The following is a 41,538-nucleotide window of genomic DNA, read 5'->3' as shown; positions in this document are numbered from 1 at the left end:
GCCAACGGCCGGAATACCGGTTGCATCAATCACAACGTCAATCAGGTCATTATTGAGAATGAGGTCTGCATTATCCGTTACCGCAATCTTATGGGCTTCGAGTGCGAGACTCAGATCAGAGCCCGATTTGATTTCACGGGCATGGCCTTGTTCGCCATAGGCGATCTCGGCGGCTTTCAAGGCACGCGCAGGATTGGTTTCCGAAATCGCACCGATTTCAATGCCCGGCATATGCGCGACACGGGTCACAATATCTGTTCCCATTTCGCCGCAGCCGATCAGGCCGATACGAATAGGTTTGCCGGTATCGGCACGGGCTTGCATATCACGAGCCAGACCTGTGAGCGCTACATTGGTGGGCATGAATAGTCCTCCGCGTTTATTGTTTTGCGGGCGATAAACCCGCCTGATATTGACACGTATTAAAAATTAGATTGGATTTCAATCTATAAGGGCATGACAGAGCAGGAGTTGTAAGAGTGTTGGATAGCGTGAAAAAGCCTGAATGGGATCTCGTTATTTTTGATTGTGACGGCGTATTGGTCGATAGCGAGCCGCTGGCTGCGCTGGCTTATCATAATGTCTATGCCCGCCATGATATGCCTATTCCCGATGGCACGGTAGCCAAAGGTGTGGGGATGAAACAGGCCGATATTATCCGTCTGATCGGCGATTTGACAGGGCATTATTTGCCGGAAGCAGCACAGGGCGAGCTTTGGCCGGAAACGCATCGTGTTTTCGCAGAAGCCTTGCAGCCTTGTGATGGCATTGCCGGTGTGCTGGAGCGCCTGAAGACCCGCAGCTGTGTTGCCTCGTCCTCTTCGCCGGAGCGGATTGCCTTTAGTCTGGATAAAACCGGTCTGGTCAATGCTTTCGATGGCGCTTTGTATTCGTCCACTATGGTAAAGCGTGGCAAGCCTGCACCGGACTTGTTCCTGTTTGCCGCAGAGAAATTCGGTGCTGATCCGGCACGCTGCGTTGTGTTCGAGGATTCACCCTTCGGTGTCGAAGGTGCGGTTGCCGCAGGCATGACAGCAATCGGTTATACCGGTGGCGGACATACTTATGCGGGACATAGGCAAAAGCTTTTGGAAAAAGGTGCAAAAGCGGTTTATAGCAGCTGGAAAGACATAGAGAATAATATTCTCTGAAAGTGCGAATCCATCATAAAGGTCTATAGCAATGAAAGATGCGATTACTCTGGATCAGCTGCGTGAAGCAATCGGTACAGAAATCGGCTGCTCCGAGTGGCGTGTGGTCACACAGGATATGATCAACCAGTTTGCGGATGCAACGGATGATCATCAGTTTATTCATGTGGATCCGGTGCGTGCGGCAGAAACACCTTTCGGCGGCACGATTGCTCATGGTTTTCTGACGATTTCATTGCTTTCGACTTTGGCGTTTGAAGCGCTACCGATGCTGCAGGGCGCAACGATGGGCATTAATTACGGCTTTGACAGTGTGCGTTTCATGTCGCCGGTGAAAACCGGTACCCGTGTGCGTGCCCGTTTCAAACTGGCTGATGCCGATATCCGTCCTTCCGGTCGTGTGGTCAATCATTATGACGTGACACTGGAAGTGGAAGGACTGGTCAAGCCGGCTTTGACTGCACGGTGGTTGACCATCGCTGTTGTTCCTCCGCAAGAATAATAAAAAAGCCCGCTTTTAGCGGGCTTTTTTGTTGCTGATGTCTTCAAGCGGTGCAGGCTGATCGGGGTAATCGGTCAGCAACTCTTTGAGTGCAAAGGGCCCATGCAGGAACATGCCGATATCATAGGCGTTTTTCTTCTGGCTGCCGGAAATAAACAGCAAATGCATTTTGAAGAAATTGCCCTTGGCCTGTTTGTAGCGGGCAGGGGAGTGAATGTGTTTGAACCGGATATGGCTGATCAGCGGTGGATTGCCTGTTTGAATCTTCAGCGCCTTGGCAGGCTCTGAATTGTAAAAATGGATGATATCTGTCAGTGCCTGAAACTCTGCCCAGAAAACCGGACTGTCATTGAGCAGCACGCGTACATCTTCCCGCAGGGTTTTGGCGCGTGGGTGCAGAGCAATCATCAGCAGGCAGGAACCGGCAGCAAGCAAAGAGACCGGCTGTTTACGCAGGAGTTCCGGCTCAGTGCGCCAGACTTCAGCCAGTGCTTCTATCGCCGGTACTGTGCCGAGGCTGTGTCCCATGATGATGACTTCATCGGCATCACTACTGCGCAGCTTTTCTGCGAGCATCTGCGCGAAAGCATGTTTACGTTGGCGCAGGCTGACACTCTTATCATAAATTCGGTCATAGGCGGCTGACCAGTCGTCGAGCAGATAGGAGATGAAGAGTTTTTCATCGAGTGCCCGTATCAGTCCGTAGCAAATGCCAAGCGCCAGCGGTAACGACCAGAGCATATGCAGTGGTGACAAACCGGCTAGTACCGGTGCTGCTGTGATGCCAAGCGTTAAGGCCAGCATGGCCAGCACCATCAGAAACGGCCACATGAAAAACATGACAAAGCGCCAGCTGGTGCGGGCGTAACGCCATAAAGTGCCGGTGAAGAGAATGTTCAGAAAAGCGCGACTGCCGGTGAACAAGCGGTGTGGCAGGGAACGCGCTGCATATTCATCGAAAATATCTGCGGTGCCGAACTGACAAAACGCGCTTTGCGTTTCCCAGTTTTCACCTTTGGCGGTCACCAGCATGGTGCCGCTGCCGTTGGCAGTGTCCAGCATTGGCGATATTGCGGTTTTTGTGCCCCAGAGCTTGTCAAAATCGCTCATGACCTTGCGATGACGCACGCGCACTGCTTTAGGGTGCAGTCCTTCATAACCTGTGAAATTGATGATGAGGCGTTTTTGAATGGTCATGAAAATGGTGCTTGTCAAAACAGAAGAGGGCAATGCGGCGCAAAAGATGCTTTAGAGCGGCCTGCTGTAAATGAACAATCACATTAAAGCTATTGATGTTTGCTCAAATAAAAGCACCGCGTCTCAGGGGAGACGCGGTGCTATAAGATGGAATTATGACAGTTTCAGGACGTTGAGAGAACCGGCTTAAACAGCCGCATCCAGTGCCCCTTCGCTCAGCAAGCCGAAAACATAGGTGCCGAAGGAGCGCCAGCATTCCAGTCGGAATTCTGTTTCTGAGAGACGCCATAGTACAATCTCAGCTTTGCCGAAGATAGTGCGGGAAGCTGCGCCGACGGGAAATGCCGATAGCGACAAGTCCTGCGGACAACCGGCATTGATGGTTGCCTCTGCGCCTTCGCCGGAAATGATGATGCCGATATTGCGGTGAGACACATCGGTGGCGGCGTGCAGCGTTTCAACGCCTTGCAGATCTGCGAAAGGTGATTGTCCGCCGGTATCGATCACCAGCCATTCATCAGGCCCCAGCCACAGCGCCGAGCGTTTGCCTTTGGTGGCGCTGTGTTTTGGTTTCTGCGGCAGGGTGACGCCAAGGGCTTTGGACAGGGCTGCAACATCATTGGCACGGGCGCGCAGTGAAATGCGCTCTGCCGGTTCTGCCGGAGTGATTTGCACCGAACCGTTACTGGCACGACGGTTGCCCAGAACAGTGACGCGCTGTGCTTTTTCTTCGGAATTAGACATGCAGGCGCTCTCCCTTTTCGTCAATAAAGACGGGGCCGGTTACTTCAACTTCAATCACACGATCCAACATCGGCACGAACAGAGTTTTGCCATGCAGATTAAATCCGTCATGCACTACAGCCATCGCAATGGAGCGTCCGAGATTGGACGACCAGTAAGAGGAGGTGACGTGACCGAGCATTTTCATTGGCTTCGGCTGGTTCGGATCGGCAACGATCTGCGCGCCTTCATCCAGCACTGTGTTCGGGTTCTTGGTCAACAACCCGACCAGTTGTTTGCGGCCTTCGGCCACCAGATCAGGGCGGCGCATACCACGGATACCAACAAAGTCGGTTTTCTTTTTCGAGACTGCCCAGCCGACCGCTGCATCATGCGGCGTCAGAGTACCGTCCGTATCCTGACCGACAATGATATAGCCTTTTTCGGCGCGAAGAACGTGCATGGTTTCCGTGCCATAGAGGCACGCGCCCATAGACTTTGCACGTTCCCACACTTGTTCCAGCACGGACTGGCCGTAATCGGCAGGGACGTTGATTTCAAAGCCCAGCTCGCCGGTAAAGGACATGCGGAACAGACGGGTAGGCACGCCGCAGAATGTACCTTCAGCCACGCTCATATGCGGGAAGGCTTCGTTGGAAATATCAATGCCTTCAACAAATGGCGCAATGATCTCACGGGCTTTCGGCCCCTGAACGGCAATCACCGCCCATTGCTCTGTGGCTGATGTCAGCCAGACATTGAGATGCGGGAACTCGGTCTGGAGATAATCCTCCATATGGTTGAGAACACGCGGTGCGCCGCCGGTTGTGGTGGTAACGTGGAAGCGGTCATGTGCCATGCGGCCGACGACACCATCATCCATCACGAAACCGTCTTCACCGGTCATGATACCATAGCGGCAACGACCCGGTTTCAGTGTATCCCACGCGTTTGTATACATCAGATTGAGGAACTCAGCCGCATCGGGGCCGACAACCTCGATCTTGCCCAAGGTGGAGGCATCAAAAATACCGGCCACTTCGCGCACGGTTTTGCACTCGCGGGAAACCGCATCATGCATGGTTTCACCGGCCTGCGGATAATACCATGCGCGTTTCCAGTTGCCGACATCCTCATAGACTGCACCGTTTTTCTCTTCAAACTGATGCAGGGCTGTCTGGCGTGCCGGATCAAACAGATGATCACGCGAGGAATTGATCAGCGTGCCGAAAGTCACCGGCGTATAGGGCTGGCGGAAGGTGGTAAGGCCTACCTGCGGGATCGGCTTGTTGAGCGCTTCCGAAGCAATCGCCAGTCCGTGCATATTGGACATTTTGCCCTGATCGGATGCCATGCCGTTGGTGGTGAAGCGTTTGATATGCTCGATAGAGTGCATGCCTTCGCGCACGGCATTGCGGATATCCTTGGCGCAGACATCGTGCTGGAAGTCGATAAAGGCTTTCACATTGCTGTCGGGGCCTGCACCGGCCGTCGCGCCGACCATGCCACCGCTCCAGCTATAGGCTGTGGTACCGTTGATGCTGGCTGTGCCATTGGCTTTGCCGCCGGTTGCAATACCGGCAGAGGTGCCTGCCGCAATGGCTTCATCAATGGTTGCCTGCAGATCATCCGTCCCATTACAGGTGCCGATACTGACAGAAGGCTGCGCATAGATATCAGGCAGGAAGCGCTGATGTGCATCATCAAAACGCAGCTTGCCGCGCGATTGCGAGAATAAATGCACGGATGGTGTCCAGCCGGAGGAGGTAATCAGCGCATCAATTGTGTATTTGCGGCCTGATTTTGCGCCATTGGTAGCAACCGTCATGGATTTGACCCGTAGTTTTCCGCCAACGGTCAGCACACAATGATTGGTCAGTACCGGAATATTCAACCGGCGGGCTTCTGCCAGCACCGCTTCCCCCGGATGGGCGCGGGCATCGACAATCACCGGAATATCAACGCCTGCATTTTTCAGATCAAAGGCGGCTTCATAGGCGCTGTCATGACTAGTGAAAACGCCGACATGCGAGCCGACAGCCACACCGAAATGATTGAGATAAGTGCGGGCAGCCGAGGCCAGCATCACACCCGGACGGTCATTATTGGCAAAGACCATATGGCGTTCAATAGAGCCATTGGCGAGAATCACGCGCTTGGCACGCACCTGCCACAGGCGCTCACGGGCGGTGTTTTTCTCCGGCAGCGCGATGTGATCGCTGACACGTTCGGCCAAAGCCACGAAATTATGGTTGTAATAGCCGAAAGCCGTGGTGCGGGTGAGTACGCGCACATTCGGCATTGCATTGAGTTCAACCGCTGTCGCCTGCGCCCACGCAAAACCATCTTGCCCGTCGATCTTGGTGCCGTTTTCATGGTGCAGGGCACCGCCAACCTCAGGCTGTTCATCGCAGAGAATGACTTTGGCTCCGGTGCGGGCAGCAGCCAGAGCTGCGCTTAAGCCTGCTACACCTGCGCCGACAACCAGTACGTCGCAATGCTCATAGCGGCCTGCATAGCGGTCAGGATCGGGTTCTGTTGGTGTTACACCAAGACCAGCAGCGCGACGAATAATCGGCTCGTAGACCTTCTCCCACGCTTTTCTCGGCCACATAAAGGTCTTGTAATAGAAGCCTGCACCGAAGAAAGGCGAGAACAGATCATTCACTGCGCCAATGTCGAAAGACAGCGACGGCCAGCGATTTTGCGATTCTGAGTGCATGCCGTCGAAGACTTCCTGCACGGTTGCACGCACATTCGGCTGGCGATGGGCTTTGTCGCGGGAAATATCCAGCAGTGCATTCGGCTCTTCCGGCCCTGCGGACAAAAAGCCGCGCGGACGGTGATATTTGAATGAGCGCCCGATTAGGTGAATATCATGGGCAAGCAGCGCAGAAGCGACAGTATCACCTGTCAGTGCCGTATAGGTCTTGCCGTCAAAGGTGAAGCGTGCGGTTTTCGCCGGTGTCAGACGGCCTTTGCCAGTAATGCGTTTTGAGCCGCTCATTTACCACTCTCCTTGGCCGCAACACTGTTCGTCTGTGTGAGTTTACTGAGATCCGGTTTCGGCTCTCCGGCTTTATAGGTGAGCAGAAACCTGTCGCTCACCGTGTCGCGTGCGGCATTGAAGAAGCGACCGCAGCCGTGAATATGCCGCCAGCGTTCAAAGATCACGCCTTTGGGATTGTCGCGCCAATAGAGAAACTCAACGAATTCTTCGTCACTGAGTTCGGTTATATTGGTCGGACGGGCAATATGAGCATCATGAGCATGACGGAATTCCAGCTCTGAGCGGTCTTCGCCGCAATAAGGGCAATGGATCAAAAGCATGATAATTATCCTTAGTGGGCTACAGCGGCGGCGGCGGCTTCGTCGATCAGGCGGCCGGTGCGGAAGCGATCCAGCGTGAAGCCTGCGGCCAGCGGGTGCGGCTCACCACGGGCAATCAGATGGGCGAACAGATGGGCGGAACCCGGTGTTGCCTTGAAACCGCCGGTGCCCCAGCCTGCATTGACGAACAAGTTCGGCACAGGCGTTTTGCTCTGGATCGGCGCACGATCGACAGTGTTGTCAGTCACACCACCCCATTGGCGCATCATTTTTACGCGGCGGAACATCGGGAACAATTCGCAGATCGCATCCAGCGTATGGGTGATGATCTGCAAGCCGCCGGTCTGGGAGTAGGAATTATACTGATCGGTGCCAGCGCCGATCACGAACTCGCCCTTGTCGGACTGGGAGATATAGGCATGCACCGCATTGGACATGACCACGCATGGAACAATCGGCTTCATCGGTTCAGAAACAAGCGCCTGCAACGGGGAGCTTTGCAGCGGCACGCGTACATCAGCCATATTCATGATGACCGAGGAGTGGCCGGAGGCGGAGACGCCGATTTTTTTGGCGCCGATAAAGCCGCGATTGGTTTCAACACCGCTGACACTGCCGTCTGCATTGCGACGGATGCCAAGGACTTCGCAATTCTGGATAATATGCACACCACGGTCGGAAGCCGCGCGGGCATAGCCCCACGCCACCGCGTCGTGACGGGCAACGCCGCCGCGACGCTGAAGTGCTGCGCCATTGATCGGATAGCGGGAATTTTGTGAAATATTCAGCGGCGGGCAATAGGCCTTGGCTTGCTCCGGTGTTAGCCATTCATTGTCGATGCCATAAAGACGGTTGGCATTGATGTGGCGGCTGAAGGATTGCTTGTCATGGATATTGTGCGACAGCATCAGCACGCCACGCGGTGAGAACATGACGTTGTAATTGAGGTCTTGCGACAGACCTTCCCACATCTTGAGCGAATGCTCATAGATATTCATGCTCTCTTCATAGAGATAGTTCGAGCGGATGATTGTGGTGTTGCGGCCGGTATTGCCGCCGCCGATCCAGCCTTTTTCCAGTACTGCAATATTGGTGATGCCGTGTTCTTTGGCCAGATAATAGGCGGCACCCAGACCGTGGCCGCCGCCGCCGACAATAATCACGTCATAGTGAGCGCGCGGCTCAGGCGAAGCCCATTGCGGCTCCCAGCCTTTATTACCGCGCAGTGCTTCACGGGCAACTGCAAATACTGAAAACTTACGCATAATGTCCCCTTATCTGGGCGCGGAAGATTTTTCCGCCTGTTGGTTTAAAGATAAACCATATGCCGACACCAACTTTGCCATTTTGCGACGGGTTTTGGCGTATCATGCGGTTTTTGTTTGCTGAAAAACGACAGAAACATCTCCGCATGATCATCGGATAGCTGCATGAAGGACTCACTTTGTTCTGCTGCTGCGGGATACATAAAAATGACAGAGAATCTGTGTAAAATGCCGGATGAAATTTTCACTTGTCGTTCAAAAACGATGCAGCTCCCGCACAGAAAAATACAAATAAAACGTGATTTTTACGGTTAAAACTGTAATAATGAGGTTGATAAGGCCTGATAGGGCGCTGTGTTACGGATTCTGTGTGGACAATTACGCCGGAGACTGTTAAACGGCACTCGAATTTGCATCGGAAGGCCGTTGCGAAGTCTTAAGATTTCCAGCCATCAGACGGCTCCCTAGCGGAACTGCCAGACTGAGTTGTCTTTGAGGCTCACCGATGCCTTCAGGCTAAACTGAAAATCTAACTGAAACGGAACGGGATTACACGTGCAGGTACTCGTACGCGATAATAATGTTGATCAGGCTCTCCGCGCTCTTAAGAAAAAGATGCAGCGTGAAGGTATTTTCCGCGAAATGAAAATGCGCGGTCATTATGAAAAGCCATCTGAAAAGCGCGCTCGCGAAAAGGCAGAAGCCGTTCGTCGCGCCCGTAAGCTGGCTCGTAAGCGCGCACAGCGTGAAGGTCTGGTAGGCGGCGGTCGCGTAGCGGCTCGTTAATTAGCCGGTCGCTCAGCGACCAGTTAACTAGTTTGCTGCTTGGCGGCCAGTTAATTGCAGGTCGCGTAGAGCGGCTCGCTAAGTCTGCCGGTTACGCACCCGATGGTTGTGTAGCCTCAGATCAGATATACTGATTTAGCTTGCGCATGATCTCACGATCGTGCGTTTTGCTTTATATACGGTTCTGTTTTTATACAGGCTTTGCGGGCAGATCATACGATCTGATGGAATGTAAAGCTTTATTGTAAAAGTTGAACGTGCAGATATGTTTGCATCGCTGAAAAACAGTTTTAAGGTGGGGTGAGTATTCACTGCCGCCTTTTTCTGTGTGGCGCAATCATAGCTGTTTGATTAAGGGCGGGTTACCGCCTTCGCGGAAAATCACTCCACCGGATTGATGACTTATCCCGCTGTGATCTGCTTACGACTGCGCTACACGAAAAGACAGAGTGGGTATTCAGGGCTGGAACGTGTTGCGTCTATCGCACCCGCGGCTCGATCTAACTCTATATTGCCGTATGCCGTGACTGTTCCCTTAGGTCATTTATACGCACGAAATGCTTTAACCTGAGCGGTAACGCTCTGACCTGCTGTAATTAATGATATGCAGTTTTAGCGGTTCTCTGCTAAGAGAAGACTTATAATACTGCTTTTGAGGAGTGCATGAATGGCATCTTTGGTAAGTGTAAGTCTGACTCTGCGCAGCCAGCGTCACATATTGCGCAAAAGCCTGCTGGCCGCAGCATCCTGTGCGGTTCTTGCTCTGGCAGGGTGTCAAAGCACTTCCAACTCCATTCTGACACCAGTTGATCTGGCGCAGGGCTCAAGCGAAAATATTGGTTCGCTGACAAATGTTATCCAGAGTAACCCGCGCAATCCTGAGAGCTTTAACGTGCGTGGTTCAGCCTATGGTAAGGCAGGACGCTACCGTGAGGCGATGAAAGATTTTGATACAGCTATTCAGCTCGATGCAAATTATTATCAGGCCTATGCCAATCGTGCGCTCATTCAGCGTTATCTGAAAAATGATGCAGCAGCTGTGCAGGATTACAGCCGTGCCATTCAGATCAATCCGCAATATGATGCCGCTTATATCGGCCGTGGCAATGTTTATCGTCAGGCGGGGCGTCTCGATGAGGCCATGCTGGACTTCAACCGTGCAATCCAGCTGGATACGACGGACGGCCGTGCCTATCACAATCGTGGTCTGATCTATCAGGCGCGCGGTCAGCATAAACAGGCGATTGAAGATTTCTCGGCAGCAGCGTCCCTGCAGTCAAATGCGCCTGAGCCTTATAATGGTCGTGGTATTTCCTATGCGGCGCTCGGCGATTACGACAATGCCTTTGACGACTTCAATACGGCAATCGGGCTTGATGACAAAGTGGCTGAAAGCTGGGCTAATCAGGCGCTGGTTTATGAGCATCGCGGTGATAAGAAACGTGCTGCGGCTTCCTATGCCCGCGCTGTGCAGCTTGATCCGCAATATAAGCCTGCGAAAGACGGTCTGAGCCGCACACGCTAAGTTGTATATTCACCGGATATGGTAAGTTAAAGAGCCGCAGGATGTAATATCCGGCGGCTCTTTTCTTATTGCAGAAGCTGTCTATATTATTGGTTATGTCTTTATTTGATCATATCGGCTTTGAGAGCCGGAATATTCCGGCATCCTTTCGTTTTTACTCCGGCAGCATGACGCCGCTGGAGCTTCGAGTATTGCAGACGGCCGATACAGTATTTTTTGTCAGCGGAAATGCCCGCAGTCCTTTGCCGTTTTTGCGCATTGTTGCCGCAAAACCTGATGCCGGTGATGAACCGGCGTTTCAGCCGGGGCAGCATCTGCACCTGAAATTCAGTGCGAAAACCCATGAACAGGTTGAGGCCTTTTATCAGGCTGCTCTGCAACATGGCGGGCGCGAGTGTGGTACGCCGTCGTATCAGGGGCCGAAGGAAATGGGATATTTCGCGGCTCTGGTCTTTGATCCTGATGGTAATACGGTTGAAGTCGGCGTGCATGAGAAGCATGCGTAAATCATAAGCTTTGGTTCAAATGCAAGAAGGCCGGTTTAAAAACCGGCCTTCTGTACATCCAGAGCATGTTGTTTTAGTCGTCCCCACGGCACACGCTCCGGATTTTGTCTTGGTTTAGCGTTTGACGATACGTTTATCGACTTTTTGCACCAGCCGGTCGCCGATCCACTGGATGAGGCAAACCATAACAATCAGCACGGCCACAACAGCTGCCATGATCGGATAGTTGAAACGCTGGTAGCCATAGCGGATTGCCAGATCGCCCAAGCCGCCTGCACCGATTGCGCCGGCCATAGCAGATGCCCCGATCAGGGTGACAATGGTCACAGTAAAGCCGGCAATGAGCCCCGGCAGGGATTCCGGCACCAGCACTTCTTTGATGATCGTCCAGCGGCTGGCGCCCATAGAACGGGCAGCCTCAATCAGGCCGTGGTCAACTTCACGCAGAGACACTTCAGCCATACGCGCATAATAGGGAATGGCAGCGATGGAGAGGGGCACGATAGATGCCCATGTGCCCAGTGCTGTGCCCATAATCAGACGTGTGAACGGGATGAGAGCAACCAGCAGAATGATGAATGGCACAGAGCGGAACGCATTGACCACTGCACCGACAGCACGGTTGAGAGCAATATTCTGCATCAGGCCGTTGCGATCTGTAAGGATCAGCAACAGGCCCAGCGGCAGGCCGAAAATCAGCGTGAAAAGACTGGAGAAGCCGGTCATGATCAGGGTTTCGCCGAGGGAGCGCCAGAGCAGATCAAGCATTGCGGGTGTCAGGAACTGAAACATATCCGGCAACCTCCGTTTCATCACAAATTGTCTTCAGAAAATCGACAGCCTTTTGCAAAGCTGCAGGGTCACGGGCAGGCAGGCCGAGGAACAATGTGCCGACAGGTTCGCCCTGAATTGTATCAATGCCGCCATGAACAAGACGGGCGCTGAGGCCGGAGGCTGCAGCAATGTCATTGATAATCGGTCTGCGTGCAGCTTCACCGGAAATACGAAGGCGGAGGATTGCTTCTCCCGTGGATTGCGGCTCTGCCACCAGATGTGCGGTAATGCTTTCCGGCAGAGCAGGTGTAAGCATTTTCAGCAGGTTTTTTGTCGTTTCGGCTTTAGGGCGTGCAAAGACTTCCCAGACAGGGCCTTGTTCAGCAATCCGGCCGTGATCCAGCACAATCACGCGATCGGCAATTTTACGGATGACTTCCATTTCATGGGTGATGAGCAGAATGGTCAGGCCGAGTTTCTGGTTGATGTCTTTGAGCAGTGCCAGAATGGATTGTGTGGTTTCAGGGTCAAGTGCTGAGGTCGCTTCATCGGACAAGAGCAGGCTCGGCTTGGCAGCCAATGCGCGGGCAATGCCCACACGCTGTTTCTGACCGCCGGAAAGCTGTGCCGGATAATGCTCCGCACGGTCAGACAGGCCGACCAGCTCCAGCAATTCTGCAACGATTTTCTGGCGTTCAGATTTGGCAATACCGGCAATTTTAAGCGGCATTGCAATATTCTGCGCCACAGTCTTTGCAGACATCAGATTGAAATGCTGGAAGATCATGCCGATACGGCGACGCACCGGTTGCAACTGGCTTTCAGTGAGGCCGGTGATTTCCTGACCTTCAATGATGACTGAGCCGCTGTCAGGCTGTTCCAAGCCGTTGAGGCAACGGATCAGCGTCGATTTACCCGCACCGCTGCGGCCGATAATGCCGAGAATTTCACCGCGTTTGACCGAGAGGGAAATATCATCCACGGCAGGGGTGTTGCCGAACATACGTTTAATATTGGAGAGTTTGACAACTTCATCACCGGCCACGGGAGGTTGGACGGCGGAAGCGGGCAGCTTTTGCTGCGCATTCTTTATTGGAGCTGAAGTATTCACTTTATCCTCGAGCTCTTTCTTTAAATTGAGGCAATAGTATTAGAGCAAAGTACAAAAAATAGGCAATGCTCAGAGTGCAAAACGGTCCGGATAAATCCGGACCGTTACTATGCGCGGTTTAAGCCTGATAAGACAGCTCTTATTCCCAGGCAGGGATACCGGTGCCTTTATAGGCGCGGTCGAGTTCTGCTTTCACCGGCTCGTTCTGGAAGGCTGCAATCAATGGTTTGACCCATGCTGCATCCTTGTCTTCAGTGCGGATCGCAATGAAGTTGCGGTAAGGATTGTTTTCTTTTGCTTCCCAGCCGATCGCATCCTTAACCGGATCCAGACCAGATTTGGCAGCCCAGTTATTGTTGACGACAGCTGCATCAAGATCATCAATGGAAAGACCGACGACACCGGCATCCAGTTCTTTGATTTCAAGCTTTTTAGGGTTTTCAACAATATCAATCGGGGTTGCAAGAATACCTGCATCCGGATTGAGCTTGATGAGGCCTTTGCTTTCGAGAACGCGAAGCGCACGGCCTTCATTGGTCGGATCATTTGGTACGCCGACAATCGCGCCTTCCTTCAGATCTTCCAGCTTTTCAACCTTGCGGGAATAGATGCCGATTGGGAAGAGGGCGGTGTAGCCGGCAACAGAAAGCTTGTAGCCCTGCTGTTTGATCTGCTCATTCAGATATGGCTCATGCTGAAACGCATTGGCGTCAATTTCTTTACGCTCCAGCGCTTCATTCGGCTGGGTGTAATCATTGAAGATAACTGTTTCGATCTTGAGACCGTCTTTTGCAGCCTGTTCGGTTACAACTTTCCAGATGTCTTCATCTTCGCCACCCATAATGCCGACTTTGATGGACTGATCTGCGGCCTGAACTGACAGAGGTGCAGCAAATGCAACGCTCATGGCAACGGCGGAAAGCAGCATCAGTTTCATGCCGGTGCGGCGCGAAATTAAGGTTTTGACGCGGGCGATATCTGACAACGACATTGCTGTTTTCCTTATATATTGATCAGTAAGCGATCTTACGCTGACCGGTTTTGCTTCACATATCTCTCACCTGTTTTCACTCAAACGGGAGCAGGTGGATTGTGTGAGTATATTCTTCACAGAATTATGTTCGATAACAAGGAAGTTTAGTCTACGAATTTAATATTATTAGAATATTTTTGCGTAATTTTAGGTAAATACGAATAAAACTATCGCAGATAAATATATGTTTATATTTAGCATTGTGCGTTTCGTAATAAGAGAGGACGGCAAACGGAATCGAACTCCGGCAGAAATGACGAAATTATCTGTGCTGGTGAGAGTGCGCATTCATTGAGTATGTTTTAGAACGGTTTACGTCCAGATTGGATCATAGCGCTCGCTCTAGATTCTTTATTTGGTCGCATTATCACGGGCGTCAAGTTGATCCAACTTGACTGTGAAATGCTCTAGTCGATAAAGACCCGCACGCTGGCGGCGCGGCCAATCGCGTCAATCACGGTCAGAGTGGAATAGCCCGCGCCATCCGGTTGCCACAGGCCGGAGCGTTTGCGGGAGGCTTTATCCAGCGGTTTGCCATTGGCTAGCCAGAGGAACGGTGCGCGGCCGCCCTGCATTTTCAAAGCCAGTGGTGCAAGAGTGCCGTCAGACGGGCTGGAAAGTTCGACACGCGCACCCTCCGGTGGAAAAAGAATTTGCGGCGCAGATTCCCGCGCTGAAGCGCTGACGAGCGGTGCCAGATAGGGGGTGAAGCGGCGCAATGATATCGGCAATTCCGATTGCGGCAGGCGCAATGTACCGGCTGGTGCAGGGTTAAGCGGGGTAAAGCCAACGCCGGATTTGGAGAAAGCTTCAAACAGGATCGGGGCGGCAGAGCCATAGCCGCTCAAACCCGGAACTGCACCATTATCAGCGCGGCCGACCCAGACACCCAGCACATAGCGACCGTCAAAACCGACAGACCAAGCATCGCGGTAGCCATAGCTGGTGCCGGTTTTATAAGCGAGGCCGCGTTGCAATGAACCCAATGGTGGTTTAACGCCAGCCAGTACATCGGCCACCTGCCATGCGGCGGCTGGCTGTAACAGTGGTTCACCGCTGATGATATTGGTTCCATCCTTGGCGCGCTCATCCACGCCATTGGAAATGATGGAGGCTTTGCCACGATTGGAAAGGCCGGTGTAAAGCTGCACCAGATCTTTGAGGCTGATGCCAAGCCCGCCAAGGCCGATAGCCAGTCCCGGTGTTTCACCCGGCGGCAGGGTGGTTTTAATCTGTGCTCGGCGCATGCGCACCATCAGACGTGTGGCACCGACACTATCCAGCAGGCGCACCGACGGCACATTGAGCGAGAGTTGAAGCGCCTGACGCACAGTCACGTCGCCCTGATAGCTCATATCAAAATTGCGCGGGCGGTAGCCGGAAAAATTGGTCGGTCGGTCTTCAATTACGGTTTCCTGCATCACCAGACCGTCTTCAAAAGCGAGACCAAAGATAAAGGGTTTGAGCGCGGAGCCGGGTGAGCGCTGGACATTGGTCATATCAATCCAGCCGGAGCGGCTTGAATCAAAATAATCCGAGGAGCCGACTTCACCGATAATCTCACCGGTCACCGCATCGGCCATGACCATAGCGACGGAGATTTTAGAGCCAAGGCGTTTGGCTGAATCCAGTGCCACAGTTTCCAGCGCCTGCTGCACAGAGCGCTTGAGCGTCACATGATGCACATTGGCTTGGCTATCTTTGCGCAATGCGGTTTCGCTGACATGCGGGGCAAGGGCAGGCATGGCTAAACGGCGTTTTGGAATAACCAGATGTGCGGCACGGTCGGCCTCGTCATTGCCGATCAGCGAGACGACGGCCAAGCGGTTCAATACCCGATCTCGCGCTGCACGGGCATTATCAGGATAGCGGTCAGGGCGGCGGCGCTCCGGCAATTGTGGTAGGGCAATCAGCAGAGCTGCTTCCGAGGTTGTGAGCCTGCGCGGCTCTTTGCCGAAATAGGCGAGGCTCGCAGCACGGATACCTTCAAGATTACCGCCAAAAGGCGCAAGCGTCAGATAGGCATCAAGGATTTCTTCTTTAGACAGGCGGCGTTCAATCTGCACAGCGCGCACCATCTGGCGCAGTTTTGCGATAAAGGAACGCTCGGTGCGCGGTTCAATCAGACGGGCAACCTGCATCGACAAGGTGGAGCCGCCGGAGATAATGCGTCCGTGGCTGGCAAGCTGTACGGCAGCACGCCCCATAGCACGCGGGTCAATGCCGGTATGGTCGCGGAAACGCTGATCTTCATAGGCGATCAGCATATTGATAAATTGCGGATCTACATCTTTATGGGTGGTGGCGAGCCGCCAATGGCCGGACGGGATAGCAAAGGCGCGCAGCAGATTGCCGTCACGGTCCATCACTTCTTTAGATGTCTGGCTGACCACTTCCAACGGCGGCGGAAAAGCCTTGTCGAGAATTTCCAGACTGGCCCATGCTACAGCCAAAGCGATTGCTGTGCCGCTCAAGAGCATGAGCTTTTTATGCAAGCGCGATTTTTTAAGGGGCTGGGTCTCGGCCAAAAGCTGTCTCCGCCTGTATCCGCAGGCATAATTCTGAGCGGTTGATTGTACCGCCCTTATATTATTGCATATAACAGAGCGGAAAATAACGGGGAACACTATGATCGACAAGCTGGAATATTTCATTGCGCTTGCGCGCGAAAAGCATTTCGGTAAGGCGGCGGAAGATTGCGGTATTACCCAGCCAACGCTTTCTGCCGGTATACGACAGCTTGAAGATACTCTTGGCGTTATGCTGGTGCAGCGAGGTTCGCGTTTTCAGGGGCTGACGCCGGAAGGGCAGCGCGTTCTGGAGTGGGCGCGACGGATTGTTGGTGATGCACGCACAATGAAAGAGGAGATGCGCGCGGCGCGTTTCGGCCTTGGCGGGCATATTCGTATTGCGGCAATTCCCACCGCACTGGCGATGGTTTCACAACTGACAACGCCGTTCCGTGAGAAGCATCCCGATGTGACTTTTACGATCATTTCCCGCACCTCTGTCGAGGTTCTGGCTGCACTGGACAATTTCGATATTGATGCCGGAATCAGCTATCTGGACAATGAGCCGCTGGGAAAAGTGACTGCTGTACCGATTTATCGCGAGAGCTATCAGCTGATTACATCGGTCGGCAGCCAGTACTCGGAGCGTGAAAGTGTCACATGGGCAGAGGTCGGCAGTCTGCCGCTTTGCCTGCTGACAAGCGATATGCAGAACCGCCGGATTATCAATCAGCATCTGGCGCAGGCGGGAGTAACCGTGCAGCCGACGCTGGAATCCAATTCCATGATTGTGCTGTTTTCTCACATCCGTACAGGCAAATGGGCGAGCATTATGCCGCTCAATCTTTCCCAGATTCTGGGCTTTAGCGAGCCGATCCGCTCTATTCCGATTGTTGAGCCGCAGGCCAGCCATAGTGTTGGACTGATCGCTGCGCAGCGTGAGCCGCATACGCCGCTGATCGCGGCTCTGCTGCATGAGGCACGGGCTTTATCACGCGTAATGATGCCGCTCACTTGATAGATTTTTTCTATCGATCAACGGTTTTACCCTATTGAATAAGAAAGGCAGTTTTGATCTCTTCTAAGTTGGGGAAGAGATATATAAATAATGCGGGAGGCTTTGACGTCAATGTCAGGCTCAAATTCAGTTTTTACCAACAATGCAAGCGTATCTCAAAAGAGCGCAGCCAGTGCTGATGTCGCTGCACGGGCGATAGACGTTATCAATGAATTTAAGACTGTTGAAGGCCCGCTGCTGCCTGTCTTACATGCCATGCAGGAAGAGTTCGGCTACGTGCCGGCGGAGACGCTGACGCTGATTGCCGAGGCGCTTAACCTGTCGCGTGCGGAAGTGCATGGCGTCATGACTTTCTACCACGATTTTCGGGCATCGCCGACCGGTCGCCATGTGATCCGGTTGTGCCGCGCTGAGGCTTGCCAGTCTATGGATGGCGACCGTGTGGCGGAAGCCGTGCAAAAATTGCTTGGTATCGGTTGGGGCGAAACCACCGGCGACGGTAAAATCACCCTTGAGGCGGTTTATTGTCTTGGGCTTTGTGCCTGTGCACCCGCGGCGCAGGTGGATGACCGGCTGATCGGTCGTTTGAGCGAACGCAAAGCAGAGCAGATGATTGCGGAGGCACGGGCATGAGTGTGACGATTTATGTACCTTGCGATGCTGCCGCTCTGGCGCTCGGTGCCGATGAAGTGGCGTATGCGATTGCCGGAGAAGCCGTAAAGCGCGGTCTGGATATCAAGCTGGTGCGCAATGGTTCCCGTGGCATGGTCTGGCTGGAGCCTCTGGTTGAAGTGGCAACGGATAAAGGCCGCACGGCCTATGGCCCTGTGGATGTGACTGATGTGGCATCATTGTTCGACAGCGGTTTGATGGAAGGCAAAGACCATCCGCTTTCACTGGGACTGACAGAAGAAATCCCGTTTCTCAAAAAACAAACCCGTTTGACTTTTGCCCGTTGCGGTGTGACGGATCCTTTATCGTTGGAAGATTACCGCGCCCATGACGGGTTGAAAGGGTTGCAGAACGCGATTGCGATGCAGCCTGTAGATATTGTGGCGCAGGTCACGGATTCCGGCCTGCGCGGTCGCGGTGGTGCGGGCTTTCCGACCGGTATCAAATGGAAAACCGTTCACGATGCGCAAGGCGCACGCAAATATATTGTCTGCAATGCCGATGAGGGCGACAGCGGTACTTTTGCCGACCGTATGATTATGGAAGGCGATCCGTTCGTACTGATTGAAGGTATGGCGATTGCCGGTATCGCAGTGGGCGCGACCAAAGGCTATCTCTATACGCGTTCGGAATATCCGCATGCGATTGCGATGATGGAAAAGGCCGTCGAGATTGCGCGTAAAGCTGGCGTTCTCGGTGCCTCGGTGCTTGGCTCATGTTTCGCCTTTGATATGGAAGTGCGCACCGGTGCCGGTGCCTATGTCTGTGGTGAAGAAACCGCGCTGCTGGAAAGCCTTGAAGGTAAGCGCGGGCTGGTGCGTGCCAAGCCGCCGCTCCCTGCCCATAAAGGGCTGTTCGGCATGCCGACAGTCATCAATAACGTGATCTCGCTGGCCTCTGTTCCGGTGATTATGGACAAGGGCGCTGCCTATTACCGTGATTTTGGTATGGGGCGCTCCCGTGGTACAATTCCGTTGCAGATTGCCGGTAATGTTCAATATGGCGGGCTGTTTGAAACCGCTTTCGGTTTGACACTCGGCGAGATTGTTGATGATATCGGTGGCGGTACCGCAAGTGGTCGTCCGGTTAAGGCGGTGCAGGTCGGCGGGCCTTTGGGTGCTTATTTCCCGCGCGCATTGTTTGATACGCCGTTTGATTATGAAGCCTTCGCGGCCAAAGATGGTCTGATCGGTCATGCCGGTCTGGTGATTTTTGATGATCGGGCAGACATGCTGAAACAGGCGCGGTTCGCGATGGAATTCTGTGCCATTGAATCCTGCGGAAAATGCACCCCATGCCGCATCGGCTCGACACGCGGTGTTGAAGTGATCGACAGAATTGCAGCCGGTGTTGAACCCGATGCGCAGATCGAAATTTTGACTGATCTTTGCCAGACAATGAAATTCGGCTCCCTATGTGCGCTTGGCGGTTTTGCCCCTTATCCGGTGATGAGTGCCCTGACGCATTTTGAAGAGGATTTTCGCCCGCGCCCTGAAAGCCAGACTTTCGTGCAGGCAGCGGAATAGGAGTGACAGAAGATGAGCTTAATTAAAGAAATCGATTACGGCACACCTGTTTCACATTCTGAGAAAATGGTGACCCTGACCATCGATGGCAATCAGGTAAGTGTGCCTGAAGGCACCTCGATTATGCGTGCTTCGATGGAAGCCGGCATTGCTATTCCGAAGCTTTGCGCCACCGATATGGTGGATGCATTTGGCTCTTGCCGTCTGTGTTTGGTGGAAATTGAAGGCCGCAACGGTACGCCGTCTTCCTGCACCACACCGGTGATGGAAGGTCAGGTGGTTCATACCCAGACCGGCCGTCTGAAATCTTTGCGCAAAGGCGTGATGGAACTTTATATCTCCGATCACCCGCTGGATTGTTTGACCTGTGCAGCCAATGGCGACTGTGAATTGCAGGATATGGCCGGTGCTGTGGGTCTGCGCGATGTCCGCTATGGTCAGGACGGTTCCAATCACGTGTTTAAGCAAGGCCGCAATGACGGTGCGCTGAATGCAAAATGGATGCCGAAAGACGAGAGCAATCCGTATTTTACCTATGATCCGTCCAAATGTATTGTCTGCTCACGCTGCGTGCGTGCCTGTGAGGAAGTGCAGGGCACTTTTGCGCTGACCATTGAGGGTCGTGGTTTTAATTCCCGCGTCTCGCCGGGGATGCATGAGAGCTTCTTAGGTTCGGAATGTGTGTCCTGCGGTGCCTGTGTACAGGCTTGCCCGACAGCAACGCTGACAGAAAAATCGGTGATCGAAATCGGTCAGCCGGAACATTCTAAAGTTACCACCTGTGCTTATTGCGGTGTGGGCTGTTCTTTCAAAGCGGAAATGCGTGGTGAAGAACTGGTGCGCATGGTGCCGTATAAAGACGGTAAGGCCAATCGCGGCCATTCCTGCGTTAAAGGTCGCTTTGCCTATGGCTATGCCCATCACAAAGACCGTATTCTCAAGCCGATGATTCGTGAAAAAATCACTGATCCGTGGCGCGAAGTGTCATGGGAAGAAGCCTATGGCCGTGTGGCCAGCGAGTTTAAACGCTTGCAGACCCAATACGGGCGCAATTCCATCGGTGGTATTACCTCATCGCGTTGCACCAATGAAGAAACCTTCCTTGTGCAGAAATTGATCCGTGCCGGTTTCGGCAATAACAACGTCGATACCTGTGCGCGTGTTTGTCATTCGCCGACCGGCTATGGTCTGAACCAGACTTTCGGTACCTCTGCCGGTACGCAGGATTTCGACAGTGTTGAACATTCCGATGTGGTGATGGTGATTGGTGCCAATCCGACTGACGGTCATCCGGTGTTCGGCTCGCGTCTGCGCAAGCGTCTGCGCCAAGGTGCCAAGCTGATCGTGATCGATCCGCGACGTATTGATCTGGTGCGCTCACCGCATATTGAGGCGGCACATCATCTGGCACTGCGTCCGGGTACCAATGTGGCAATCATGACGGCGCTGGCGCATGTGATTGTAACCGAAGGTCTGCAGGATGATGCCTTTATCCGTGAACGTTGCGAGAATGAAGAATTCCGCGATTGGGTGGAATTTGTCTCCCAGCCGCAATATAGCCCTGAGGCTGTGGAACTGCTGACCGGTGTTCCGGCGCAAGAAGTGCGCGGCGCAGCCCGTCTGTTTGCAACCGGTGGCAATGGTGCAATCTATTATGGTCTTGGTGTAACCGAGCATAGTCAGGGTTCCACGACTGTGATGGCGATTGCCAATCTTGCGATGGTCACCGGTAATATCGGCCGCAAGGGCGTGGGTGTGAACCCGCTGCGTGGTCAGAACAACGTGCAGGGCTCCTGCGATATGGGCTCTTTCCCGCATGAATTGCCGGGCTATCGTCATATCTCTGATCCTGCAACCCGCGAAATTTATGAAAATATCTGGGGCGTGATCCTGCAGGATGAACCGGGTCTGCGTATTCCGAATATGCTGGATGCGGCGGTGGAAGGCACCTTCAAGGGTATCTATATTCAGGGTGAGGACATTCTGCAGTCCGATCCGGATACCCGTCATGTGGCCGCCGGACTGGAAGCTATGGAATGTGTAGTGGTGCAGGATCTGTTCCTCAATGAAACCGCTAATTTCGCCCATGTTTTCCTGCCGGGTTCGACCTTCCTTGAAAAGGACGGCACATTCACCAATGCGGAACGCCGTATCAACCGCGTGCGTAAGGTGATGACACCAACCAACGGCTATGCTGACTGGGAAGTGACGCAGAATCTTGCCCGTGCGATGGGGTTGAACTGGAACTATACGCATCCGTCGCAGATCATGGACGAAATCGCCATGACCACACCGACATTCGCCAATGTGTCCTATGAATTGCTGGAGCGTGAAGGTTCTGTGCAGTGGCCGTGTAATGCCAAAGCACCGCTCGGTACGCCGGTGATGCATATTGACCATTTTGTGCGCGGCAAAGGCAAATTCATGCGCACGGAATATGTGGCAACTGACGAGCGCTCAGGCCCGCGTTTCCCGCTATTGCTCACCACTGGGCGTATTCTTTCGCAATATAATGTGGGCGCACAGACCCGCCGTACCGAGAATGTGGCATGGCATGCGGAAGACCGTTTGGAAATCCATCCGCATGATGCGGAAGTGCGTGGGCTGCGTGACGGTGACTGGGTAAAAATTACTAGCCGTTCCGGCGAAACGACTTTGCGGGCGCTGGTTACAGACCGTGTGGCACCGGGCGTGGTCTATACGACCTTCCACCATCCGACGACACAGGCCAATGTGGTCACGACTGATTTCTCGGACTGGGCGACCAACTGTCCGGAATATAAGGTGACTGCGGTGCAGATCAGCGCATCCAACGGCCCGACACAATGGCAGCAGGAATATCGCGAGCATTCCGAAGCCAGCCGCCATATTGAAACAGCTTTGGATACGGTGAGCTAAGCTATGAACGAACATACTTATCGCAACCGTATTCCGATGATGGCCTCTCAGATTGCCACTTTTTTCAGTTCGCAGACGCAGATCGATCAGGCAGCAGGTGTTGCCAAACATATCAATATGTTTTGGGAACCACGCATGCGCACGCAATTGTTTGATCTGATCGATGCAGGCGGAGAGGGTTTGCATCCTTTGGTGATTGAGGCTGCGCCGCTGATTAAACGGCCGGTCTCATAATACGCAGTCTTCAGCCGGATACAGTTCTGTACCGGCTGAAATGATTCAGACATTTAGATAATTTCATTCTGACAATTGAGGGATGCTCACGGGAGATGGGCAGGCTGCGGCGCGTCCGCAGAAGGGAGGACTATGTTATGAGTGTAGGCGAACAGACACTTGGAGGGCTGAGCGGGCCGGGGATTCTCGACCGTGAACGCATTATCGCCAAACCCGGATTTAACCGCTGGCTGGTGCCGCCAGCAGCGCTGGCCATTCACCTGTGTATCGGTATGGCTTATGGTTTCAGTGTGTTCTGGCTGCCGCTCAGCCGTGCGCTCGGCGGAGAAGCTGCGGCTGCCTGTGCGGATATGAGCCTGCTGACCGCACTCTTTACCACCAGTTGTGATTGGCGTGTGGCTGATCTCGGCTGGATTTATACGCTGTTTTTTGTGCTGCTTGGCTGTTCTGCTGCCATCTGGGGCGGCTGGCTGGAGCGGGTAGGCCCGCGTAAAGCTGGTTTTGTGTCGGCACTGTGCTGGTGCGGCGGTATGGTGATTGCCGCTTTCGGCGTGATGACCCACCAGCTTTGGCTGATGTGGATCGGTGCTGGTTTCATCGGCGGTATCGGTCTTGGCCTTGGCTATATTTCGCCGGTTTCCACGCTGATCAAATGGTTCCCTGATCGTCGCGGTATGGCGACCGGCATGGCGATTATGGGCTTTGGCGGCGGTGCCATGATTGGCGCGCCACTGGCTGACTTGCTGATGGAACATTTCAAAACACCGGATTCCATTGGTGTCTGGCAGACATTTCTGGTGATGGCTGCCGGTTATTTCGTTTTCATGATGGGCGGTGCCTTTGGTTACCGTATTCCGCCTGCGGGCTGGAAGCCGGAAGGCTGGGTGGCACCGCAGACCAAAAAGGCTATGATCACCACCCGTCATGTGCACTTGCGTGATGCCCATAAGACCCCGCAATTCTGGCTAATTTGGGTGGTACTGTGCCTCAATGTTTCTGCTGGTATCGGTGTGATCGGTATGGCCTCACCAATGTTGCAGGAAATTTTCGGCGGTAAGCTGATCGGTGAAGCGGGGCTGTCCTTTACACAACTGGATGCAGGGCAAAAAACGGCAATTGCGGCGATTGCAGCCGGTTTTACCGGCCTGATCTCGCTGTTCAACATTGGCGGACGTTTCTTCTGGGCATCGTTGTCTGACCGGATTGGCCGCAAAACCACCTATTACACTTTCTTCGCTCTCGGCATTGCCATGTATATGTTGCTGCCGACTGCGGCACATATGGGCTCGGTCACACTGTTTGTAGTGATGGTATGTGTCATCCTGTCGATGTATGGCGGTGGCTTTGCGACCGTGCCTGCCTATCTAGCGGATATTTTCGGCACGCAATTTGTGGGTGCAATCCATGGACGCTTGCTGACCGCATGGGCAACGGCGGGTATCGTCGGGCCGGTTGTGGTGAATTATATTCGCGAGTTCCAGATTGCTGCCGGTGTGCCGCGTGCGCAGGTCTATGATTATACGATGTATATTCTGGCCGGTATGCTGGCGCTTGGTCTGATTGCGAATTTGTTCATCAAGCCGCTGGGAGATAAATGGTTTATGTCTGAGGCAGAGGTGGCCAAATTGCAGGCGGCAACCAAAGCCGCGGATTCCGGTCTGAGCGGTTCCTTCGGGATCGGCAAAGGCGGACTGGATGCGAAAGCGGCGCTTGCCTGGGCAGCTGTGGGCATCCCGATACTCTGGGGTGTGTGGACAACTTTTGAAAAATCCCTGATCCTGTTTCGCTGAACCCTGACAAATATTAAGTAAAAGCTCCGGCAGCGATGCCGGAGCTTTTTTATTTCCCCATAAAATTTTAGTGACGTTGAATATCTCCTCAGAGCAATATGGGCTGCTTTTCCGTGTTTTACTCTCTAAACGTATAGAACTATTCCATTTCGGTATAGGTAGTCGGAAATTGCATTGGCCTTAAAACCGCTTCGCTGCCTATAAATTTCCCGTCTGAGAAAAATAAACAAGCGCGATAAAGCGATCAGTAAATCCAGACGACAGAGCGGGTAATGGAGTGCTGCTTGTAACAAGCAGCAGCAGGAGGACAGGCCGTGGCAGAACTGCGTCAGGCACGCGATAGTTTTCGTCTGAAAGTCAGCGATATTCATGAAATCGCAGTTTATGATTATGGGAATCCAGATGGGATTCCGGCAGTGTTTTTGCATGGCGGGCCGGGTGCAGGCGTTTCTGCCAAGCAGGTTGCCAGTTTCGACCTCGATACCTATCGCGTCATCACTTTTGATCAGCGCGGTGCCGGACAATCGACCCCTGTTGCAGAATTGCGCGAGAATAGCACGCAGCATCTGATTGCAGATATTGAGCGCATCCGTGAGCATTTCGGCATTGAGCGCTGGTTGGTTACCGGCGGTTCGTGGGGCTCCTGCCTGTCACTGGCCTATGGTCAGGCACATCCGGAGCGCTGCCTTGGTTTCCGCATTCACGGGATTTTCCTTGGTGACCGCGAAGACAGTGACTGGTGGTTCCACGGTTCCAGAACTATTTTTCCTGATTACTGGCAGGAATTTGCAGAATTTGTGCCTGAAGATGAGCGCGATGATCTGCTGAAAGCCTATTATAAGCGTCTGACCTGCAGTGATCCGGCGGTGGAACATGCAGCGGCACAGAGCCTGCGTGGTTTCTCTGCCCGCACACAGACATTGGAACCAAGCGCGGAGCATGTCTCGACCTTGTTGCAGAGTGATGCGGCTTTGGCTGTTTCGCGGATTTTCACGCATTATTGCATGAATGGTGCCTTCATGCCCGCCAATGCACTGCTTGATAATCTCGACCGTATCCGTCATCTGCCTGCAGAAATTGTGCAGGGGCGTTATGATACGGTGACCCCGATGGTGACAGCGTGGAAGCTGAAAACCGCGTGGCCGGAAGCCAATTTCACCATTGTTACTTTGTCTAATCATCAGTCGACAACCGGCCCTATGGCTGGCGCTCTTGCCGATGCTTCCGAGCGTCTGGCTAAGGCCGTCAAAGCACCGGTTCACGTATAATTTTCTTTTTAAATAACGGGCAGCTTCATGTTTGATACACTGAAATCCGATCCTTCCGCCGTTGCGATGTCCTGCTATACGGAGATCCGCAAAGCCGTAAAACCGGCCATCTCACCGGATGGCGAATTGCTGGCATTTTTGAGCGATGCAAGCGGCACCGCGCAGGTCTGGATTAAGCCTTTGGCCGGTGGCGAAGCGAAGCAGCTGACCAATCTGCCGGAACCTGTCGGCACGCTGTCTTTCAATCCGAAAAGCCGTGACCTGTTGATCAGCACCGACTGGGGTGGCGATGAGCGTCACCAGTTCTGGTTGATTGAAAATTCGACAAGTGAACCGCGTAAGCTGACCACAGATGCAACTGTGGTGCATGGCTGGGGTTGCTGGTCACCGGACGGTACGCAGATTGCCTATTCCGCCAATTACCGTGACCGCACCCACATGGATCTCTATGTGATGACGGTTGCTACGGGTGAAGCCAAATGTGTTTATCAAGGTACCGGCTGGCGCACACCGGCAGCTTTCACACCGGATGGCGCAGCGCTGCTGGTCAATGACTGTACCCGCGCCATGACGGATCAGAATTTCTGCCGTCTTGATCTGGCGAGTGGTGCTTATGAGGATATGCTGCCGCATCAGGGACGTGCTTCCTATCAGGCAGCGAAGTTCCTCAAAGATGATTCCGGTATTCTGCTGATTTCCGATCAGGGACGTGATTATTCTGCTGTGATGTTCAAAACCCATGACAGCAATGAACTGATCGAAATTGCCGGTTTTGAAAAACAGGACGTGGAAGCACTGGCCATTGCGCCGGATCAGCAGAGCGTGGCGCTGGTGCTGAACCGTCAGGGCTGGAGCAAGATCGTCATCATTGACCGTCAGGGCAAAGTGCAGAAATCCCTGCCAACCCCGATGCCATGTGTGATTGCATCCGTGGCATGGACACAGGATGGTGCGGCACTGGTGATGCCTGCGGAAGGCGCAGCGACATCCGGTGATATCTGGCGCTGTGATGTGGCCACAGGCACTTATAGCCGTCTGACCGATGCACCTAAAGCGGCAATCGCTTTGCCGGACTTTATCGAGCCGACTGTGACCAGTGTTGCGAGCTTTGACGGATTGGATGTTCCTTATTTCGTCTATCAGCCGACAGTCGCTGCACCTGCAAGCGGTTATCCGGTGATGATTATCGTTCATGGCGGCCCTGAAGCCCAGTGGAAGCCGGATTTCCGCGCCGACATTCAATATATGCTGGCACGCGGTATCATGGTGATTGCGCCGAATATTCGCGGCAGTACCGGTTATGGTCGTCCTTATCAGCATCTTGATGACCGCGAATTGCGCATGGACAGCGTGGCTGATCTCAAAGCCGTGCGTCTGGCTGTCGGAAACCGTGCGGATGTTGATGACAGCCGTATTGGTGTATTCGGCCGCTCCTATGGCGGTTTCATGGTGTTGGCTGCACTTACCGAATATCCGGATTTGTGGAAACTCGGTGTGGAATATTACGGCATCGCCAATTTCCTGACCCTGATGGAAACCACCGGTCCGTGGCGCAAAGTGCTGCGTGAAGTGGAATATGGCGATGTGGCGACGATGAAAGATGCGCTGGAACGCTTCTCGCCAATTCACAAAATGGCCGAAGTACAGGCGCCCCTGATGGTGGTGCACGGGTTGGAAGATCCGCGTGTCACCCCATGCGAGAGCGAGATGGTTTATTCCTGCCTGCGCGGCTTGGGCAAGCCGGTGGAAATTCTACGCATTCCCCATGAAGGCCATGGTTTCGCACGCATTGAAAACCGCCACACAGTGTTTGATGCACTGGGCCGTTTCATCGATGAAAATTTGTAAGTAAAAACATAATGCGGGAGGAACACCATGAAAAATGGTGAGGTGATCTGGGATCTGGTTGACGCGAAAAAACGTGAGTTCGAAGAACTCAGTGACCGCGTTTGGGGTATGCCGGAAATTGCCTATACGGAATATAAATCCTGCGCCGAGCATACACAGATGCTGCGCGATCAGGGTTTTAAGATTACGGAAAATGTGGCCGGTATTCCGACTGCCGTGATCGGTGAGGCCGGTGAGGGCGGGCCTGTTATCGCTATTCTCGGCGAATATGATGCATTGCCGGGTCTTTCTCAGGAAGCCGGTATTGCTGAACCGCGTCCTATTGCCGCTACGGGGCATGGTCATGGCTGCGGCCATAATATGCTGGGTTCCGCAGCACTTCTCGCGGCCACTGCTGTGAAAGACTGGCTGGAGCAGAACGGTAAAAAAGGCTGCGTGCGTTATTACGGTTGCCCTGCGGAAGAGGGCGGCGCAGCTAAAGCCTTTATGGTACGCGCTGGTGCTTTTGATGATGTGGACATTGCCATTTCGTGGCATCCGGCTTCGTTTACACAAGTGGATGATGCCCAGTCGCTGGCCAATACCCGCATGGACTTCGAATTTACCGGCCGTGCATCGCATGCTGCTGCCGCACCACATCTCGGCCGTTCTGCTCTCGATGCGGTTGAGCTGATGAGCGTTGGCTGTAATTACCTGCGCGAGCATATTCCTGCGGATTGCCGTCTGCATTACGCCTATCTCAATGCCGGTGGTATTGCGCCGAATGTGGTGCAGGCCAAAGCCAAAGTGCGTTATGCGATCCGCGCAACCGATCTGCCGGGCATGTTCTCGCTCAATGAACGCGTGAAAAAAGTGGCGCAGGGCGCTGCAATGATGACCGAAACCACGGTTGATATTTCGATCATGAGTGCGGTGTCCAACCTGCTCGGCAATACGCCGCTGGAAATCGCGATGCATTCCAATATGGAGCGCCTCGGCGGCGTACCGTTCGATGATGCTGACCGTGCTTTTGCAGCGAAAATTCAGACAACTCTGTCGGCCGAAGATATCGAAACCGATTACCTGCGTGTTGGTCAGCCTTTTGCTGAAAATGCACCGCTTTGCGATTATGTGCTGCCGCGTGAACAGACGGGCGTGCCGATGATCGGTTCTACCGATCTGGGCGATGTCAGCTGGGCAGTGCCGACCGTGCAGGCACGCGTTGCCACCCATGCGATCGGTTCACCTGGTCACTCATGGCAGATTACGGCGCAGGGCAAAATGCCTGCCGCGCACAAAGGCATGGTCTATGCGGCTAAAGTTATGGCCGGAACCGCGCTGGATGTGATGCAGGATGAAAGCATTCTCAATGCTGCCAAGGCGGATCATCAGGCACGTATGGCGAAAACACCTTATACCTGCCCGATCCCACCGGAGGTGAACCCGCCACTGCAGCCGCGCCCTGCTGAATAAAGTGGCGGAATAAATAAATTGGCATGGCGGTGCATCGCCGCCATGTCCTTTATCAACGCAAATAATGATAAACAGGGGATAAAGATGAAGACCAATAAATTTTTGAGCCGCAGTTCCGCATTGACATTGCTTGCCGGTACTGCCGCTTTTGCCAGTGTTACATTGGCAGCAACATTTGCATCGGAAGCTGCATCACCGCCAAATGCGCTGGTGATGGCATGGAATATTGATGCGATCAGCACTTTCGATCCGGCACAGATCGGTGAAGTGGTAACGAACGAGATCGTTCAGAATACTTGCGATCCGCTGGTCGATTTTGACCCGAAAGATGAAACAAAAATTCTGCCACGCATGGCCAAAAGCTGGGATGTGTCAGAAGATGGTTTGCAGATCACATTCCACCTGCAGGACAATCTGAAATTCGATAATGGTGACGCAGCGGTTGCTGCTGATCTGGCCTGGTCTATGCAGCGCGCAGTTAAGCTTGGTTTTGGCAATGCCGCCACGCTGACAGAATATGGTTTTACCAAGGATAATGTCGACAGTGCCATTACTGCGCCGGACGACAAAACCGTGGTTTTCAAGCTGGATAAGCCATATCCGGTCAATCTCATTCTTTCTGCAATTGCTGCCAACCGCGTATCCATTCTGCTGAACCAGAAAGTGCTGATGGCCAATCAGGTCGAAGGCGATATGGGCAATAAATATCTGGCGACCCGTACTGAATGTGTTGGCCCATACAAGCTGATGCGCTGGAACCCTGCCGAAGTGGTTCTGTTGCAGGCGAGCGATAATTACTGGGGTGAAGCGCCAAAGCTTAAACAGGTTTTGATCCGCCACGTATCGGAAGCCGGAACCCAGCGCTTGCTGCTGGAAAAAGGCGATATTGATATTGCCCGCGATCTGACGCCGGAAGATCTGAAAGATCTCGAAGCACAAGATAAAGTGGCGGTTTCCCGCGCGCTGAAGCCGACATTGTTCTATTGGAACTTCAACAATGCTGATCCGCTTTTCAACAATGAAAAAGTGCGTCATGCGATGCGCTATCTCATTGACTATGACGGTCTGGCAAAGACTGTGATGCATAATGTGGGCGTGCCGCGTGCAAGCTTTGTTCAGCTCGGCGCCTTTGGTGCGCTGGATGAAAAAGAAGGCCAGCCATTCACTCTGGATGTTGATAAGGCCAAGGCACTTTTGGCTGAAGCCGGTCATCCGGATGGTTTTGAAACCACCATGTTTATCGGTACCGCTCCTTATGCAGCCCCGATTGCCCAGAGTATTCAGGATGCTGCTGCCAAAGCCGGTGTGAAAATCAAAATCGAACGTATGGCGAATGCCCAGCTGTTCAGCCGTATTCGTGGCCGTGAATTCCAGACCTCGCTGATGGGCTGGGCGACCGGCGTGCCGGATGCGCATGGCAATGCATCCCGTCAGATTTTCAATCCGGATAACCGCATGGAAGCCAAGCAGACCATGTATCCGAGCTGGCGTGCGAGCTATTTCGATGAGGCAGTGAACAAAGAAGTTGATGCTGCCTTGTTTGAAAAAGATGAAGCCAAGCGTGCCGAGCTTTATCATGCTTTGCAGAAAGAGATGATGGAAAAGGGCCCGCAGGCCTATATGTTCCAGATTTATAATGTTGCCGGTATCAACAAGGGCATCAGTAACTGGGAGTGGAACGGTTTCCGCACCTATTATGACACAGCCACAAAATAACTGATCGCAAAATACCTGCCGCAAACATTGCTGCGGCAGGTAGTGCCGGAATGCAAATTCCGGCATTCAGTCAGGTTTTACAGCACATTTTCTGTATTTCACCGGCACCTTGCGGTGCTGAAAGTCGTGTGCTGCAAATTCTCCTTTTCCCGATATTGACGGAAACATTGCCATGACGACGCCCGAAATCACTGAAGACGCGGAGTTTGAAAATGAGATCTATCATGAACCTCATCCCGTTCTTCTCTTTCTCGCCGCCGCCGCCCGCCTGATCATCTCTGTTGCGATTACGCTTCTGGGGCTGGTCACGCTGACTTTTTTCATCAGCCGTCTATTGCCGCTTGATCCTGTGATCGCGATGCTGGGGGATAATATCTCTCAGGAAGCCTATGATACGATGTATCGTAAGCTTGGTCTCGATCAGCCGCTGATCGTGCAATATGGTCTTTATATCAAAAATGCCGTGATGTTTGATTTCGGCAATGCACTGACCTCCGGTCGTCCTGTGCTGGAAGATATCGGCCGCGTGTTTCCTGCCACCATCGAGCTTGCAACCGTTGCGATTATCATCGGTACCGGTTTTGGTATTCCGCTCGGCGTGTTCTCGGCGATGTATCGTAATTCGCCGCTGGATCATCTGGTGCGTATGCTCAGTCTGCTCGGTTATTCCACGCCGAACTTCTGGCTCGGTCTGATGGCGCTGCTGGTATTCTATGCCGGTCTCGGCTGGATTGGTGGTCCGGGACGCATTGATTTCATCTATGAGTTTTCGATTGAACCGAAAACCGGCTTCCTGCTGCTCGACAGTGCAATGCAGGGACAGTGGGATGCTTTCGGCAATGCTTTCAGCCATATCATCATGCCTGCGCTTATTCTGGCTTTTGGTTCGATGGCTTATATCAGCCGTATGACACGCGGCTTCATGATCGAGCAGCTCAATCAGGAATATATCATCACTGCCCGCGTGAAAGGCTTGTCATGGTCGCGCACCGTCTGGGGACATGCATTCCGCAATGTCGCCGTGCAGGTGGTGACGGTTGTGGCGCTGTCCTATGCGTTTCTGCTTGAAGGCGCGGTGCTGACGGAAACCGTGTTCGCATGGCCGGGTTTTGGCCGCTATCTCACCAATGCTCTGATGGCCGGTGATATGAATGCTGTGGTCGGCTGTACGCTGATCGTGGGTATTCTCTTCGTGGTTATCAATCTGATCAGTGACTTGCTTTACCGCGTCTTTGATCCGCGTACACGATAGGTGCTTCTATGACTGATACTTCTAATTCTGCACCAGCATCTGTGTCATTCCGTGAATGGCTGCGTGCGCCGGTGCCTTCCTCGGCCTTTCAGGCCTATATCCAGCAGCTGCGCCGTTCATGGCTGAAGCTTCTGACCAATACATCCGCAGTTTTTGGTCTGTTCGTTATTCTGTTGCTGGTGGCTGTGGCGATCTTTGCGCCTTATATCGCGCCTTATGATATCGGTGCGAATAATCTGGCCAACCGTTTGCAGCCGCCGTCATGGGCGCATTATTTCGGCACCGATGAGCTGGGACGCGATATTTTTAGCCGTCTTGTCTATGGTTCACGGATTACACTTTATATCGTGACGCTGACGGCAATTATCGCTGCACCAATCGGCCTGATTGTCGGCACCACTGCCGGTTATATGGGCGGCTGGGTTGATACGGCGCTGATGCGTATCGTTGATATTTTCCTCGCTTTTCCGAGTCTTGTTCTGGCGCTGTCTTTTGCGGCGGCTCTCGGACCCGGCATTGAAAATGCCGTGATTGCGATCTCGCTGGCTGCATGGCCGCCGATTGCCCGCCTGGCGCGTGCGGAAACACTGACCATCCGCTCATCGGATTATGTGGCTGCCATTCGCTTGCAGGGCGCTTCCACCATGCGCGTGATCTGGTATCACGTTGTGCCGATGTGTATCCCTTCTGTGGTGATCCGTATCACGCTGAATATGTCGTCGATCATTCTCACTGCCGCAGGCCTCGGCTTCCTCGGTCTCGGCGCTCAGCCGCCAAGCCCTGAATGGGGCGCTATGCTCTCCAGCGGTCGCGAATTCATGATGACCTCGTGGTGGCTCGCAGCCATGCCCGGTTGCGCCATTCTTCTCGCCAGCCTTGCCTTCAACCTGTTTGGTGATGGTTTGCGCGACGTGCTTGACCCGCGTAACGGATAAGAGGAACGGATAAATCAAATGACCAAACCTCTGTTAGAAGTTGAAGATCTGTGGGTGTCCTTTCCGGGTGTTGACCGCTCAATCGATGTGGTGCGTGGCATCAGCTTTTCCATCGGACGCGAGAAAGTCGGTATCGTAGGGGAGAGCGGTTCCGGTAAATCCATGACCGGCCGTTCGATCCTCAAACTGACGCCGAAGGCAGCGCAGATTAAAGCGAAGAAGATGCAATTCGGCGATGTTGATTTGCTGGGTGCCAGCGAGCGCCAGATGCGCTCGGTTCGCGGCAATAAAATCTCGATGATTTTGCAGGACCCGAAATATTCGCTCAATCCGCTGATCCGTATCGGCGACCAGATTATGGAAGCCTACCGGCTGCATCATCGGGTGAATAAGCAGGAAGCCCGTCAGCGCACACTGACCATGCTGGAAGCCGTTCATATCCGTGATGCGGAGCGGGTGATGAACCTGTTCCCGCATGAGATTTCCGGCGGTATGGGACAGCGCGTGATGATCGCAATGATGCTGATCCCAGAACCGGATATGATCATTGCGGATGAACCGACCTCGGCGCTCGATGTGACAGTGCGTCGTCAGGTGCTGACCGTGCTGGATGAACTGGTGAGCCGTTCCGGCACCGGACTGATGTTTATCAGCCACGATCTCAATCTGGTGGCGGATTTCTGCGACCGCGTGCTGGTGATGTATGCCGGTCGTATCATGGAAGATCTTCCTGCCAAAGAACTGCACAAAGCGCAGCATCCTTATACGCAGGCTCTGCTTTCCAGCCTGCCGCGTCTCGACCAGCCGGTGGATATGCTGAAAGTGCCGGAGCGTGATCCGAGCTGGCTTTCAGGCGCGACCCTCAGCGGAGGTCAGAAATAATGGCGGATATTATGAGTGAAAATGCAAAGCCGCTGGTGGATGTGTCTGATCTGTCTGTCAGCTTTGGCAAGGGGCGCAAGCGCTCAACCGTGGTCAAGAAAGCCCGTTTTCATATTGCCCGTGGTGAGGCTTATGGTCTGATCGGGGAATCCGGTTGCGGTAAGTCCACAATCCTGCGTGCGCTGGCCGGCCTGATCCCGCATTATACCGGCAATTTCAGTTTTGACGGTACATTGCTGTCCGGCGAGCGGGACAAATCCTTCTTCCGCCGCGTGCAGATGGTGTTTCAGGATCCTTATGCTTCGCTGCATCCACGCAAGATGGTGCATAAAGTGCTGGCGGAATCTCTGACCATTCACGGCATGGATCGCAAAGAAGAGCGTATCCGTGATGTGTTGACGGCTGTCGGTTTGGGGCCGAGCTTTATGTATCGCTATCCGCATGAATTGTCGGGTGGTCAGCGTCAGCGTGTGGCAATTGCCCGTGCGTTGATTATTGAGCCGGACGTGCTGCTGCTCGATGAGCCGACCTCGGCGCTGGACGTTTCTGTTCAGGCGGAAATTCTCAACCTGCTCAAAACCCTGCGCCGTGAACGTGGCCTGACCTATCTGATGGTCAGCCATGATCTGGCGGTGGTTGCGCATATTTGTGAGCGGGTCGGCGTGATGCACAAAGGCATTATTCTGGAAGAGCTGACGGCAGATGATCTGCGCCAGTCACGCGCCAGTGCACCTTATACGCAGGAATTTTTGCAGGCCAGTGTTGAAGCCGTGGCGCATAATTAAAGCGCATTCCAAAAAGTGTGAAACGGTTTTTGGATAAAATGCGCGACAATTGAAAATGGATCGGGGGGAAGAGATATGAGTTATCAGCATGCGGCCAATCCGGCGGCTGAATGGGAGCGGGTACAAAATCCTGCGGCCTCAGGCTGGTCGGAGGCCGGTTTGCAAGCCGTTGAGGCTTGCGCAAGTGGTCAGGAAACCGATGCATTGATGATCGTGCAAGGTGCAAAGGTCATTTATAGCTATGGTGATGTTACCCATAAATATCTCTGCCACTCGATCCGCAAAAGCATTCTTGCGGCTTTGATGGGGCAGGATGTGGCCGATGGCACCATAGATCTGAGCTTGTCACTCGAACAGCTCGGTATTGATGATAATGAGGGCTTGAGCGAAGTTGAAAAACAGGCAACGGTCCATGATCTGTTGACTGCGCGTTCCGGTATTTATCATGCGGCGGGTTATGAAACGCCGTGGATGCGCATGATTAAAGAGAAGCGTCACTCCCATGCACCTGGCACCTTCTGGTGCTATAATAACTGGGATTTCAATGCGCTGGGTACGATCTTTGAACAGCTGACCGGTAAGACCGTGCATCAGGCCTTTGATGAGCGCATTGCCAAGCCGTTGCAGTTTGAGGATTTCTCACTCAGCGGTGCGAAGCCGGACGGCTGGCATGACCGTTTTACCGAGAGCCGCCATGCTGCCTATCCGTTCCGCCTGTCCACCCGTGATCTGGCGCGTTTCAGCCAGCTCTATTTACGCAATGGCCGCTGGAACGGTGAAGATGTGCTTCCAAAGGGCTGGGCGCAGGAATGCGTAATGCCTTATTCTGATGCAGGCGCACGCGGTGCCTATGGCTATATGTGGTGGCTGGAGCGGGACGGTGTGTTCTTCCCCGGTGTTGTTACACCTAAGGGCAGCTATGCGGGCTTTGGTGCGGGCGGCCATTTCTGCATTACCATTCCGGCGCTGGATATGGTGATTGTGCACCGTGTGGATACGGATATTACCGGCCGCCAGTTGAACCGTCACAAATTCGGTCGCTTGCTGAAACTGATCTTCGACGCATTTCAGGGGTGAGGGAAATGCGGGAGGAGGAAATGACGGTTGCCGGAGCGATTGCGCAAGTTTGCGCAAAACCGGTAACCAGTGCAAAGGCGCGTCTGCTGGCGCGCGATGCCATTATCGACACGCTGGCCTGTATGGTGGCAGGGCGTAGTGATCCGAGCACGAAAACAGTGTTTGAGGCTTTTGCCCTGAGCGGCAGCGCGGGAGAGGCGCTGCTGGTGACTGGTAAAACATCAAGCCCGATGCTGGCGGCGTTAGTGAACGGCACCGCAGCTCATGCGCTGGACTATGATGATAATTTTCTACCCGGTATGAGCCATGCCTCGGCGGTGATTGTACCGGCACTGCTGGCTGTGGCGGATTTTGACAAGATATCCGGCGCGCAACTGATTGATGCCTATCTGGCGGGTTTGCAGGCGCAGGCTTTGGTCGGTGCAGGTGTCGGGCAGGCGCATTATACGGCAGGCTGGCACGGAACTTCCACAATTGGCAGTATCGGCACTGCGGCAGCGGTTGCGCATCTGCTGGGTTTGAGTGAAGAGGCAACAGCGCGAGCAATCACCATTGCGGTGAGCTATGCTTCCGGCACTAAAGGTCAGTTCGGCACGCTGATTAAGCCGTTTCATGCGGGCATGGCGGCGCGCAATGCCGTGGAGGCGGCATTGCTGGCAAAAGCCGGAATGCAGGCGCGGCACGATATTCTGGAAGGCGGACAGGGTTTTCATAGCCTGTTTGCCGGAGATCAGCGCCGCGGGTGGAAAACGGAAGCGATAATCGCTGACGCAGAGCATATTATTGAGACCGCAGGGGTAATGCCGAAACGTCACCCGTGTTGTGGTTCAACGCATTTGATCATTGATGGCTTGCTGGATCTGATGCGTGAGCATCATTTCACTGCTGTAGATGTGGAGAGTATTGAAGCGCTGGTTGGTATCGCCAATTACCGCAATCTCGCCTATCCGCAGCCGGTTGATGAAATGCAGGCACGGTTTTCCATGCAATATTGTGTGGCGCGTGCTTTGCGGCAGGGCAGTCTCGGTCTTGCTGATTTCACACCGCAGGCCGTGCAGGAGCATGCGGATGATGCGTTGTTGAGTCGTGTGACAATGCTGAGCTACAGTGCGGATGAGGAACGGATTGTACAGGATAAGCTGCCGCATCGTGTGACGGTAAAATTACACAGTGGTCAGGTGCTGACAGCATCGCGCCATTTTGCAGTCGGCACGCTACAGCAACCCTTTTCTGATACAGACAGGTTTCAGAAGTTTATGGATTGCTGTGGTGGGATGAATGACGCCGCTGCGATTTATGCGCAATTGTTGAAGTTCGATGAAGCGCCGGATCTCAAACCGCTAAAGGCGCTTTTTCATTAGCTAAGTATATTGATCTCTCTGGCGGCGAGTGCTGATGCGCGTCGCCAGAAGCGCTCAGCATAGTCGGTGCGAAAACGCTGCGACCGATAAATGCGGATTTCCACATCGAGGTCATAGTCTTCTGTGCCCGCTCTAACGAGTATGCCCCGTTTCCATTCATCGGGCATCAGGCTCTGTGGAATCCATGCAACGCCCTGACCGGACACAGCCATAGCTTTCAAACCAACTGCCATACCGTTTTCATAGACCATATTGAGTTTTAAACCACGGTTTTCGACAAGCGGATCGAGAACCTGAGCAAAGAATGTCGTATTGCGGTAGCGAAGATATTCAGTCGGTAATGTTCCGTTTTTCAGGCAGTGCAACGGCTGACCTGCGGTGTCGGCCGCGCAAACGGGAATGACTTTTTCGTGGCCGAGCGACAGATAAGGAAAATTCCTCAGATCATCCATCTGGCTGACGGACGGATGGGCATAAGTCAGTAAAAAATCACAATTTCCGTTGAGCAGTGTTGAGACATTGCCGAGAAATGAGGGATGCGGATCGGAAAAACGGGTTCTGAAATTATCTCCGTTCTTCTCAATTTCTGCCATAAGTGCGGGGAAAAATGTGAGCGATAATGTGTTGAGGGTTGCAAAAGACAACACCTCAAGCATTGGCGTATAGCGTGCGCTCAGCTCATCACGGGCATGGGTGAGAAGGCCGACGGCATCATGGGCGCGGTGCAAAAAACTCTGTCCGGCAAGGGTCAGACGAATGGGATAAGTAGAGCGGTCGATCAGCGGTACGCCGACCCATGCCTCAAGTTGCCTGATGCGGCGCGACAATGCGGATTGCGTGACATTTCGCTCATTGGCCGCCCGGGAAAAGTTCAGATGCTGCGACAGGCAGAGGAAATCCTCGAGCCACTTCAATTCCATAGAAAAAATCCGCACCAGAGTATTTTTGTCTTTAAACAAGTGATTTACTTTTAGAATAAATCAGAAGCAAGGTCATCTGAAATATGCGGAACATACGGATTTGAATAGATTTTTTTGTTTGGGAAATACTTAAATTTCCTTTTCCCTATCGGTATAGTTGACTTGACAAGAGGTGGCTTGCAGGTTTCATGCTGGTTTAAAATTCAATTGACCGGAGAATCCCGATGTCGATCCGTGCTGTCTTTGCTGGCCTTTTCATGTCCGCAGCGCTTACCTTGTCTGTTCAGCCTTCATTGGCGCAGACTGCCCAAAACGGAACAAGGACGATCGAAACAACGCAGAACGGTGATTATCCCGGTTTTGATCTGCGCACGGAAAAAGATGTCAGTCTCGGCCAGTGTGAGAATATCTGCCTCAAAGACGATGAATGCCGCGCTTTCACTTATAATGTGAAGGCCAAATGGTGTTTCCTGAAATCCGACTATAACCAGCTGAGCAGTTTTGACGGTGCTGTTGCCGGTAAAGTTGTGGATGTGGCTGCACAGGCAGAGATCGGTGCACCGGCACCGTTGAGCTTTGTGCCGGCTAGCATACTGGATGAAGCACGCACCTATCGCAATCAGCTGAGTACAGCAGATAAACCATCAGGTGATGCAGCCGCATTATTGCGCGATGCACAGCGTGTTCTGGAATCCGGTGATGCAGGTTCAGCGCTGATTGATTTTGCCCGTATTGTTCCGCTTGCCAAAGAAAACAGTGCAGTCTGGCAGGGCTTGAGCCGCGCAACGCTTTCCGCAGCGCAAAGTAATGAGGCCAATTGGCAGATCAAACGCGCGGCTACCTCCTCCGCTGTGGTTGCCTATCAGCTGAGCCGCACGGTTTCCGACCGTGCTGAGGCTTTGAGTAATCTGGCCAAGGCGCTGGTGCTTCGTGAGAATTTCCGTCCTGCACTGGACAGCTATAAAGCCAGCCTTGCTCTTCAAAACTCTGCCTCGGTTAATGCGGCCTATGAAGAACTGCGCGCCCGCAAGGGTTTCCGTGTTGTCGATCATACCGTTGACAGCGACAGCGCCAGCCCGCGGGTTTGTATTCAGCTCTCTGAAGCGCTGATGAAAAGCGGCATTGATTATGCTTCTTTTGTGACCGTTGATGATGCAACGCCGAAAGGTGTGGAAGCGAAAGACCGGCAGATTTGTATCGAGGGTTTGCAGCACGGCAAGAATTACCGCATTGGTTTGCGTTCCGGTCTGCCTGCGGCAATCGGTGAGATGATCGAAGCGCCTGTTGCTCTGAATATCTATATCCGTGACCGTGCGCCGACAGTGCGTTTCAACGGCGATGCTTTTGTGCTGCCAAGCACCATGCGTCGCGGTATTCCTGTCGTTAGCATCAACGTGAAAACCATTGATCTTGAAATTTACCGCGTTGGTGAGCGCGCGCTCACACAGTCGATGGACGGTATCAGTTTCTTTGGCCAGCTGGATGGTTATGCAACATCGCAGATCGTAAGCTCGCTCGGCGAAAAGGTTTATACCGGCAAGCTGGATGTTGAGAGCGATCTGAATAAGGAAATCGTATCAGCCTTTCCGGTTGATGAAGCGCTGCCGAAACGCAAACCCGGCATTTATATCATGACCGCCAAGGCTTCAGGCGATAAGTCGGAATATTGGAGCTCGCAGGCCACACAGTGGTTTCTGGTGTCCGATACCGGCCTTGCAACTTTTGCCGGTGAAGATGGTCTGAATGTTTTTGCCCGTTCTCTGGCAACAGCCAAACCGCTGAATGGTGTGGAACTGCAATTGCTGGCCGCCAATAATGAAGTGCTGGGTACTGCGACCACCGACAGCGATGGCCGTGCGACCTTCACCGCTGGTTTGATGCGCGGTACAGCCGCGATGGCGCCTGCCATTCTGACTGCCCGCAGCAAGGGTGATAATGGCGAGGAAGACTATGTGTTTCTCGATATGAAACGCGCCGGTTTTGACCTTTCCGATCGTGGTGTGACAGGCCGCCCTGCGCCGGGAGCACTGGATGTTTATGGCTGGACTGAGCGTGGTATCTACCGCACCGGTGAGACTGTACATGCGGCAGCATTAGTGCGTGACGGTGCTGCAAAGGCCGTTGATAATTTACCGCTGACCTTCTCTTTTCTGCGTCCGGATGGTGTGGAAGACCGTGCGATTGTCAGCACATCACAGGCAGCTGGTGGCCATGCCGTGGAATTGCCGCTGGCGGATAATGCCATGCGCGGCACCTGGACTTTGCGTATTCTGAGCGATCCTAAAGCTTCGCCGCTGTCGGAAAAGCAGTTTCTGGTTGAGGATTTTGTGCCGGATCGCACGGAATTTGACCTGACATCGGATGTGAAGGAAATTCAGGCCGGGGATGCAGCTGTGGTTAAAGTTGACGGCCGTTATCTTTATGGTGCACCGGCTGCTGGTCTGACCCTTGAGGGTGAAGTTAATATCCGCCCGACCCGTACATGGGAGCTGTTCCCGAAATATGTTTTCGGTCTGGCGGATGAAGAACAGCCGGAAGATACACGCATTACGCTGGATGATCTGCCGGTTCTGGATGAGCAGGGCAAGGCCGAAATTCCGGTGCTGCTGAATGACCTACCGGTGACAACACAGCGTCTGAATGCGGATATTGTTGTGCGCATGCGTGAAGGCGGCGGCCGCGCGGTTGAGCGCAAGCTGACTTTACCGGTTGCCTCCGACAGTGCCATGATCGGTATCAAGCCTGAATTTGACAGCGAAAGCCTGCCTGAAAACAGCAATGCGCAGTTCTCGGTTATTCTCAGTGATGCCGATGGTAAGCGTTTGGCTGAAGAAGGACTGGAATGGTCGCTGATCAAGGTTGAGCGTAATTATCAGTGGTATCGCAGCGGCAGTTCATGGAACTATGAGCCGGTTACCTATACGAAAAAGGTGGCAGACGGCACGGTTTCCGTGAGTGAGCAGAATGCCGGTGCTGTACAGGTTCCTGTGCAGTGGGGACGTTATCGCCTTGAGGTTGCAACATCTGATCCTGACGGCCCGCAGACTAGCATTGAGTTTGATGCAGGCTGGTATGTCGAGGCGCGTTCTACTGAAACGCCTGATGGCCTGGAAGTTGCGCTGGACAAAGACATTTATAAAGACGGTGAAACTGCCAAGCTGAAAATCTCACCGCGTTTTGCCGGTGAGCTGCTGGTCACTGTCGGCGCCGACAGTCTGCTGATGACCAAAACCGTTTCGGTTTCTGCTGAGGGTGCGGAAGTTGAGATTCCGGTGAGTGGTGAATGGGGCGCAGGCGCTTATATTACTGCCAGCCTTTATCGTCCGGGCGAAGCACAGGAAACCCGTATGCCTGCGCGTGCCATTGGCATTCGCTGGCTGGCGGTTGATCCCGCTGAGCGCAAACTTTCTGTGCGCATTGAAGCACCGGAGAAAACCGAGCCGCGCAAACCTTTGACAATTCCGGTATCCATCGGCGGGCTGAAGTCCGGT

The 41,538-nt window shown here is 53.5% G+C and carries 32 protein-coding genes and 1 pseudogene (1 of these 33 cut by a window edge); 22 read left to right on the top strand and 11 right to left on the bottom strand.

The window, feature by feature from the left end; translation table 11 throughout:
• Nucleotides 1–363: pseudogene (locus tag P8H26_RS11995) on the bottom strand (homoserine dehydrogenase); the annotation flags it as partial.
• A gap of 119 nt (nt 364–482) precedes the next feature.
• Between P8H26_RS11995 and P8H26_RS11990 the strand changes: the two are divergent.
• Nucleotides 483–1,151 carry an HAD family phosphatase gene (locus P8H26_RS11990; RefSeq protein WP_289633269.1) on the top strand — a complete coding sequence of 223 codons (669 nt, stop codon included), beginning with the start codon at nt 483–485 and terminating at the stop codon, nt 1,149–1,151.
• A 31-nt stretch (nt 1,152–1,182) separates the two neighbouring features.
• A complete protein-coding gene (locus P8H26_RS11985; protein WP_289633260.1) occupies nt 1,183–1,653 on the top strand; it encodes a MaoC family dehydratase in 471 nt (156 codons plus the stop codon).
• Nucleotides 1,654–1,668: 15 nt separating this feature from the next.
• On the opposite strand, the gene P8H26_RS11980 is transcribed toward P8H26_RS11985, so the two are convergent.
• The 5 genes from P8H26_RS11980 to P8H26_RS11960 form a co-directional block, all read right to left on the bottom strand.
• A complete protein-coding gene (locus tag P8H26_RS11980; protein ID WP_289633259.1) occupies nt 1,669–2,850 on the bottom strand; it encodes an alpha/beta hydrolase in 1,182 nt (393 codons plus the stop codon).
• A 186-nt stretch (nt 2,851–3,036) separates the two neighbouring features.
• On the bottom strand, nt 3,037–3,594 hold the full coding sequence (locus P8H26_RS11975; protein ID WP_289633258.1) for a sarcosine oxidase subunit gamma: 558 nt from the start codon (nt 3,592–3,594) through the stop codon (nt 3,037–3,039).
• Nucleotides 3,587–6,580: a sarcosine oxidase subunit alpha gene (locus P8H26_RS11970; protein WP_289633257.1), complete on the bottom strand. Its 2,994-nt coding sequence runs from the start codon at nt 6,578–6,580 to the stop codon at nt 3,587–3,589. Before P8H26_RS11970 ends, P8H26_RS11975 begins: the two co-directional genes overlap by 8 nt.
• Nucleotides 6,577–6,903 carry a sarcosine oxidase subunit delta gene (locus tag P8H26_RS11965; protein ID WP_289633256.1) on the bottom strand — a complete coding sequence of 109 codons (327 nt, stop codon included), beginning with the start codon at nt 6,901–6,903 and terminating at the stop codon, nt 6,577–6,579. Before P8H26_RS11965 ends, P8H26_RS11970 begins: the two co-directional genes overlap by 4 nt.
• An 11-nt stretch (nt 6,904–6,914) precedes the next feature.
• A complete protein-coding gene (locus tag P8H26_RS11960; RefSeq protein WP_289633255.1) occupies nt 6,915–8,168 on the bottom strand; it encodes a sarcosine oxidase subunit beta family protein in 1,254 nt (417 codons plus the stop codon).
• A 555-nt stretch (nt 8,169–8,723) separates the two neighbouring features.
• Between P8H26_RS11960 and rpsU the strand changes: the two genes are divergently transcribed.
• The 3 genes from rpsU to P8H26_RS11945 all read left to right on the top strand — a co-directional run bounded on the left by rpsU (nt 8,724) and on the right by P8H26_RS11945 (nt 10,985).
• Nucleotides 8,724–8,954: a 30S ribosomal protein S21 gene (gene rpsU / locus P8H26_RS11955; RefSeq protein ID WP_022712514.1), complete on the top strand. Its 231-nt coding sequence runs from the start codon at nt 8,724–8,726 to the stop codon at nt 8,952–8,954.
• A gap of 667 nt (nt 8,955–9,621) precedes the next feature.
• Nucleotides 9,622–10,479, top strand: a complete 858-nt coding sequence (locus tag P8H26_RS11950) for a tetratricopeptide repeat protein (protein ID WP_289633254.1) — start codon at nt 9,622–9,624, stop codon at nt 10,477–10,479.
• A 95-nt stretch (nt 10,480–10,574) separates the two neighbouring features.
• A complete protein-coding gene (locus tag P8H26_RS11945) occupies nt 10,575–10,985 on the top strand; it encodes a VOC family protein (RefSeq protein WP_289633252.1) in 411 nt (136 codons plus the stop codon).
• A 114-nt stretch (nt 10,986–11,099) separates the two neighbouring features.
• Here P8H26_RS11945 and P8H26_RS11940 read toward each other — a convergent pair whose 3' ends face one another.
• The 4 genes from P8H26_RS11940 to pbpC form a co-directional block, all read right to left on the bottom strand.
• A complete protein-coding gene (locus P8H26_RS11940; protein WP_289633268.1) occupies nt 11,100–11,765 on the bottom strand; it encodes a methionine ABC transporter permease in 666 nt (221 codons plus the stop codon).
• Nucleotides 11,746–12,762 (bottom strand): methionine ABC transporter ATP-binding protein, encoded by a 1,017-nt coding sequence (locus tag P8H26_RS11935; protein WP_308446668.1) that lies wholly within the window; start codon nt 12,760–12,762, stop codon nt 11,746–11,748. Before P8H26_RS11935 ends, P8H26_RS11940 begins: the two co-directional genes overlap by 20 nt.
• A 247-nt stretch (nt 12,763–13,009) precedes the next feature.
• Nucleotides 13,010–13,861, bottom strand: coding sequence for a MetQ/NlpA family ABC transporter substrate-binding protein (locus P8H26_RS11930; protein WP_289633251.1), 852 nt, complete (start codon nt 13,859–13,861; stop codon nt 13,010–13,012).
• A gap of 449 nt (nt 13,862–14,310) precedes the next feature.
• A complete protein-coding gene (pbpC, locus tag P8H26_RS11925) occupies nt 14,311–16,383 on the bottom strand; it encodes a penicillin-binding protein 1C (protein WP_289633266.1) in 2,073 nt (690 codons plus the stop codon).
• Between the two features lie 148 nt (nt 16,384–16,531).
• On the opposite strand from pbpC, the gene P8H26_RS11920 reads away from it, so the two are divergent.
• The 16 genes from P8H26_RS11920 (at nt 16,532) to P8H26_RS11845 (ending at nt 37,127) form a co-directional block, all read left to right on the top strand.
• A complete protein-coding gene (locus tag P8H26_RS11920; protein WP_289633250.1) occupies nt 16,532–17,431 on the top strand; it encodes a LysR family transcriptional regulator in 900 nt (299 codons plus the stop codon).
• Nucleotides 17,432–17,542: 111 nt separating this feature from the next.
• Nucleotides 17,543–18,064 carry a formate dehydrogenase subunit gamma gene (locus P8H26_RS11915; RefSeq protein ID WP_289633249.1) on the top strand — a complete coding sequence of 174 codons (522 nt, stop codon included), beginning with the start codon at nt 17,543–17,545 and terminating at the stop codon, nt 18,062–18,064.
• Nucleotides 18,061–19,629 carry an NADH-quinone oxidoreductase subunit NuoF gene (locus P8H26_RS11910; protein WP_289633247.1) on the top strand — a complete coding sequence of 523 codons (1,569 nt, stop codon included), beginning with the start codon at nt 18,061–18,063 and terminating at the stop codon, nt 19,627–19,629. Before P8H26_RS11915 ends, P8H26_RS11910 begins: the two co-directional genes overlap by 4 nt.
• Nucleotides 19,630–19,641: 12 nt before the next feature.
• The gene (gene fdhF, locus P8H26_RS11905) at nt 19,642–22,527 is read left to right on the top strand and encodes a formate dehydrogenase subunit alpha (RefSeq protein WP_289633246.1); all 2,886 of its coding nucleotides are present in this window, start codon (nt 19,642–19,644) and stop codon (nt 22,525–22,527) included.
• A gap of 3 nt (nt 22,528–22,530) precedes the next feature.
• Nucleotides 22,531–22,761 (top strand): formate dehydrogenase subunit delta, encoded by a 231-nt coding sequence (locus P8H26_RS11900; RefSeq protein ID WP_289633245.1) that lies wholly within the window; start codon nt 22,531–22,533, stop codon nt 22,759–22,761.
• Nucleotides 22,762–22,898: 137 nt separating this feature from the next.
• Nucleotides 22,899–24,551 carry an OFA family MFS transporter gene (locus P8H26_RS11895; RefSeq protein ID WP_289633244.1) on the top strand — a complete coding sequence of 551 codons (1,653 nt, stop codon included), beginning with the start codon at nt 22,899–22,901 and terminating at the stop codon, nt 24,549–24,551.
• Nucleotides 24,552–24,865: 314 nt separating this feature from the next.
• Entirely contained in the window at nt 24,866–25,819 is a 954-nt protein-coding gene (pip, locus tag P8H26_RS11890; protein ID WP_289633243.1) for a prolyl aminopeptidase, read from the top strand.
• A gap of 27 nt (nt 25,820–25,846) precedes the next feature.
• Nucleotides 25,847–27,667: a S9 family peptidase gene (locus P8H26_RS11885; RefSeq protein WP_289633242.1), complete on the top strand. Its 1,821-nt coding sequence runs from the start codon at nt 25,847–25,849 to the stop codon at nt 27,665–27,667.
• A 27-nt stretch (nt 27,668–27,694) separates the two neighbouring features.
• A complete protein-coding gene (locus tag P8H26_RS11880) occupies nt 27,695–29,119 on the top strand; it encodes a M20 family metallopeptidase (protein WP_289633241.1) in 1,425 nt (474 codons plus the stop codon).
• An 84-nt stretch (nt 29,120–29,203) separates the two neighbouring features.
• On the top strand, nt 29,204–30,835 hold the full coding sequence (locus tag P8H26_RS11875; protein ID WP_289633240.1) for an ABC transporter substrate-binding protein: 1,632 nt from the start codon (nt 29,204–29,206) through the stop codon (nt 30,833–30,835).
• A 172-nt stretch (nt 30,836–31,007) separates the two neighbouring features.
• Entirely contained in the window at nt 31,008–32,087 is a 1,080-nt protein-coding gene (locus P8H26_RS11870; protein ID WP_289633239.1) for an ABC transporter permease, read from the top strand.
• An 8-nt stretch (nt 32,088–32,095) separates the two neighbouring features.
• Complete coding sequence (gene nikC / locus P8H26_RS11865; protein ID WP_289633237.1) at nt 32,096–33,022, top strand: nickel transporter permease; 927 nt, start codon at nt 32,096–32,098, stop codon at nt 33,020–33,022.
• 18 nt (nt 33,023–33,040) lie between these two features.
• Complete coding sequence (locus tag P8H26_RS11860; protein ID WP_289633236.1) at nt 33,041–33,904, top strand: ABC transporter ATP-binding protein; 864 nt, start codon at nt 33,041–33,043, stop codon at nt 33,902–33,904.
• Between the two features lie 11 nt (nt 33,905–33,915).
• Nucleotides 33,916–34,689, top strand: coding sequence for an ABC transporter ATP-binding protein (locus P8H26_RS11855; protein ID WP_289633235.1), 774 nt, complete (start codon nt 33,916–33,918; stop codon nt 34,687–34,689).
• A gap of 75 nt (nt 34,690–34,764) precedes the next feature.
• Nucleotides 34,765–35,766 carry a serine hydrolase gene (locus P8H26_RS11850; RefSeq protein ID WP_289633234.1) on the top strand — a complete coding sequence of 334 codons (1,002 nt, stop codon included), beginning with the start codon at nt 34,765–34,767 and terminating at the stop codon, nt 35,764–35,766.
• 20 nt (nt 35,767–35,786) lie between these two features.
• Nucleotides 35,787–37,127 carry an MmgE/PrpD family protein gene (locus tag P8H26_RS11845; protein WP_289633232.1) on the top strand — a complete coding sequence of 447 codons (1,341 nt, stop codon included), beginning with the start codon at nt 35,787–35,789 and terminating at the stop codon, nt 37,125–37,127.
• Here P8H26_RS11845 and P8H26_RS11840 read toward each other — a convergent pair.
• Nucleotides 37,124–38,047, bottom strand: coding sequence for a LysR family transcriptional regulator (locus tag P8H26_RS11840; RefSeq protein WP_289633230.1), 924 nt, complete (start codon nt 38,045–38,047; stop codon nt 37,124–37,126). The two genes, P8H26_RS11845 and P8H26_RS11840, sit on opposite strands and share 4 nt — an antisense overlap.
• A 224-nt stretch (nt 38,048–38,271) precedes the next feature.
• On the opposite strand from P8H26_RS11840, the gene P8H26_RS11835 reads away from it, so the two are divergent.
• On the top strand, nt 38,272–41,538 hold the 5' portion of the coding sequence (locus tag P8H26_RS11835; RefSeq protein ID WP_289633228.1) for an alpha-2-macroglobulin family protein. Its footprint extends 2,232 nt past the window's final position; the window shows 3,267 of its 5,499 coding nt (coding positions 1–3,267); its start codon is at nt 38,272–38,274; its stop codon lies beyond the right edge, outside the window.

The organism is Pseudochrobactrum sp. sp1633, from assembly GCF_030376605.1.
Classification (GTDB): Bacteria; Pseudomonadota; Alphaproteobacteria; order Rhizobiales; family Rhizobiaceae; genus Pseudochrobactrum.
The sequence above is the reverse complement of the archived record's forward strand: the minus strand, read 5'-3'. Positions and strand labels throughout refer to the sequence as shown.

Coding starts and splice junctions, on each gene's coding strand:
- P8H26_RS11915 (WP_289633249.1), top strand. CDS start 17,543: ATGTCAGGCTCAAATTCAGTTTTTACCAACAATGCAAGCGTATCTCAA.
- P8H26_RS11875 (WP_289633240.1), top strand. CDS start 29,204: ATGAAGACCAATAAATTTTTGAGCCGCAGTTCCGCATTGACATTGCTT.
- P8H26_RS11985 (WP_289633260.1), top strand. CDS start 1,183: ATGAAAGATGCGATTACTCTGGATCAGCTGCGTGAAGCAATCGGTACA.
- P8H26_RS11895 (WP_289633244.1), top strand. CDS start 22,899: ATGAGTGTAGGCGAACAGACACTTGGAGGGCTGAGCGGGCCGGGGATT.
- P8H26_RS11950 (WP_289633254.1), top strand. CDS start 9,622: ATGGCATCTTTGGTAAGTGTAAGTCTGACTCTGCGCAGCCAGCGTCAC.
- P8H26_RS11935 (WP_308446668.1), bottom strand. CDS start 12,762: ATGTTCGGCAACACCCCTGCCGTGGATGATATTTCCCTCTCGGTCAAA.
- P8H26_RS11910 (WP_289633247.1), top strand. CDS start 18,061: ATGAGTGTGACGATTTATGTACCTTGCGATGCTGCCGCTCTGGCGCTC.
- P8H26_RS11980 (WP_289633259.1), bottom strand. CDS start 2,850: ATGACCATTCAAAAACGCCTCATCATCAATTTCACAGGTTATGAAGGA.
- P8H26_RS11845 (WP_289633232.1), top strand. CDS start 35,787: ATGACGGTTGCCGGAGCGATTGCGCAAGTTTGCGCAAAACCGGTAACC.
- P8H26_RS11860 (WP_289633236.1), top strand. CDS start 33,041: ATGACCAAACCTCTGTTAGAAGTTGAAGATCTGTGGGTGTCCTTTCCG.
- P8H26_RS11970 (WP_289633257.1), bottom strand. CDS start 6,580: ATGAGCGGCTCAAAACGCATTACTGGCAAAGGCCGTCTGACACCGGCG.
- P8H26_RS11930 (WP_289633251.1), bottom strand. CDS start 13,861: ATGTCGTTGTCAGATATCGCCCGCGTCAAAACCTTAATTTCGCGCCGC.
- fdhF (WP_289633246.1), top strand. CDS start 19,642: ATGAGCTTAATTAAAGAAATCGATTACGGCACACCTGTTTCACATTCT.
- P8H26_RS11900 (WP_289633245.1), top strand. CDS start 22,531: ATGAACGAACATACTTATCGCAACCGTATTCCGATGATGGCCTCTCAG.
- P8H26_RS11960 (WP_289633255.1), bottom strand. CDS start 8,168: ATGCGTAAGTTTTCAGTATTTGCAGTTGCCCGTGAAGCACTGCGCGGT.
- P8H26_RS11965 (WP_289633256.1), bottom strand. CDS start 6,903: ATGCTTTTGATCCATTGCCCTTATTGCGGCGAAGACCGCTCAGAGCTG.
- P8H26_RS11855 (WP_289633235.1), top strand. CDS start 33,916: ATGAGTGAAAATGCAAAGCCGCTGGTGGATGTGTCTGATCTGTCTGTC.
- P8H26_RS11870 (WP_289633239.1), top strand. CDS start 31,008: ATGACGACGCCCGAAATCACTGAAGACGCGGAGTTTGAAAATGAGATC.
- P8H26_RS11945 (WP_289633252.1), top strand. CDS start 10,575: ATGTCTTTATTTGATCATATCGGCTTTGAGAGCCGGAATATTCCGGCA.
- P8H26_RS11885 (WP_289633242.1), top strand. CDS start 25,847: ATGTTTGATACACTGAAATCCGATCCTTCCGCCGTTGCGATGTCCTGC.
- P8H26_RS11840 (WP_289633230.1), bottom strand. CDS start 38,047: ATGGAATTGAAGTGGCTCGAGGATTTCCTCTGCCTGTCGCAGCATCTG.
- nikC (WP_289633237.1), top strand. CDS start 32,096: ATGACTGATACTTCTAATTCTGCACCAGCATCTGTGTCATTCCGTGAA.
- P8H26_RS11920 (WP_289633250.1), top strand. CDS start 16,532: ATGATCGACAAGCTGGAATATTTCATTGCGCTTGCGCGCGAAAAGCAT.
- pbpC (WP_289633266.1), bottom strand. CDS start 16,383: ATGCTCTTGAGCGGCACAGCAATCGCTTTGGCTGTAGCATGGGCCAGT.
- P8H26_RS11880 (WP_289633241.1), top strand. CDS start 27,695: ATGAAAAATGGTGAGGTGATCTGGGATCTGGTTGACGCGAAAAAACGT.
- P8H26_RS11975 (WP_289633258.1), bottom strand. CDS start 3,594: ATGTCTAATTCCGAAGAAAAAGCACAGCGCGTCACTGTTCTGGGCAAC.
- P8H26_RS11850 (WP_289633234.1), top strand. CDS start 34,765: ATGAGTTATCAGCATGCGGCCAATCCGGCGGCTGAATGGGAGCGGGTA.